General features: G+C 64.0%; 58 protein-coding genes, 1 tRNA gene and 2 pseudogenes (2 of these 61 running past the window's edge). 32 read left to right on the top strand and 29 right to left on the bottom strand.

Annotation, left to right across the window (positions count from 1 at the left end):
- Positions 1-835 carry the 3' portion of an MFS transporter gene (locus F6X37_RS06065; RefSeq protein WP_187610657.1) on the top strand. Its footprint begins 515 nt before the window's first position, so 835 of the gene's 1,350 nt are visible here — the last part of the coding sequence; the start codon falls outside the window, past its left edge; the stop codon is at positions 833-835.
- Positions 836-897: 62 nt separating this feature from the next.
- Here F6X37_RS06065 and F6X37_RS06060 read toward each other — a convergent pair whose 3' ends face one another.
- From F6X37_RS06060 to coxB, 8 genes are all read right to left on the bottom strand, one after another.
- Positions 898-1,287, bottom strand: a complete 390-nt coding sequence (locus F6X37_RS06060; protein WP_187610656.1) for a hypothetical protein — start codon at positions 1,285-1,287, stop codon at positions 898-900.
- Positions 1,288-1,554: 267 nt separating this feature from the next.
- The gene (locus tag F6X37_RS06055; RefSeq protein WP_167368682.1) at positions 1,555-1,710 is read right to left on the bottom strand and encodes a hypothetical protein; all 156 of its coding nucleotides are present in this window, start codon (positions 1,708-1,710) and stop codon (positions 1,555-1,557) included.
- Positions 1,711-1,796: 86 nt separating this feature from the next.
- Positions 1,797-2,495: a hypothetical protein gene (locus F6X37_RS06050; RefSeq protein WP_187610655.1), complete on the bottom strand. Its 699-nt coding sequence runs from the start codon at positions 2,493-2,495 to the stop codon at positions 1,797-1,799.
- Positions 2,496-2,515: 20 nt separating this feature from the next.
- A complete protein-coding gene (locus tag F6X37_RS06045; protein ID WP_187610654.1) occupies positions 2,516-3,286 on the bottom strand; it encodes a tetratricopeptide repeat protein in 771 nt (256 codons plus the stop codon).
- 176 nt (positions 3,287-3,462) lie between these two features.
- A complete protein-coding gene (locus F6X37_RS06040) occupies positions 3,463-4,788 on the bottom strand; it encodes a ferric reductase-like transmembrane domain-containing protein (protein WP_187610653.1) in 1,326 nt (441 codons plus the stop codon).
- A 51-nt stretch (positions 4,789-4,839) separates the two neighbouring features.
- Positions 4,840-5,175, bottom strand: a complete 336-nt coding sequence (locus tag F6X37_RS06035; protein ID WP_184055744.1) for a hypothetical protein — start codon at positions 5,173-5,175, stop codon at positions 4,840-4,842.
- Positions 5,172-7,709 carry a cytochrome c oxidase subunit I gene (ctaD, locus tag F6X37_RS06030; RefSeq protein WP_187610652.1) on the bottom strand — a complete coding sequence of 846 codons (2,538 nt, stop codon included), beginning with the start codon at positions 7,707-7,709 and terminating at the stop codon, positions 5,172-5,174. Before ctaD ends, F6X37_RS06035 begins: the two co-directional genes overlap by 4 nt.
- A complete protein-coding gene (coxB, locus tag F6X37_RS06025; protein WP_090807672.1) occupies positions 7,706-8,392 on the bottom strand; it encodes a cytochrome c oxidase subunit II in 687 nt (228 codons plus the stop codon). Before coxB ends, ctaD begins: the two co-directional genes overlap by 4 nt.
- Positions 8,393-8,443: 51 nt before the next feature.
- Between coxB and F6X37_RS06020 the strand changes: the two genes are divergently transcribed.
- Positions 8,444-8,956, top strand: a complete 513-nt coding sequence (locus F6X37_RS06020) for a DUF2231 domain-containing protein (RefSeq protein WP_184040085.1) — start codon at positions 8,444-8,446, stop codon at positions 8,954-8,956.
- On the opposite strand, the gene F6X37_RS06015 is transcribed toward F6X37_RS06020, so the two are convergent.
- Together F6X37_RS06015 and F6X37_RS06010 are read right to left on the bottom strand one after the other, a co-directional pair.
- Positions 8,920-9,432, bottom strand: a complete 513-nt coding sequence (locus F6X37_RS06015) for a CopD family protein (RefSeq protein ID WP_187610651.1) — start codon at positions 9,430-9,432, stop codon at positions 8,920-8,922. The two genes, F6X37_RS06020 and F6X37_RS06015, sit on opposite strands and share 37 nt — an antisense overlap.
- Entirely contained in the window at positions 9,429-10,154 is a 726-nt protein-coding gene (locus tag F6X37_RS06010) for a cytochrome c oxidase assembly protein (protein ID WP_026226403.1), read from the bottom strand. The genes F6X37_RS06015 and F6X37_RS06010 overlap by 4 nt, the downstream gene beginning before the upstream one ends.
- A 320-nt stretch (positions 10,155-10,474) precedes the next feature.
- Between F6X37_RS06010 and F6X37_RS06005 the strand changes: the two genes are divergently transcribed.
- A complete protein-coding gene (locus tag F6X37_RS06005) occupies positions 10,475-10,633 on the top strand; it encodes a hypothetical protein (protein WP_184005080.1) in 159 nt (52 codons plus the stop codon).
- 108 nt (positions 10,634-10,741) lie between these two features.
- On the opposite strand, the gene F6X37_RS06000 is transcribed toward F6X37_RS06005, so the two are convergent.
- Positions 10,742-11,050: a glutathione S-transferase N-terminal domain-containing protein gene (locus F6X37_RS06000; RefSeq protein ID WP_410451205.1), complete on the bottom strand. Its 309-nt coding sequence runs from the start codon at positions 11,048-11,050 to the stop codon at positions 10,742-10,744.
- Positions 11,051-11,123: 73 nt separating this feature from the next.
- Positions 11,124-11,321 carry a hypothetical protein gene (locus F6X37_RS05995; protein ID WP_162634082.1) on the bottom strand — a complete coding sequence of 66 codons (198 nt, stop codon included), beginning with the start codon at positions 11,319-11,321 and terminating at the stop codon, positions 11,124-11,126.
- Between the two features lie 266 nt (positions 11,322-11,587).
- On the opposite strand from F6X37_RS05995, the gene F6X37_RS05990 reads away from it, so the two are divergent.
- Positions 11,588-11,672: transfer RNA gene (locus F6X37_RS05990), tRNA-Leu, on the top strand.
- A 93-nt stretch (positions 11,673-11,765) separates the two neighbouring features.
- Here the strand turns inward: F6X37_RS05990 and F6X37_RS05985 are convergent.
- From F6X37_RS05985 to F6X37_RS05970, 4 genes and pseudogenes are all read right to left on the bottom strand, one after another.
- A complete protein-coding gene (locus F6X37_RS05985) occupies positions 11,766-12,785 on the bottom strand; it encodes a D-cysteine desulfhydrase family protein (RefSeq protein WP_187610649.1) in 1,020 nt (339 codons plus the stop codon).
- A 78-nt stretch (positions 12,786-12,863) separates the two neighbouring features.
- Positions 12,864-14,060 (bottom strand): aminotransferase class V-fold PLP-dependent enzyme, encoded by a 1,197-nt coding sequence (locus tag F6X37_RS05980; RefSeq protein ID WP_187610648.1) that lies wholly within the window; start codon positions 14,058-14,060, stop codon positions 12,864-12,866.
- A 27-nt stretch (positions 14,061-14,087) separates the two neighbouring features.
- A pseudogene (locus tag F6X37_RS05975) lies at positions 14,088-14,345 on the bottom strand (RidA family protein); the annotation flags it as partial.
- A gap of 13 nt (positions 14,346-14,358) precedes the next feature.
- Complete coding sequence (locus F6X37_RS05970; protein WP_187610647.1) at positions 14,359-15,654, bottom strand: L-fuconate dehydratase; 1,296 nt, start codon at positions 15,652-15,654, stop codon at positions 14,359-14,361.
- Positions 15,655-15,845: 191 nt separating this feature from the next.
- Here F6X37_RS05970 and F6X37_RS05965 point away from each other — a divergent pair, with 191 nt between their 5' ends.
- The 9 genes from F6X37_RS05965 (at position 15,846) to F6X37_RS05925 (ending at position 25,973) form a co-directional block, all read left to right on the top strand.
- Positions 15,846-16,607, top strand: a complete 762-nt coding sequence (locus tag F6X37_RS05965) for a GntR family transcriptional regulator (protein ID WP_187610646.1) — start codon at positions 15,846-15,848, stop codon at positions 16,605-16,607.
- Positions 16,608-16,699: 92 nt separating this feature from the next.
- A complete protein-coding gene (locus F6X37_RS05960) occupies positions 16,700-18,217 on the top strand; it encodes a sugar ABC transporter ATP-binding protein (RefSeq protein ID WP_187610645.1) in 1,518 nt (505 codons plus the stop codon).
- Positions 18,218-18,230: 13 nt separating this feature from the next.
- Positions 18,231-19,259: an ABC transporter permease gene (locus F6X37_RS05955; protein WP_187610644.1), complete on the top strand. Its 1,029-nt coding sequence runs from the start codon at positions 18,231-18,233 to the stop codon at positions 19,257-19,259.
- A 117-nt stretch (positions 19,260-19,376) separates the two neighbouring features.
- On the top strand, positions 19,377-20,318 hold the full coding sequence (locus tag F6X37_RS05950; protein ID WP_187610643.1) for an ABC transporter substrate-binding protein: 942 nt from the start codon (positions 19,377-19,379) through the stop codon (positions 20,316-20,318).
- A gap of 331 nt (positions 20,319-20,649) precedes the next feature.
- Positions 20,650-22,599: a putative bifunctional diguanylate cyclase/phosphodiesterase gene (locus F6X37_RS05945; RefSeq protein ID WP_187610642.1), complete on the top strand. Its 1,950-nt coding sequence runs from the start codon at positions 20,650-20,652 to the stop codon at positions 22,597-22,599.
- Between the two features lie 29 nt (positions 22,600-22,628).
- The gene (locus F6X37_RS05940; RefSeq protein ID WP_184061546.1) at positions 22,629-23,051 is read left to right on the top strand and encodes a hypothetical protein; all 423 of its coding nucleotides are present in this window, start codon (positions 22,629-22,631) and stop codon (positions 23,049-23,051) included.
- A gap of 115 nt (positions 23,052-23,166) precedes the next feature.
- Positions 23,167-23,391 carry a hypothetical protein gene (locus F6X37_RS05935; RefSeq protein ID WP_184072767.1) on the top strand — a complete coding sequence of 75 codons (225 nt, stop codon included), beginning with the start codon at positions 23,167-23,169 and terminating at the stop codon, positions 23,389-23,391.
- Between the two features lie 231 nt (positions 23,392-23,622).
- Complete coding sequence (locus F6X37_RS05930; RefSeq protein WP_187610641.1) at positions 23,623-25,329, top strand: fibronectin type III domain-containing protein; 1,707 nt, start codon at positions 23,623-23,625, stop codon at positions 25,327-25,329.
- Positions 25,330-25,532: 203 nt separating this feature from the next.
- Positions 25,533-25,973: a hypothetical protein gene (locus tag F6X37_RS05925; protein WP_184040128.1), complete on the top strand. Its 441-nt coding sequence runs from the start codon at positions 25,533-25,535 to the stop codon at positions 25,971-25,973.
- Between the two features lie 66 nt (positions 25,974-26,039).
- On the opposite strand, the gene F6X37_RS05920 is transcribed toward F6X37_RS05925, so the two are convergent.
- Positions 26,040-27,191, bottom strand: coding sequence for a peptidyl-alpha-hydroxyglycine alpha-amidating lyase family protein (locus F6X37_RS05920; RefSeq protein ID WP_187610640.1), 1,152 nt, complete (start codon positions 27,189-27,191; stop codon positions 26,040-26,042).
- 279 nt (positions 27,192-27,470) lie between these two features.
- Here F6X37_RS05920 and F6X37_RS05915 point away from each other — a divergent pair, with 279 nt between their 5' ends.
- Positions 27,471-27,764: a DUF1330 domain-containing protein gene (locus F6X37_RS05915; protein WP_018423759.1), complete on the top strand. Its 294-nt coding sequence runs from the start codon at positions 27,471-27,473 to the stop codon at positions 27,762-27,764.
- Positions 27,765-27,815: 51 nt separating this feature from the next.
- On the opposite strand, the gene F6X37_RS05910 is transcribed toward F6X37_RS05915, so the two are convergent.
- The 3 genes from F6X37_RS05910 to F6X37_RS05900 form a co-directional block, all read right to left on the bottom strand.
- Positions 27,816-28,667 carry a carbohydrate ABC transporter permease gene (locus F6X37_RS05910; protein WP_090807642.1) on the bottom strand — a complete coding sequence of 284 codons (852 nt, stop codon included), beginning with the start codon at positions 28,665-28,667 and terminating at the stop codon, positions 27,816-27,818.
- Complete coding sequence (locus F6X37_RS05905; RefSeq protein WP_090807639.1) at positions 28,664-29,554, bottom strand: carbohydrate ABC transporter permease; 891 nt, start codon at positions 29,552-29,554, stop codon at positions 28,664-28,666. Before F6X37_RS05905 ends, F6X37_RS05910 begins: the two co-directional genes overlap by 4 nt.
- A 174-nt stretch (positions 29,555-29,728) precedes the next feature.
- The gene (locus tag F6X37_RS05900) at positions 29,729-30,961 is read right to left on the bottom strand and encodes an ABC transporter substrate-binding protein (protein ID WP_187610639.1); all 1,233 of its coding nucleotides are present in this window, start codon (positions 30,959-30,961) and stop codon (positions 29,729-29,731) included.
- A gap of 320 nt (positions 30,962-31,281) precedes the next feature.
- Between F6X37_RS05900 and F6X37_RS05895 the strand changes: the two genes are divergently transcribed.
- The 4 genes from F6X37_RS05895 (at position 31,282) to F6X37_RS05880 (ending at position 35,513) form a co-directional block, all read left to right on the top strand.
- Entirely contained in the window at positions 31,282-32,079 is a 798-nt protein-coding gene (locus F6X37_RS05895; protein WP_187610638.1) for an SDR family oxidoreductase, read from the top strand.
- Between the two features lie 79 nt (positions 32,080-32,158).
- The gene (locus tag F6X37_RS05890; protein WP_184072779.1) at positions 32,159-33,241 is read left to right on the top strand and encodes an ABC transporter ATP-binding protein; all 1,083 of its coding nucleotides are present in this window, start codon (positions 32,159-32,161) and stop codon (positions 33,239-33,241) included.
- A gap of 94 nt (positions 33,242-33,335) precedes the next feature.
- On the top strand, positions 33,336-34,199 hold the full coding sequence (locus F6X37_RS05885) for a MurR/RpiR family transcriptional regulator (protein WP_187610637.1): 864 nt from the start codon (positions 33,336-33,338) through the stop codon (positions 34,197-34,199).
- Between the two features lie 78 nt (positions 34,200-34,277).
- The gene (locus F6X37_RS05880) at positions 34,278-35,513 is read left to right on the top strand and encodes a YbfB/YjiJ family MFS transporter (RefSeq protein ID WP_187610636.1); all 1,236 of its coding nucleotides are present in this window, start codon (positions 34,278-34,280) and stop codon (positions 35,511-35,513) included.
- A gap of 23 nt (positions 35,514-35,536) precedes the next feature.
- On the opposite strand, the gene F6X37_RS05875 is transcribed toward F6X37_RS05880, so the two are convergent.
- From F6X37_RS05875 to F6X37_RS05860, 4 genes are read right to left on the bottom strand one after another with little or no spacing between them, the layout of a single operon-like run.
- Entirely contained in the window at positions 35,537-35,911 is a 375-nt protein-coding gene (locus F6X37_RS05875) for a GtrA family protein (RefSeq protein ID WP_184061561.1), read from the bottom strand.
- Positions 35,908-36,657, bottom strand: a complete 750-nt coding sequence (locus F6X37_RS05870) for a class I SAM-dependent methyltransferase (RefSeq protein WP_187610635.1) — start codon at positions 36,655-36,657, stop codon at positions 35,908-35,910. Before F6X37_RS05870 ends, F6X37_RS05875 begins: the two co-directional genes overlap by 4 nt.
- Before the next feature lie 17 nt (positions 36,658-36,674).
- On the bottom strand, positions 36,675-37,736 hold the full coding sequence (locus F6X37_RS05865) for a glycosyltransferase family 2 protein (protein ID WP_187610634.1): 1,062 nt from the start codon (positions 37,734-37,736) through the stop codon (positions 36,675-36,677).
- Positions 37,737-37,749: 13 nt separating this feature from the next.
- On the bottom strand, positions 37,750-39,036 hold the full coding sequence (locus F6X37_RS05860) for a glycosyltransferase family 87 protein (RefSeq protein ID WP_262419814.1): 1,287 nt from the start codon (positions 39,034-39,036) through the stop codon (positions 37,750-37,752).
- A 672-nt stretch (positions 39,037-39,708) separates the two neighbouring features.
- Here F6X37_RS05860 and F6X37_RS05855 point away from each other — a divergent pair.
- The 14 genes from F6X37_RS05855 (at position 39,709) to F6X37_RS05790 (ending at position 51,290) form a co-directional block, all read left to right on the top strand.
- Positions 39,709-39,984, top strand: a complete 276-nt coding sequence (locus F6X37_RS05855; protein WP_187610633.1) for a hypothetical protein — start codon at positions 39,709-39,711, stop codon at positions 39,982-39,984.
- A gap of 37 nt (positions 39,985-40,021) precedes the next feature.
- On the top strand, positions 40,022-40,192 hold the full coding sequence (locus F6X37_RS05850; RefSeq protein WP_184046198.1) for a Flp family type IVb pilin: 171 nt from the start codon (positions 40,022-40,024) through the stop codon (positions 40,190-40,192).
- A 68-nt stretch (positions 40,193-40,260) separates the two neighbouring features.
- Positions 40,261-40,431: a Flp family type IVb pilin gene (locus F6X37_RS05845; RefSeq protein ID WP_184061566.1), complete on the top strand. Its 171-nt coding sequence runs from the start codon at positions 40,261-40,263 to the stop codon at positions 40,429-40,431.
- A gap of 30 nt (positions 40,432-40,461) precedes the next feature.
- A complete protein-coding gene (locus tag F6X37_RS05840) occupies positions 40,462-41,004 on the top strand; it encodes a prepilin peptidase (RefSeq protein ID WP_187610632.1) in 543 nt (180 codons plus the stop codon).
- A gap of 36 nt (positions 41,005-41,040) precedes the next feature.
- Positions 41,041-41,865, top strand: a complete 825-nt coding sequence (gene cpaB, locus F6X37_RS05835) for a Flp pilus assembly protein CpaB (RefSeq protein WP_187610631.1) — start codon at positions 41,041-41,043, stop codon at positions 41,863-41,865.
- Between the two features lie 112 nt (positions 41,866-41,977).
- Positions 41,978-43,891 (top strand): type II and III secretion system protein family protein, encoded by a 1,914-nt coding sequence (locus F6X37_RS05830; protein ID WP_187610630.1) that lies wholly within the window; start codon positions 41,978-41,980, stop codon positions 43,889-43,891.
- 21 nt (positions 43,892-43,912) lie between these two features.
- Complete coding sequence (locus F6X37_RS05825; protein WP_187610629.1) at positions 43,913-44,215, top strand: hypothetical protein; 303 nt, start codon at positions 43,913-43,915, stop codon at positions 44,213-44,215.
- Between the two features lie 68 nt (positions 44,216-44,283).
- Positions 44,284-45,495, top strand: a complete 1,212-nt coding sequence (locus tag F6X37_RS05820; RefSeq protein ID WP_187610628.1) for a CpaE family protein — start codon at positions 44,284-44,286, stop codon at positions 45,493-45,495.
- A gap of 39 nt (positions 45,496-45,534) precedes the next feature.
- Positions 45,535-46,896 (top strand): CpaF family protein, encoded by a 1,362-nt coding sequence (locus tag F6X37_RS05815; protein WP_187610627.1) that lies wholly within the window; start codon positions 45,535-45,537, stop codon positions 46,894-46,896.
- Positions 46,897-46,948: 52 nt separating this feature from the next.
- Entirely contained in the window at positions 46,949-47,926 is a 978-nt protein-coding gene (locus tag F6X37_RS05810; RefSeq protein ID WP_187610626.1) for a type II secretion system F family protein, read from the top strand.
- Between the two features lie 28 nt (positions 47,927-47,954).
- On the top strand, positions 47,955-48,923 hold the full coding sequence (locus tag F6X37_RS05805) for a type II secretion system F family protein (protein ID WP_187610625.1): 969 nt from the start codon (positions 47,955-47,957) through the stop codon (positions 48,921-48,923).
- A gap of 52 nt (positions 48,924-48,975) precedes the next feature.
- Positions 48,976-49,428, top strand: coding sequence for a TadE/TadG family type IV pilus assembly protein (locus F6X37_RS05800; protein WP_187610624.1), 453 nt, complete (start codon positions 48,976-48,978; stop codon positions 49,426-49,428).
- Positions 49,425-49,919, top strand: a complete 495-nt coding sequence (locus F6X37_RS05795) for a TadE/TadG family type IV pilus assembly protein (protein WP_187610623.1) — start codon at positions 49,425-49,427, stop codon at positions 49,917-49,919. The genes F6X37_RS05800 and F6X37_RS05795 overlap by 4 nt, the downstream gene beginning before the upstream one ends.
- A gap of 51 nt (positions 49,920-49,970) precedes the next feature.
- Positions 49,971-51,290 carry a VWA domain-containing protein gene (locus tag F6X37_RS05790; RefSeq protein WP_187610622.1) on the top strand — a complete coding sequence of 440 codons (1,320 nt, stop codon included), beginning with the start codon at positions 49,971-49,973 and terminating at the stop codon, positions 51,288-51,290.
- 15 nt (positions 51,291-51,305) lie between these two features.
- Here F6X37_RS05790 and F6X37_RS05785 read toward each other — a convergent pair whose 3' ends face one another.
- The 5 genes and pseudogenes from F6X37_RS05785 to F6X37_RS05765 all read right to left on the bottom strand — a co-directional run.
- Positions 51,306-51,950 (bottom strand): trimeric intracellular cation channel family protein, encoded by a 645-nt coding sequence (locus tag F6X37_RS05785; protein ID WP_090807629.1) that lies wholly within the window; start codon positions 51,948-51,950, stop codon positions 51,306-51,308.
- Complete coding sequence (locus tag F6X37_RS05780) at positions 51,947-53,215, bottom strand: M20 family metallopeptidase (protein WP_187610621.1); 1,269 nt, start codon at positions 53,213-53,215, stop codon at positions 51,947-51,949. The genes F6X37_RS05785 and F6X37_RS05780 overlap by 4 nt, the downstream gene beginning before the upstream one ends.
- A gap of 60 nt (positions 53,216-53,275) precedes the next feature.
- Positions 53,276-53,731: a MarR family winged helix-turn-helix transcriptional regulator gene (locus tag F6X37_RS05775; protein WP_187610620.1), complete on the bottom strand. Its 456-nt coding sequence runs from the start codon at positions 53,729-53,731 to the stop codon at positions 53,276-53,278.
- 108 nt (positions 53,732-53,839) lie between these two features.
- Positions 53,840-55,174 carry an MFS transporter gene (locus tag F6X37_RS05770; protein WP_187610688.1) on the bottom strand — a complete coding sequence of 445 codons (1,335 nt, stop codon included), beginning with the start codon at positions 55,172-55,174 and terminating at the stop codon, positions 53,840-53,842.
- A gap of 57 nt (positions 55,175-55,231) precedes the next feature.
- Positions 55,232-56,141, bottom strand: a pseudogene (locus F6X37_RS05765) (amidase); it runs 483 nt beyond the window's last position.

Raw genomic sequence — 56,141 nt, 5'->3', positions numbered from 1 at the left:
CTCGCTCGGCGCGTTTCTGATGCTCGGTTGCTCCGTCGTGCTCGGCAACACGGCAATGCATGCGTGGGGATGGCGTCTGCCGTTTCTGATTGCGGCGCCGCTCGGCCTGATCGGTTTCTATCTGCGCTCCAGGCTCGAAGACACGCCGGTCTTTCGCGAGCTCGAACAAACGATGCACAAGGAGCAGCATAGCTGCGTCACGCTGAAGGCATTGCTGCGCGACTATTGGAAACCGCTGATCCAACTCGGTGGACTCGTGGTTGCTTTGAATGTCGTCAACTACGTGCTGCTCGCCTATATGCCGACTTTCATGCAGAAGCAGCTCGGCATGAGCGACAACATGTCCCTGCTCGTGCCGCTGATCGGCATGCTCGCGATGATGGTGTTTCTGCCGTTCGCGGGGACGTTCTCGGATCGCGTGGGACGCAAGAACGTCTGGTGGTTTTCGCTGATTGGCCTGTTCGTCGCGGCGATTCCGATGTTCCTGCTGATGAAGCTCGGCGTGGCGGGCGCGTTCATCGGCTTTGCGGTGCTCGGGCTGTTGTACGTGCCGCAACTGGCCAGCATCTCGGCGATGTTCCCCGCGATGTTTCCGACCCAGGTCCGTTACGCGGGGATGGCGATTGCGTATAACGTGTCGACGTCGATTTTCGGCGGCACGGCGCCGATGGCGAACGAATGGCTGGTCGCGCATACGGGCAATGCGCTGGTGCCCGCTTATTACATGATGGCCGCGTGCGTGGTGGGGGCGATTGCGTTGATCTACGTGCCTGAAACGCGCGGGTGTTCGTTGCGCGGGCAAGGCATTCCGGGGAAGCAGGAAGCGATTGTTTGAAGTGACAGGGCGTGGCCAACCGCGTATCGATGCAGTTCGGCCACGCGCGTTTGATTGAGCGTTTATTTCAGTTGGCTTTGCGCGAGCCTCGACTTCAGCAGTTCGTATTTCTCCCGCGACGTATCAGCGAACGCCGCCTCACGACTCGAACGCGTATCGTCGAATGGAATCGGTTCGGCAAACTGGCTGACCGTCAGATCCCATCTGCTGCCGTCGATCAGGTTGTAGAAGTGCGTGCCCCCCGACGTACGCGTCGTCAGAATCTCGCCGCCGAAATAGTCCTGCATGATCAGAGACGTAACGCTGCAATGATTCTGCGCGGGATTCGTCGACGACCACGCGTGCGTGGGGCTCGACGTATCGCCGGCCCATACGCGTGCAAGGACGCGGTATAGATCGATGGGCGTCGCAAAGCACTTCGATACGGCAGGCGTCTGTGCTTCCTGTGTCATGGCGGCAATCCTTCGTTCGATGAGCGGAAAAGGTCGTGGAAAACAAAAAGCCCCGTCGTTGCCGGCGGGGCTTTCTGGCGCATGTCGCTGCGAATGATGTCTAGCGGCGTATGCGTATGCGAGTCCCCACAGGCAGTCCCACGCGGGCATGCGCATGATGATGCTTTGCAGTCGGGCGGTACTTGAGGGCTTGCATAGTGAGCGAGTGTGCCTTCGATTGCGCGACGCGTCAACGAATCATCGATAACTGCGTCGCGCTGACCGTGCTTACGACTTCGCGCCGCTCAGGATCGCGAGGCTCGGGCAGTAGTGCGTCGCGCTCAGATACGCGGCTTGCTGCGAGCGCACGCCTGCGCTGCTCGACGTCGGCGGATCGATGAATACCTGCGCGTTGTTCGATCCCGCAGGTGCCGTCAGCGTCATCGTTACTGGGGATAGAAATGAACGTGGCGCGCGTCGAATCAGGCGTTCGACCGCGGATGGCTTGCGCCGATGTGCTTCAACGCAATTCAACCACCGGACAGAACCGTGTCCTCGACTTCGTAGCGCTCATTGCCAACTGAAATCAGATTGATGCCGGCATGCTTGCGCGTCAGCGTGTCGCCGGGCATCGGCCGATCGCTCGCGGACGCGGCCGTGCCGACTACCCGGCCGTTGACGCCGAAGAAAATCGCCCGCGTGGCGCCGTCGGGCCAGTAGACCACGACCGTAGTCGATCGATCGCCGTGATGCACGACGCCGAACTTGCACATCGTTTTGGTCTGTCCGTTGCCGCGCTCGCACGGCAACGTGCCGCTCGCGCTGATAGGCGATTCCTTCACGGGCCCGTGGTCGTTCTGCGAGCCGGCCTGAGCGCTTTCAGTCGAAATCGAAATCAGCGTCACGCCTTCCGCTTCGCCGACCACGCGCGCGCGCCGCTGATGCCCGACGATCGCGCGCACGGCGGCGCTGTCGCGAGAGCCCGGACAGCCGACCAGCATCGCCATATGGTCGAGATAGTTCACGGTCGCGGCCGACTCGCCGAGCCGCCGGCATGCATCGCCCGAGCGCGGATAGCCATCGCCGAGCACGACGAACGACGCGGGCCATTCGAACGGTTTCTCCATGCCTGTTGCCTGCGCGGAAGTCGAAGCGCCACCGGCACCGAATGCAATCGCCGCAAGCGCGGCGCACAGCGCCGAAGCAAAAGACCGGGTCGTGCGTCGCATCGAAGTTCTCCTCGGCTTGCTCACGCTCGAGCCGCGCCGGCCGCCAACGCGGCCTGCGCCCGCTGCAGCCACTCGCGATTATGCTCGCGCGCGTGGCGCGGCCAATGTTTGGCGTCCTGCACGATTTCCGCATAGAGCGCGCCGGCGCGGCGGCGGTCCGCATCTTCCGGTTGCGCGGCGAGCCAGTCGGCGAACAGGCAGCGCGGCGCGACGTCGGTCGCGCAGGTCAGCGCCTGTTCGAATGCCGCGCGTGCGCCCGGCGCATTCCGCGCGGCCAGCGTGCGCGCGTTCAGCAGCGCCGGCTCGCCCTGGTTGCGTGCCCGCGGATTGACCGAGAACAGATCCGCCAACGTCGCATCCGCGGCCGTGTAGTCGCCGAGCGCGAACTGCGAGCGCGCGAGACCGAGCAGCAGCGCAGGATCGTTTGCAAATGGGCCGTTCGCCGCGGTCTGGAAATGTTCGAGCGCTTCGCGCGGATTGCCGGCCGCGAGCAAGGCCTCGCCGAGCCGCATCCGATGCTGCACGGTCGGCGCGCGGTCGAAATCGGCGCGCGCTTCACGCAGCGCGCGATTCGGATCGACGAATTGCGTGATCGCCTGCGTGGCCACCCGCGCGCCGCGCGAGTGGCGCAGATCCGGCAGATAGATCGCGAAGAAGTACACGATGCTGCCGAGCAGCGGAAAAGCAAACAGAATGAATAGCCAGTAGATGCCCTGGTTATTGCGCATCGCGTGGACGGCGAAAAAGATCGCGATGAAAACGTGAAGACCAATTCCAAAAAAGTAGGGCATATCGATTCAACCTTCGAGCATGAGGAAAAGCGCGCCGCGAGCCCGTCTTTGGCGTAACCGGGCCCTAATGCAGCGAACCGACCCGCAGATACGCGAATAGAAGCGACAACGCCACGACGATCACGCCGGTGGCAATGACGAGACGGTTGGCCAACAGTCGGCGCATCGCAAGTCTCCTAGACGAAACTGTAGCGTTCGGAATGGTAGCGGATGCGCGGCACTTTCATTTTGCCGAGCGCCGTTTCGATCGCATCCATCATGGAGTCCGGGCCGCAGATGAAATACTCGTGATCGGCGAACTCGGGCGGGAGATGTCGCCGGAACATCGCGGCGTCGATGCGCCCGACTTCCCCGCTCCAACCTTCGGGCGGGTCCGACAGCACATAGACGATGCGCAGATCGAGCCGCGCTTTCAGCGCATCGAGCTCCTCGCGGAAAGTCAGCGAGTCCCAGGTCTTGCCGCTGTACAGTAGCACGAGCGGACGTTGGTCGCCGCGATCGGCGAGCGTGCGGATCATGCTCATCATCGGCGTGATGCCGATACCGCCCGCGATCAGCACGTGCATGTCCGTCGGATGCCCGATCGTGAACGCGCCATACGGTCCGTCCAGATACACGCGCCGACCTGCCTCGATCGTCTTCACCTGGCTCGTGAAATCGCCGAGATTGCGGATCGTCATTTCGACGCGGCCGTTCGCGGCCTCGGCACTCGACGAGAACGAAAAGGGGTGTCCGGTGATCCTGAACGGGCTGCCCCACACGTTGAGCCAGCCGAACTGGCCGGGCTTGAAGCGAAAGCCAGCGTGGCCGTCGGGTTGCATCACGAGCGTCGTCGTGTCGCCGCGTTCGGCGCGCACTTCCGCGATCCGGTACGGACGCCTGATCATGAAGAGCGGTTTGAACAGACGCACGTATAGCAGCAGCGCTACCCAGAATACTGTCATGCAGATCCACAGCGTGCGCTTGAACGGATCGGTCAGATAGAAGCCCCAGCCGATCATATGCAGCACGCCGCCGAAGATCGCGACGAGCGCGAGCCCGATATGCGACAAATGCCACAGCTCGTAACGAATCTTCAATTGCTTGCGCCATAGCGCGGTGATCACCAGCACGATCACCGAGCCGATCGACAGGAACGCGAACCACGCGCCCCACGGTACCTCGAGCAGCGAGCCGGGCATCGCGACCTTGTCCGAGCGGATCGCGAACAGGATCAGCGGATGCGCGACGACCAGGCTGACCGCGAGCAGCGACACGCGTCGATGGAAATGATAGATAACGTCCTCGCCCCACGGCTCGGTCACGTGACGAAAGCGCGCGGTGAGGCCGAATTGCAGGCCCATCATCGCGAGTCCGGAATAGCCGAGCGCCACCGAGAATTCGGTGCCGAAGTTGCGCGCGGGCGGGAGCGTGCCGGTCAGCAGCGCAAACAGCGGCGCGAGAATGAACAGTAGATAGATGACCGACCAGACGGCCTTGTGCACGAGATCTCGAGACTGCATCGGTGCTTCTCCATGCCGGGTGCGGCGGTCCCGCTCGCGCTCAGTCCGCGTTCAGACGCAGGTGGTGAGCAGCAGCGCGGGCCCGAACGTGATCACGGTCGCGACCAGCGCCGCGATCAGGGTCCAGACGACGACGGTATGCATGAACGAGCTGATGCGTTCGGGACCAGGGTCGCGGGTCGCGGCGCGATAGCGCCATAGCCAGCCGATCGCGATCAGATGCAGCAGCAGAATGATCGCGAGACTCGCGCGCAGCGGGCCGGTGGGCCACGCGAACGCGCAGCCGATCGCGTGCAGCGCATACAGGATCACGAACGCGAGACACCAGATCGCGAAGCCGACGGCGAGCCACCACAACCGCCGCGGCGAAAGCGGACGCGCATTCATGGTCTGGCTCCCAGCACGGCGACGAGGCTCGGCAGCGCGAGCACGAGTCCAAGCGCGATGATACCCGTCGCCAGCGTGTAATCGACCCACAGGCGGGTGAGACGCAGATCGGTCAGGCGTCGCGCGGAAACGAAGCCCGCGCCGACGCGCAGCACGTTGCTGATGAGGAACAACAACCCGACGCCCGCGTGAACTGCGATGTACGTGAGCAGCGCCGCGGCCGTCGCGCCGAGCGCATGCTCGCGCGGATTCGGTGTCACGCCGTTGATCAGCATTACGCAGGCGATGAGCGCGACGATCAGCGCGATTGCGCTCAGCCCGATCGTGCCGTGCGGTTTGCGCTCGGCGGCGGCCGCGCGCAACGAGCCACGCGTGGCGGCTGCGGCGACCGCGAGCGCGACGGCCGCGACGAGCGCGAGCCCGCGGTTCGGATGCGGCGTCACGGCTGCCGGCCAGTTCGGCGCGGCAATCCACAGATAGAACGTGCCGAAGATCAGCGAGGTGAACAGCGTGCTGTTCGCGATCAGCGCGCAGATCATCGAAAGCCATGACGGCGAACCGACGACCTCGGTATGCGGCGGCACGCTGACGCCTCGGCCGACCGGCAGCGCGCCGTAATCGCGCGCGTGCCCCGCGCTCTGGCCCGCGTAGATGAAGAGGCCAAACGTCACGAATGCGAATGCGACCGACAGCAGATAGAACTTGAACAGCATCGCGAGCACCGCCGCGGCGGTCACGAGCGCGGTGACGAGCGGCAGATAGGTCGAGTTCGGCAGCACGATCAGCTGTTCGGGCTCGCCCGACGTCATATGCACGCCTAGCGTCTCCTGCCAGCCGTTGCGCGTGAAACCGAGGTAACCCTCGCCGCGCGCCAGAGAGGTCGCTAGCTGGCCCGGGGGCACCTTTTCGGTTTCGGCGTCCATGTGCGGGATCGACGCGAATGCGTACGGCGCGGGCGGGATCGGCATCGCCCATTCGAGCGTGGTCGATTGCCACGGGTTACGTCGCACGCGTTGGCCGAAACGCAATTGCACGACGATGTCGATCACGACGAGCGCGAAGCCGATCGTCATCACGAAGCTGCCCACCGACGACAGCAGATTGAGCCAGTTCCAGCCTTCGTCGCCGCTATAGGTGAAGACGCGCCGCGGCATGCCTAGCAGGCCGGTCAGATGCATCATGAAGAACGTCATGTTGAAGCCGATGAACACGAGCCAGAACGCCGGCACCGAAAGGTTATGCACGGCGGTGCGCCCGGTCAGCAGCGGCAACCAGTAATAGAACGCCGCGAGCATCGGAAACGCGAGCGCGCCGGCCACCACGTAGTGCAGGTGCGCGACGACGAAGTAGGTGTCGTGCGCCTGCCAGTCGAACGGCACGATCGCGAGCATCACGCCGGTCAGCCCGCCGCACGTGAACACGAAGAAGAAGCCGAAGATGTACAGCATCGGCACGTCCCAGCGCGGGCGGCCGTGCGACAGCGTGGCGAGCCACGCGAAGAACTGGATCGCGGTGGGCACCGCGACGATCGCCGAGCCCGCCGAGAAGAACGCGAGCGCCAGATGTGGAATGCCCACCGTAAACATGTGGTGCACCCAGATGCCGAAGCTCAGGAACGCGAGCGCGATGATCGCGACGACGATCGTGCGATAGCCGACCAGGCGGCGTCGCGCGAACACGGGGATCATCGTCGACAGCACGCCGGCCATCGGCAGGAAGATGATGTACACGTCCGGGTGGCCGAACAGCCAGAACAGATGCTGCCACAGCAGCGGATCGCCGCCGCGCGTCGGATCGAAGAACGGCAGGTTGAACGCGCGCTCCACCTCGAGCAGGATCGAGCCGAGAATCAGCGGCGGAAACGCGACGATCATCATCATCGCGGTGACGAGGATGTACCACGCGAAGATCGGCATGCGATCGATCGACATGCCCGGCGCGCGTATCTTGAGGATCGAGACGGTGAGTTCCACCGCGAGCGAAAGCGCTGAAATCTCCACGAACGTGATGCCAAGCAGCCACACGTCGGCGTTCAGTCCGGGCGTGTACACGTTCGAGCTGAGCGGCGTGTACATGAACCAGCCGCCGTCCGGCGCGGAGTGCAGGATCAGCGACACGGTCAGGATCGTGCCGCCGAACAGATAGCACCAGTAGCCGTAAGCGGTCAGCCGTGGAAACGCGAGGTCGCGCGCGCCGAGAAACTTCGGCACCAGGTAGACCGCGAAGCTTTCCACCATCGGGATCGCAAACAGGAACAGCATCATCGAGCCATGCATCGTGAAGACCTGGTTATAGGTCTCCACATCCATGAAGGCCGCATGCGGCGTCGCGAGCTGCACGCGCGTGAGCATGCCGAGAATCCCCGCGATCGCGAAGAACACGAACGACGTGATCATGATGCGCAAGCCGAGGACGGTATGGTTGACCGAGGTAAGTCTCTGCACGCCTGGCCCGGTGGCCCAGATCGCGGCAAGCTGGCGATGCAGCCGCAGCGCGTTGATGCCCTGTGATGGCGGCTCGACGGGCACACTCATTTTTTCACCTCCCCGTTGGCGGCGGCGTTTTTGACAGCAGCCGGAAAATCTTCCGGACGATCGACGATCACGGTGAAGTGCATCCCCGCGTGACCGATGCCGCAAAACTGGTTGCATTGTCCGGCGTACTGGCCGGGCTGATCGGCCTGGATACGCAGCAGGTTGTGGTGGCCAGGGACCGCGTCGATCTTGCCCGCGAAGCGCGGAATCCAGAATGCGTGCACGACGTCCATGCTGGTCACGACGATGTCGACCGGCGTGCCCGCGGGCAGATGCAGCACGTTCTCGGTTTCGACGTTGCCGAGCTCCGGATAGCGGAAGGTCCAGCGCCATTGCTGCGCGATCGCCTCGATGCGCGCGGGCGCATGCGCGCGCAGCGGCAGCAGCAACTCGCCCGCGTACAGCGCGTAGCAGATCAACGGGATCAGGATCACTGCCGGCAGCACGAGACCGCCGAGCACGATCCAGCGCGCGGGCGACACGTGCGAGCCCCAGCCGGGCCGGAAGACCGTCATCAGAAACAGTACGAGCACCATCGCAAAGAGGATCGCGGCGCCCGCCAGCATCACCCACCACAGCCCGGCGATCGATGCGGCGGCCGGACCCGACGGCTCGAGCGTCGAGAGCGGCCCGGTGCAGCCGGACAACGCGGCGAGCGATCCGGCTTGGACGGCCAGGCGCAAGCAGCTATGATGGTTTGCACCACCAGGCACCCGATGCGAGGACACACCATCATGGCAAACAAAGGCAATGCTGGAAACGAGACGCGAAGCGAAGTGATGCTCGAGCTGTTGCGGCTCGACAAGGGGTCGGTGGTGGCGCTCGTCGGTCATCCGATTCACGTGATGATGGTGCATTTCCCGATCGCGTTCGTCGTCGCGACGTTGGGCGTCGACGTAATCTACTGGTGGACGGGCGACCCGTTCTGGATTCGCGCCGGCTTGTGGGCCGCCGGCTTCGCGTTCTGGAGCGGCGTGGCTGCGAGCGTGGTCGGTACCGCCGAGCTGCTGCTGGTGCGCGGTATCCGCCTGAAGGAAGCGAGCTGGTCGCATGCGGTCGCCGCGATGACGCTCGTCGCGCTCGCGGGTGCGAACTGGGGCGTGCGCCTTTATTACCCCGATGAGATCCTGCCGCATGGGCTCGTGCTGTCGGTGCTCAGCTCGGTGATGACGGGCTTCGCCGGCTGGCATGGGGGCAAGCTCGTGTTCGATCATGGCGTCGGAATTCTCGTTTCGCCGAAGGAGTGATGCAGCCAGCGGCCAAGTCCGCCGGGCTCGAACAGATGCGGGGCCAGCAGGTTCGACTCGATGTGAGGCTTGGCCAGCACGATCCAGATGATCGCGACGATCACGATCAGATAAGCGATGGTCAGCGCGATCGCCGAGGCACGGCTGAACCTGCCGTCGGGCAGATACAGATCGTGCAGTACGAGGCCGGCCAGCACATGCAGCATCGCCATGATGCCGACGAATACCATCTTCGCGGTGAACCATTCGACGAAGGTGGCCTGCAGAAAAATCAGCACGGTGCCGCTCGCAATCGCGACGAAAGCGGCGGGCGAGGTCAACTCCACGAACACGAGACGCGTGATGCGGTGCAGCCGGTCGAGTTCGGCGCCCGCCGCGAGCCCGCGGCGCTGCCAGAACAGATACGGCAGCACGATCAAACCGCCCGACCAGACGGCGATCGCGGCCAGATGAATGAACTTCAGCAGGGTCGTCACAGCGCGGGCTCTCTGACGCGCAGGCTTGACCAGACGAGCGAAAGTCCTGCCGCGAGATAAGGGATCATCGCCAGTACCCACATCAACAGTCCGGCGAGTTGCTGGTCGGCGAGCGGGGTGAGCCCCCACGCGGCGGTGGTCGCGAAGTGCGCGACGTAGAGCGGCACCGGCGCGAACACGATCAACGCGCCGAGCAATCCCATATGGCCGATCGTCGCGACGAGCGCCATCAGCGCGGGGCCGGTCGGCAGCGACGGCGAGAAGATGCTGCGCCACATGAGCCATGCACTGCCAAGCAAAGTAATCTGCATCAGCCAGTAGCCGGGTACCGTCGCGAGTCCCCACGCATAAGGCCCCGGCGCATGCCACAGCCAGATGATCACCGCATGAGCGGCGACCACCGGCACGAGGGGCGGATGCGCGAGGCGCGGCAGCGGAAACGCGAGGGCGAGCAATGGAGCTACTGCAGCGATCAAAATGACGTGATGAGTGACGCGTGCGGAGAACAATGCCGAGGACAACGCGCAGAGCGGCGACACGAACACGAGGGCCATCAACGCGACGGCGCCCCATCCCGCCCGTGCATTCGCCGAGCGGTTGCTGGCCACGAACCATGCGAGCGCCGCGAGCGCGACGAGCAATGGCGGATCCGTATTCCAGCGCAGCCACAAGCTTTCAGGGACAGCCGCGGGACCACAGTAGGCGACAGGAAAATATGGCATGGGCGATGTCTTCAACGAGTCCAGGTGCTTCTTCAGTACACGCAAGCAAACGCGTGACAGATAACGCCTTCGAATTGTCGGGACGGCTCACGATCCAACTGATCGCTCACGTACTCTAGCGCAAATAAACTGTTTAGGGACGGCTATCTGAATCCTGTAAGTTTTTGCGTGACAGAATGTTTTCAATTTGTCACTCGAGGCTTTTGCCGGCTGGATAAAAGCCGGTGTAATGGCGGCGGTAAGATTGCAATGGTGCGGCGCAATACTTCAGGCTGACCTGCCCGGCGTACTATGATGAAATCATGTGACGGAGGCCCGCCATGTTTCATGATCCCATCCGAATTCCCGCAATGATCGAATTGACATTGCTTGCGATCGTGCTGATCGTTGTCAGCATCGTACGCGCGAGGCAGCAAAGGGAGCGGGCACGGAATCGCGCCATGGCGGAGCAGCGAAGCTCTGATAAAACGCGAATGTAATATTCGCTTTTACCGGATCTTTTAAGACTTTCGTATTCAGCTATTTTGCTGGTCTTTGTTACTTCTATCGACGGCTTTTCGGCGTGGCGGCAGCCACGCCGGTCGACTTTATAGCGGTGGACGCTCCAGTTGGGCCCACTGCTGCACGCTGGCGCGCTGCCATTGTTGCGTGGCGTACTCCTTGAGCTTGTGCGGAACGGGATCGCCATTCAGCATGAGGTCTTCGTGTATCAGGGTCGGCACGCGCCGCGTCAATGAGCGGGCCGCATAGTCGGTGGCGTAATTCGCCTTGTTCGCGAGATCGACGGTCGAAAGGTCGAACGGCAAGCGCTTCTCGCGAAGCGTCACGAAGACGGACATCGCGTAGGGGCTAGCGAATTGGGCGTCGGTGTAGAGGTGGAAGGGCGGGTGTGCCACAGGGGCTCCGTTTTCGTTAGTCATCGATGTCGAGCTTCGAATACTAGCTGCTCGTCGCGCGCCGTGCAGCCTTTCACCAGTGCGGATTGGCCATCTCGCAGGCGAGCAGGCAGCCTAACGCCGACACGGTGCCGACCGCGCCGAGACCAAACCCTACGGCAAGGTTCTCCGCCGTCGTTGCGCAACCCTGCAGCAGCGTTATCGACGTCAGCAGCGACGCGAGAAACAGACGATACCGAAGTCGCGAAGAAGATGTACGTCGTGGTGACATGATATGTTCGGCGTGAAGGGCGCTCTTTCAGCGCATCAGCTTACGAGCATAGCGGTCCGCCATTTGTCGCTTTCACCCAGGTTAGCGGCCCACAAGCGTCAGACCTTACCAGCTCTTGCGAGGCGCCGGGCCGCGCTCGAATTGTTCGCCGGGCAGCAATACGGGGTGAACGCCTCGTCGGTTTTTCGACCGGTATTGCAACTTCAGAACAATATCGCGCGAGGGGCTTCAAAAAAATAATCGAGCTGATACAATGGCGCCCCTCTGCCCAGGTGGCGAAATTGGTAGACGCACTATCTTGAGGGGGTAGCGCCGAAAGGCGTGTGGGTTCAAATCCCGCCCTGGGCACCATTTCGAATCGTCGATTCGAATCTTCAAGCGCTTCGCGCTTTCTTCAGACAACGGCGGCCATATCAGACCATCGCGTTGTCTCCGCTTCTGCGCTCAGAACTCGTTCCGATAGGCAAATAGCCCCGGAAGCCCGCCGCTCATCACGAATAGAATTTTCTGTCCGGCACTGTACTTCCCGTTGCTCACGTTTTCCACAAGACCCGCAAATGCTTTGCCGCTATACACGGGATCGAGCAACAGACCTTCCGTCGATGCCATCAGCCGAACAGCCGCGCGCATGTTATCGGTTGGAATGCCATAGCCGGGTCCGAGCTGCTCTTCGTCGATCGAGATCGCGTCATCACTCACGCTTAGGCCCGGGTCGATCAGCCGGACCGTCTGATTCGCCTTATCCAAAGTAACCGTGCGCGCGTGGCCAGCATTCCCATACACCGTGAATGCGGCAACACGCGACGGATCCAGGCCCAGCGCAACCAAACCCGCGACCAGCCCCGCATGCATGCCGCCGCTTCCATTCGGCACCACGACGCGATCGAAGGCCACGTTTTGCGCTTGCGATTGCGCGACGAGTTCAGCTGCGCAGTCCGCGTAGCCGAGACAACCGATCGGGCTCGAACCGCCCAACGGACACACATAGACGTTACGGCCCTGCGCTCGCAACTCGTTCGCGCGTTCCTCCGCGAATTGCAATGCGTTCACCGTGCCGGGAAGATCATGCACGCGCGCATCGAATAGCGCATCGAGCAACACGTTGCCGTTCTCCATGTAGTCGTGGTCGAAACGTGGCACGGTTCTCGTCAGCACCAGCTCGCATCGAAGTCCGACGCGAGCCGCCGCGGCCGCCGTGAGGCGCGCATGATTCGATTGCCGCGCGCCGACGGTAACGATGGTGTCCGCGCCGCGCGCGAGCGCTTCGCCAATCAGGAATTCGAGCTTGCGCAACTTGTTGCCGCCGCCACCTAGTCCCGTCAGATCTTCTCTTTTGACGTAGATGTCCGCCCCGCCGAGGCGAGCGCTCAGACGCGCAAGGTGCTGAATTGGCGTCGGGCCTTCGAGAAGCGCATGGCGCGGAAACTTTGATAAATCGAGGCGGTGCGATGAGGCGGAGTTCATGGTCGTGTGCGGGCGATTGAGTTGAAAGAGACGTTTCCATTCATTTGACTGACGCAAAGTTCTCATTGACTCGAGTGCTCAATGCGTCAACGTCCCTATCCCAGCCAGTAATTTATCAACTTCGGCGTCGGTGGTCAGATAGCTGACCGATGCGCGCGCGATCTGTGTCAGCGCTCTGCTAGTCATATCGAACGGCGTGTACGCGACGCCATTCGAGCCGATCGTGATGCCCTGTGCCGCCAACGCGCGTCGCACCGACATGGCATCGAGTCCGGCGACGTTGAACGACACCAGACCGGATCGCTCGACACCCTGGTCGAGCACCCACACGCCCTCCATCGCGGCCAACCGCTCGCGCAATGTCTGCGCGGCCCGATCGATCTGCGCGCGGATGTTGTCGATGCCGATTTCCAGCGCTTCGTCCAATGCATTCGCCAATCCGCAATGCAGTGCAAGCGACGCTTCCGATGATTCGAAACGCACGGCATCGTCGCGCAGTACAGGGTCGCCATTGACGTCGAGCGGCGCGGAATACGTGTCGACGAAGGCCGGCGTCAAGCGGGGCAGAAAATCCCGTCGGACGTATAGCAGCCCGGTGCCGCGCGGTCCACGCAGTGCCTTGCGGCCCGCGCCGGCCAGCACATCGCAGCCGACTTCGACGACGTCGATCGGAAGCTGTCCGACGGCCTGCGCCGCATCGATGAAATACGGAATGCCGTGACGGCGTGCGATCCGCCCAATCGCGGCGGCCGGATTGATCAGTCCGCCATTGGCCGGCAGCCACGTCAGCGCAATCAGTCGGACCCGGTCGTCGAGCATCGCTTCGAGCGCGCGAGGATCGACCCTGCCGCTCTCATCGGAAGGAATCGTCTCTATCGATGCGCCCGCGCGCTGCGCCAGAAGGCGCATCGTCGCGAGATTGCCGCCCCATTCGTGCCGCGCAACGAGGATGCGTTGCCCCTCGCGCCACGGACCCAATGCCGCGAAAGCAGCGCCCCAGCCCGGCGAGTTGCCCGTCGTCAACGCGATCTCGGCGGGCTGAGCGTTCAGCAGTCGCGCGGCGAGCGTGCGCGCCCGTTCGGTCTGTTCGCGGGCAGCCGCGCCCGCTTCCATGGGTCCCATCGAGGCTTCGCGCAACAGATGCGCGTGAATCGCTTCGAGCGTGGCGGCCGACGGCAGCGACGCGCCCGCATGATTGAAGTGCGTGGTACTGCGCACACCGGGTGTGCGGGCGCGTATTGCGTCGATGACAGCGGGCGACAGCGGAGAAGACATTGGCGGCTCCGAGTGTATGAGTTGAATTCAGACGTTCTGCAAGGCGACAACCGCTTCGACCTCGACGGCGACCCCTGCCGGCAGCGACGCAACATCCACCGCGCTGCGCGCGTGACGGCCGGCGTCACCGAAGATCTGCACCATCACGTCCTACGCGCCATTGGCAACCGTGCTTTGAGCACTGAATGCCGGCGTGCTCGCGATGAACACGTTCAGGCGCACGATGCGTGCCACGCGCTCGAGCCGGTCGCCCGTCGCCGCGACGATCTGCGCGACGACACCAACCCTTCCTCCGGCATCATTCCTGCCACGCTTCTCCTTCCGGATACCAGTACCTGTCCAGCGTCCCTTCCAGCATCTCGATGCTATACCCGGCCCTTTGCGGCGGCATATAGTGCCCGTTGCGGATCACCACGGGATCCACGAAATGCTCGTGCAAATGATCGACGTATTCGAGCACGCGATTCTCGAGCGACGCCGACACGCAGATATAGTCGAACAGCGAAATATGCTGCACGTACTCGCACAAGCCGACACCACCCGCATGCGGGCACACCGGCACACCGAACTTCGCGGCCATCAACAGTACGACGATCACTTCGTTGAGTCCGCCGAGCCGGCAACTGTCGATCTGGCAGAAGTCGATGGCTTGCGCCTGCAGCAGTTGCTTGAACATCACGCGATTGTGGCAATGCTCGCCGGTTGCGACGCCAATCGAACCGAGCCGCCGGCGAATCGCCGCATGACCGAGGATGTCGTCGGGACTCGTGGGCTCCTCGATCCACCACGGGTCGAACTCGGCGAGACGGCGCATGTTCGCGATCGCCTCATCGACGCCCCACACCTGGTTCGCGTCCATCATCAGCTTCCGGTTCTCGCCGATCTCTTCGCGCAGAATGCGCGCGCGCCGTACGTCTTCCTCCAGATCGCCGCCGACCTTCTGCTTGAAATGCGTCCATCCCTGCGCGACGCCTTCGCGCGCGAGACGGCGAATCTTGTCGTCGTCGTAACCGAGCCAGCCCGCCGATGTCGTATAGGCCGGATAGCCGTGCGCGAGCATTTCCTTTTCACGCTCGCCCTTGGTCTTCGCATGACGATGCAGCATCGCGAGTGCTTCGTGCGGCGTGATTGCATCCGTCACGTAGCGAAAGTCGAGGCAGCGCACGAGTTCTTCCGGGCTCATGTCGACCAGCAGCTTCCAGACCGGCTTGCCGACGGATTTCGCCCACAGGTCCCACGCCGCGTTGACGACCGCCGCGGTGGCAAGATGAATCGCACCTTTGTCGGGGCCGATCCAGCGCAGTTGGCTATCCGAAGTAAATGCACGCCAGAAAGCGCCCATATTTGCAGCGATATCTTCGAGCTTCTTGCCGACGATCAACGGCGTGAGTGCATTCACGGCGGTCACGCAGATTTCGTTGCCGCGGCCAATCGTGAACGTGAGGCCGTGGCCGGTGAGATTCGGCGTGTCGGTTTCGAGCGTGACATAAGTGGCGGAGTAGTCCGGCGCGGCATTCATCGCGTCGGAGCCATCCAGCGAACGTGAGGTGGGGAACCGGATGTCCCGAACGGACAGCCTTGTGATCGTTGTCATCTGCGCACCCTCCGGGGCTGTGGCTCTCGGCTTGTCGTCCGCGGACGCAGACGGATCGGTTTCGTGCGCACGTTCTCTGTGTGCGCGTTCCTGCTGCGCGTACGGGTAAGCCCGGAGTGGCCAGATACCAAGCATCCCTAGGTATTTCCAAGCATTTGTACGCGTTGACAACGCGGCATTCACTTTCTAGCATGCTAGCATGTCTTCTCGAAATCAAGGCCTTCGTGAATTCCTCGACCGAACTTGAGAATGCCGCCGGGGATCCGTATGTCGCACTGCAAAAAGTCGGCGGCGGCGAGCGCGGCAGCTTGACCGACGCGGTCGAGGCGGCGTTGCGAGAAGCGATTGTTACGTTGGCGTTGGAACCCGGCATGATGATCGACAAGATGGCCGTGTGCGAACGCATGGGGGTGTCGCGTTTTCCGGTGTCATCCGCGTTGGCGAGGCTTGCGCATGCGGGTCTCGTCGAGGTTTTGCCGCAACGCGGCACGCGCGTCAAACCGATCGCGCTCGACGACATCCGCCAGCATCTGTTCATCCGCAGCGCACTGGAAGTCGAGACGGTGCGTGGGGTCGCGCTGATGCACGACACGGCGACGCTCGACGCATTGGCAAGCAATCTCGATCAGCAGCGCAGTCTGGCTGGAAGTGGCGAACGTCTGGCGTTTCACGCGCTCGATCTGGCTTTCCATGAAATCCTGCTCGACGCGGTGAAGCTGCCGCGCGTGAAGGAGATCGTCGCGGTGTCGCGCAATGCGCTGGACCGCGCGAGACAATTGCTCGCGAGTCCAGAACGGCTCACGCATACGCTGGAAGAGCACGAGAGCATCTTCAAGGCCCTTTGCGCCGGCGACGGCGATGCGGCCGCGAGAGCGATGCACGATCATCTCGACCAGGTCGTCGCCGAATTGCAGCGGTCCGCAAAAGAGCGGCCCGACCTGTTCGCGCCTTGAATGAACGCTGGAATGAAAGCCGTTGTTCAAGCCGCAAAAAAGCTCCACCGTAACAACGTTGGTGATATAGGCAGCCGTCGACAGACCAGCACATGAACCCACTCATTTCCGTCAACAATCTTTGCAAGAGCTTTCCGGGCGTAAGAGCGCTTCATGACGTCCGGTTCGAACTCATGGCCGGCGAGGTCCATGCGCTGATGGGCGAGAACGGCGCGGGCAAGTCGACGCTGATGAAAATTCTCGCCGGCGTCTATACGCGCGGTTCCGGCGAAATTCTCTTCGACGGCAAGCCCGTCGATTTTCAAGGTCCGCGCGACGCCCAAGCTGTCGGCATCGGCATCATTCATCAGGAACTGCAACTGATGAATCATCTGAGCATCGCGCAGAACATCTTTATCGGCCGTGAGCCGCGCAAGGGTCTGGGTCTGTTCCTCGACGAAGACAAGCTGAATGCGCAGGCAAGCGAGATCCTCGCCCGCATGCACGTGAAACTCGATCCGCGCACGATGGTCGGCACGCTGACCGTCGCGAGTCAGCAGATGGTCGAGATCGCGAAAGCACTGTCTTTCGATTCGCGCGTGCTGATCATGGACGAACCCACGTCCGCGCTCAACGATGCCGAGATTGCCGAGCTGTTCCGCATCATCCGTCAATTGAGAGAGCGCGGCGTCGGGGTCGTCTATATCTCGCACAAGATGGACGAGTTGAAGCAGATCACCGATCGCGTGACCGTGATGCGCGACGGCGAGTATGTGGCCACCGTGCCGACCGAGGGCACCGCCGTCGAGACGATCATCGGCATGATGGTCGGACGCACGCTGGGCGACGTGACGCCGGTCGAGAGCGCGCCGGTGAAAGGCGAACTCGCGCTCGAAGTGAGAAATCTCGTCGCAGGTCCGCTCGTGCGCGACGTCAGTTTCGAATTGCGCAAGGGCGAAATACTCGGTTTCGCAGGCTTGATGGGCGCGGGCCGCACGGAGGTCGCGCGCGCGGTGTTCGGCGCCGATCCGGTCGAATCGGGCGAGATACTCGTGAAAGGCGTGAAGGCGTCGATCAAGAGGCCCAGTGATGCGGTCAAGCGCGGCATCGGCTACCTGTCCGAAGATCGCAAGCGCTTCGGTCTCGCTACGGGAATGGATGTCGAATCGAACATCGTGATGGCCGATCTCGGCAAGTTCCTGTCAATCAATATGTTTCTGCGCCGCGGGCAGATTCGCAAAAGAGCGCAGCACTTCATCAAGCTGCTTGCGATTCGCACGCCTTCGGCGACGCAGCAGGTGAGGCTCCTGTCGGGCGGCAATCAACAGAAGATCGTGATCGCGAAATGGCTCGAGCGCGATTGCGACGTACTGTTCTTCGATGAACCGACGCGCGGCATCGACGTCGGCGCGAAAAGCGAAATCTACAAGCTGCTGCGCTCGCTGGCGGCGCAAGGCAAGGCGATCGTGATGATCTCCTCCGAGCTGCCGGAAGTTCTGCGCATGAGCGACCGCATCGTCGTGATGTGCGAAGGCCGCATTACCGGCGAGCTGTCCGCCAGCGAAGCGACGCAGGAGCGCATCATGCATCTCGCGACGCTGCGCGAAACCCTGAAAACGGTACAAGCCTGAAGAGGTCTACGACATGACATTGCGAACGGATACCGCGGCGCTGGACAACGAAAGGCGCACTTCCGGGCTGAAAGCCCGAATTTTCGCGCCGACCGCCGTGCAAAAGATGCTCGCGTTCGCGAGCCTCATCCTGCTGCTGGTGTTCTTCAGTTTCGCGTCGCCGTCCTTCATGCAGATGGACAACATCCTCGGCATTTTTCAGGCGACAGCTGTGAACGGCGTGCTGGCGATCGCCGCCACGTTCGTGATCATTACGGGCGGCATCGATCTGTCGGTCGGTACGTTGATGACATTTACCGCCGTGATTTGCGGCGTGTTTCTCACGTACTGGCATCTGCCGATGTGGATGGGCGTGCTCGCGGCACTCGCGACGGGCGCGGTATGCGGCACGGTATCGGGCACGCTGACCGCCAAAATGAAGATCCCGCCATTCATCGCGACGCTCGGCATGATGATGCTGCTCAAAGGTCTTTCACTCGTCGTGTCGGCGGACAAGCCGATCTATTTCACCGATACCGAGAACTTCTACCGTATTTCCCAGGACTCGCTGATCGGCTATTTCCTGCCGGGCGTGCCGATTCCGAATGCGGTACTGATCCTGTTCTTTCTCGCGATCGTCAGCTCTATTACGCTCAATCGCACCGCGCTCGGCCGCTATACGTTCGCACTCGGCAGCAATGAGGAAGCGGTGCGGCTCTCGGGCGTCAATGTCGATCGCTGGAAGATCGCGATTTACGGCGTAGGCGGCGCGATCTGCGGCATCGCGGGTCTGCTGATCGCGTCGCGGCTCAATTCGGCGCAGCCGGCGCTCGGTCAAGGCTACGAGCTCGATGCGATCGCGGCGGTCGTGATCGGCGGCACGTCGTTGAGCGGCGGTTCGGGAACGATACTCGGCACCATCATCGGCGCTTTCATCATGAGCGTGCTGACCAACGGACTGCGCATCATGTCGGTCGCGCAGGAGTGGCAGATCGTCGTGACCGGTTTGATCATCATTCTGGCGGTGTATGCGGACATCCTGCGGCGCAGCCGGAGAAGTTGACGCAGGAGCAGAAGCAGCAAATAAGCAGGGAACGCAGGAGCAGGAGAGAGAGGGCACGTGAAGGCTCCCTCGAAAGCTCGATAGCGGCTTGATAGCCCAACCATTGGAGGAGGCCCCATGTTGAAGAGAAGACTGATCGGTATCGTGGTCGGTGTCGGTGCGCTCGTCGGCGGAAGTAGTCTCGCGTATGCGGACGAGCCGTATATTCCGCTTATTTCGAAAGGCTTCCAGCATCAGTTCTGGCAAGCCGTCAAATCGGGCGCCGAGCAGTCCGCGAAAGCGAACAACGTCAGGATCACGTTCGAGGGACCGGAAACGGAAGCGATGGTCGATAAGCAGATCGACATGCTGTCGGCCGCGCTCGCGAAGAAGCCGCAGGCGCTCGGCATCGCGGCGCTCGACAGTAAGGCGGCCATCCCCTTGCTCAAGCGCGCCCAGAACGAAAAGATTCCGGTGATTGCATTCGACTCGGGCGTCGACAGCGATATTCCGGTGACGACCTGCTCGACGGACAACGTCGCCGCCGCCGCGCTCGCCGCCGACAAGATGGCCGCGCTGATCGGCAATTCCGGCGAAGTCGGCGTGATCGTGCACGACCAGACGAGCCGCACCGGTGTCGATCGCCGCGACGGTTTCGTCAATCAGATCAAGTCGAAGCATCCGAACATCAAGATCGTGTCCGTGCAATACGGCGCCGGCGATCACCTGAAGTCCGCGGAAATCGCCAAGACCATGATCCAGGCGAATCCGAACCTGAAGGGTATCTTCGGTGCAAACGAAGGTTCCGCGGAAGGCGCGGCGATCGGCGTCAAGGAATCGGGCAAGAAACTCGTGCTGATCGGCTTCGACTCCGGCAAGGAGCAGAAGGAGAACATCATGTCGGGCTTGATGGCCGGCGCGATTACGCAGAATCCGGTCGGTATCGGCAAATGCACGGTCGACTCGGCGGTCAAGGCGCTGCACGGCGAGAAGCTGCCGAAGAAGATCGACACCGGTTTTTACTGGTACGACAAGACCAACATGAACGATCCGAAGATCGCAGCCGTGCTGTACGACTAAGCGAGGCCGGCGATCGCGACTCGGGAAGCCGAGGCTGCGACAATCATCAAAGAGGGAGAGCCACGATCTTCCTCTTTTTTTATTGCCGTTCCGCAACTTCGGAATCGCGCTATATCGAGCGGTCCGTTGCGCCGCAACAACATGTAATCCGAACGCTCGTACTCCATCGAGCAAGTCGGGATTCGCGCTCATGCAGTGCTTTTGATCCACGGCTGCCGGTCATTTCACACCATTGCATGCATTAATCTGATACTTTATGTTGATGTAATCGCTGCACGAGCCGTCCATTCGCATGCCGATTCGGACCCACCCACCGTCGAATGCGCAGGTCATGGCTTTTACCGAACCAAGGTCTCCATTTTCCAGGTGGGTCGTGTCCTCGGCCCAGAACCTGAGTCCGGACAACCGGCAGATTCTGCTTGCCAACCTGTTCACGCGAACCGCATCGATCGTTTTCGCGTCGATTTGCGAAATCAGCGTATGCGCAACCGCGTATTATCTTTATCCGATTCCTCTATATGCCGCGTGGGGTATTGCGGTCGTCGCATTGCTGATCGCGCGGCTCACGCTGATCTGGTTATGCCGCACGCGGGCAGCCCTTGGGCTGCCCACGCCGACTTCCGCGTTTATTTTCGCGAGTCTGTTGTGGAGCGCGTTATTCGGGTTTGGCACATTCCTGTGCAATATCAGCGGAAGTCCCACGCTTTTTCTGCTTGGAAACGTCTGTGCGGTCGGTGTGATCGGCGGATTGTCCGGACGCAATGCGGGCACGCCGCGGCTTGCGTTATTGCAGATCGTTTTTATTCTCAGCTTTCTAAGTGTCGGCGCGGCGATGTCGCCGGGCAATGGCAAGCTCGTGCTGCTGTTTCAGGCTCCGTTTTGCGCGGCCGGCTTCTTCACGGTCGCGCTGCGCAGTAATCGCGACACCGTTGCGTTGCTGCTCGCGCGGGAAAACAGTCATCGCCTCGCGCGCCAGGATAGCCTGACCGGTTTGCCGAATCGCGCGCGTATCAACGAGCTGCTGATCGAACGCACCGGCGAGAGTTCGACGCGGCAGGGCGAGGCGTTCGCGGTGCTGCTGATCGACCTCGACGGCTTCAAGGCGATCAACGACAGTCTCGGTCATGCCGCCGGCGACCAGATTCTGCAGGAAGCGGCCTCCCGTTTGCGCGATCTGCTGCCGAGCGGCGACCACGTTGGCCGCCTGGCGGGCGACGAGTTCGTCGCGATTTCGGACGACGCCGGGCAGCTTCGCGACGTGCGCGTGCTGGCCGATCGCATCGTCAGAACGCTGGCTCGGCCGTTCGTGTTGAGCGAAGCGCTCGTGCATATCGGCGCGAGCGTCGGCATCGCGCTCTATCCTGAACATGCGAAAACGGGTCCGCAATTGCTGGTCTGCGCGGACCGCGCGTTGTACGGCGTCAAGCGCAGCGGCAAAAGCGCGTTCGCGATTTTCGATGCCGAGAAGCACGTATCCGACGAAAGCCTGAGCCTGCTGCGCAGCGACCTCGAAGGCGCGCTGAAGTCGTTCAATGGTTTGCGCATGGAGTATCAGCCGATCATCGATCTGCATACCGGCGCGGTAGCGGGCCGCGAGGCGCTGATTCGCTGGGCCCATCCGACGCGCGGCGAGTTGTCGCCGTCCGCGTTCATTCCGACCGCCGAGCGCACCGGCCTGGTCCTCGCGTTGGGTGAATGGGTGCTGCTGCAATCGTGCATGGCGGCGTCGGCGTGGCGCGACAAGGTGATCGTCGCGGTCAATGTATCGCCGGTGCAATTGCGCGAGGAATCGTTCGCATCGACGGTGACGGCAATACTTCGGAAAACGAGGCTGCCGCCGACGCGGCTCAACCTCGAGGTCACGGAAACGGCACTGCTGAACGACGACGAAGTGACTCGCCGCAATATCACCAGATTGCGCGCATTGGGTATCGGGCTGGCGCTCGACGACTTCGGCACCGGCTTTTCGACGATGTCCACGCTCGTGCGCTTCTCGTTCGACAAGCTGAAGATCGACAGTTCGTTCGTCCGCGAGTCCGTGCATCGGCGCGAATCGGCGGCCGTGGTGCGCGGCATCGTCGCGCTGGCGCGCGAGATCGGCATGCCGACCACGGCCGAGGGCATCGAAACCCAGGAGCAGCTCAATTTCGTGCGCGTATGCGGTTGCACGCATGCGCAGGGTTATCTGCTCGGCAAGCCGATGTGCAACGAAGAAATCGAGCAGTGCGAAGCGGTGCTCGACGCGCGTGTCGCCGACAAGGCCGCGCCTGCGGACTTTTGATATCCGTTACCGATGCGATCGAGGTCGTGATGTCGTCTCCCTTGCAATTTCAACTGCGAATCACCGCGTCGATGGAACTCGCCAACTCGCTGCGCGCGGACCCTTCGTGCGCCGCGCATCCAGCGCTACGTGCCATTTTGCAAACGCATCACGCAACGCTCAAATGCCAGTTCGATGCATTCGCGGACTACGTGAGCGAAGCGCAGAGAATGGGCATCGAGAACTACCCGCTTTATCAATGGACACGGCAAACCATCGAGAACCCGGAGAAGAAAGCGAAGTACCTGCAGTCGTTCACGCTCCATGTGAATGGCGACGAAGTGTATGACAAGGACGTCGCCGATGCTCTCGAGGCCGGCTTGTCGAAGCTGATCGACGCGAACGGTATTGTTCGCGTGTCACGGTACGACACGAATCCCGGAAACAATCCGCAGCCGCCCGCGCGCGTGTGAGGCAGCCGCTTAAATTTCAGTCCGAAAGCTTCATGGTCAAGCGGTTTAACATTTGAGGACATGCCGCGAAGTTCGTGAGACGATGCAATTTCACTTATTTTTGTGGGAGCACGACATGGGACTTCTGGACGAAGTGGGCAAGATTGCCGGTGCGGTTGCCGCCGTTGAAGCCGCGGAGAAAGTCGATCCCGAAGCGGGTCTGCTGACCAAAGGCGTGGCCGCTATCGCCGGTTTCGAAGGCGCTGGAAAGCTGGAATCGCTGGTGGAAAAGAAAGAAGAAGAGAAGCAGGACGACGCCGACAACGCTCAGGCCGCGGACGATACAAGCTCCCAGACCTGAACGGACGTCAAGCGGATTGCCGGTTGCATGCGCGCGATCGAATCACGCGCTGCACCGGCAATCTGTTTTTATAGGCCTTTCGATATCGAACCCTCCTTCCGCTATTCGCCCGATCTTTCATCGGGCTGTCATCGCCGTCCGGCTACGATCGTCCGTCACTTTCCGTCCGCGCTCGCCCCGCGGGGCGTTGTTTTGCGCTGGCATTCTTCCACCTGAACAACCATACCGGACATGTCGAACAGAAAAATCGTCAAGACAACGCCTGCCGATGAGCACGGCGCATCGATCGTCTCGCGTCGCGGCTTTCTGAAGTTCGCCGGCGCATCGAGTCTCGCGACGGCGGCGGGCGCGCTCGCATCGACCGCGCGCGGCGCCAATAGCGGCACACCCGATGGCACGCCCGAACAGATCCATCTGACCTGGGGCAGCGACCCGACGAGCGAAATTACCGTGTCGTGGTCGTCGCTCGCGCCCGCGGTCAATCCGCAGGTGCGCATAAGCGGCGCCAATAACGGGGACCACGCGAAACATACGGTGCACGCGGTGCAAAGCACGTACACCGACGGCCTCAACGGCGAGGTCGTATTCAACTATCACGCGCGCGTGCGCGAGTTGAAGGCCGACACGAGCTATCAGTACGAAGTGACGGCCGATAACGACGGCAATGCAGCGCAACCCTTCACCGCGAGTTTTCGTACTGCGCCGCGCGGCCGCGCGCCGTTTCGCTGGACGAGCTACGGCGATCTCGCGACGCCGAATACGAACTGGGTGCTGTCGTCGCCGCAAAGCCGCTTCGCGGTGGCGGCCGTCGAGCGCTTTCAGCCGCTCTTCCATCTGCTGAACGGTGACCTCTGCTATGCGAATCTGAATCCGACGCAGCAGCCCGAGGTGTGGCGCGACTTCGGCAACAACGCGCAGACGTCGGCGTCGAACCGGCCGTGGATGCCGTGTCCCGGCAATCACGAGCTCGAATTCAACAACGGCGAGCAGGGCCTTGCGTCGTATCTGTCGCGCTACGTGCTGCCCGATAATCACACGCGTTTCCCGGGCCGCTGGTACAGCTTCCGCGTCGGCTCGGTGCTGTTCATTTCGCTCGATGCGGACGACGTCGTCTATCAGGATGCCGCCGCTTTCGTCGCCGGGCCCGCGCCGCTGACGCCGGTCGCGAGTACCGGCAATCCGCCGATTCCGGCGGGCACGTCGCTGTACGTGCGCGGCTATAGCAATGGCGAGCAGACACGCTGGCTCGAAAAAGTGCTGCAGCATGCATCGCACGATAACGACGTGGACTGGATCATCGTGCAGATGCATCAGGACGCGCTCAGCTCGTCGAAGACCGGCAATGGTTCCGACAAGGGCATTCGCGAAGCGTGGCTGCCGCTGTTCGATCGCTATGGTGTGGACCTCGTGCTGTGCGGTCACGATCACGACTACGAGCGCAGCTATCCGGTGCGCGGTTGCAATCACAACAAGGGCACCGACATCGCGACGGGGCACCCGGTCGATACGTTGCAGCCCAAGCCGATCATGTCGGCGGTATCGGCGGGTGCGTCGACGTTCGATACGAGCCACGGCACGATCCACCTGATTCTCGGCGGCGGCGGCACGAGCGCGCCGCTCGACGTGTACGGCGTCGATGCCGGCACAGGCCTGCCGCAGGCGCGCATCTTCACGAAGCCGAATCGCCCGGTGCCGTCGACGACCGCGGGCACGTTCGTGCGCGCGAGCGCCGACGCGGTCGAAGACGCGATCTGGTCCGCCCAACGCGACACCGGCACCGGTTACGGCATCGCGGTGTTCGACTACGATCCGGGGCAGCGCGGCGGCGACACCACGATCACGATGAACTACTACCACGCGCCGGGCGCGGATCAGACGCCGACACCGGAATATGATCTGTTCGAGACGATCGAATTGAAGAAGAAGCGGCGCGGGTAGAAGGATAGATTCGATTCACTGATCGGCATTCAATTTTCAGGGGCCGCTCATCACGAGCGGCCCTTGTTTTTTCACGGTCACCGCAAAGAACAATGCCCCATTCATTTTGTTACACGTCTTACCGCCACGGACTGTCGTGGTTACAAAGGCCTTTCGAAAGCCCCGCTATACTCGGCGCCGTCTCACTAAAACAAAGACCCGATATGTCGAAGAAAATCATTCAGATGGTTGCCGTGGCTGCATTGAGCGCCGCGGCGTCGTTGCCGGCACTCGCCGGTGATATGAACAACATGCTCGGTGGCGCGCTCGGTGGCGTCGCTGGCGCGGCAGTCGGCGGCGCGGTGGGCGGCAGCACCGGCGCGGTGATCGGCGGCGCGGTGGGCGGCGGGGCGGGCGGCGCGGTCACGTCGAATCGTCGCGAACGTACCGGCGCGATCATTGGCGGCGCGCTCGGTGGCGGGGCGGGCACCGCGGCCGGCAACGCGATGGGCGGCCGCACCGGCGGCCTGGTCGGCGCCGCGCTCGGCGGCGGCGCGGGTTCGGCGCTCGGCGGCAACATCTCGCGCTCGAACTCGTATGCCAACGACTACTCGCGCGGCTACCAATCGGGCAAGCACCATCACAAGCATCGTCGTTACGACTGAGACGGCTTGACATCGACAGGGCCGGTCCGCGTCTGCATCACAGACGAACGCGGCGGCCCTCGTCCATCACGCATGCAGAACCAGTTTCTGAATACGCCAGTTCAGCAACTCGGCAACGAATAATACGTTTTCCGAAGGACACGCCATCTCGTGAATCCAGCCGAACTGCTTCGGCTGTTTGCCCGCTTTGCCTAGTACGCCGAGCACTTTGCCGTCGAGCGTCATCTTGTAGATGCGGCCCGGAAACGCGTCGGCGCTATAGAGCACCTGATTCGGTCCCGGCGAGATGCAGATCGCCCAGGGCGAGCCCGGCGCGAACGTGCCCGCGGCGAGGTCCGCTTCGCTCGGCATGTTGCCGATCGCGGGGCGCGCGTCCGGCGGCACCGGTACGTCGATCGTGAACTGGCGCAGGAACGTGCCCTCGGTATCGAACACCTGGATGCGCCGGTTGCTGCGATCGGCCACATAAACGTGGTCGTGCGCATCCACCGCGATGCTATGCGGCGTATGGAACTGCCCCGGTCCCGTGCCGCGATCGCCCCATGACTTCAGCCAGTTGCCGTCGCGATCGACCTTCGCGACGCGCGAATTGATGTATCCGTCGCTGATATAGGTGTTGCCCGCCTTGTCCCACGCGACGTCGGTCACCTGGCGAAAGCGTCCGGGTTCGGACGGCAGCGGTGGATTCGGATGCTTGAGCGGCGCCGTCTCCTCGTCCGATGCTTCCTGCTTGCGGCCGAACACCATCGCGACGCGTCCTTCCGGCGTGAACTTGATCACCATGTCCGAGCCCTTGTCGGTGACCCAGATGTTGTCGTGCCGGTCCACCTTCACCGTGTGCGCGAATGACCACGCATACAGGTTGTGGCCGATCTCGCGCACGAAGCGTCCATCGGGCGCGAACTCGAGCAGTTGCGCGGCGGCCGCGCCATATGCGGGGCCGGTGGTGTTGCCGCGCGACAGCACGAAGATATGGCCATGCGAATTGAGCGCGACGCCCGAGCATTCACCGAAGTACCTGTCGTTCGGCAAACGTACGGGGTTGGCAATCGAGTCATAAGCAATCGTGGGCACGGCGGGTGTGTCCGCGGCGAACGCCAGCGGCATGGCGAGTCCGGCGGCGCTACCCGCAAGCAGGCTCATGAAAGTCCGTCGGCTCATCGCCCGGTGGTCGGGACCGCCGCAGCATGCACAAAACGACTCGTATCGCTCGCTCATTCATTGTCTCCTTTGGTCCATCGCTTGAAGTGTGCAAAGGCAAGCCTAGTGCACAAAACGTTTAATGGCTAAATCGTTTTGGCGATGCTGAAAGAGACACTTCCCGTTATGCGCGATCACGTGCTGGTGGTGGCAGATGCTGTCCAAGTCGCGGCGCGCGGCGCGCGGCGGCGCGGTACCGCTCGGCATCGCGAGCCAGCCCGCTTTGCTACTATGTAAGACCGCGACTGCTTAGGTCCGCTTTAGTCCCGCGTTGGTCCATCACACAAGGAGATTCGAATGAGCAAAGGTTATTGGGTGTCGTCGTACCGCAAGACGAACGATCCGCAGAAACTGGCCGCATACGCGCAACTGGCCCCGGCCGCGGTGGCGGCGGCGGGCGGCAAGTTCCTCGTGCGAGGCGTGGCGGACGAGGCGCGCGAGCAGGGCCTCAAGGAGCGCACGGTCGTGATCGAGTTCCCGACGTACGAGGCGGCCGTCGCCGCTTACGAAAGCGAGGAGTACAAGAAGGCGCTGGCCGCATTGGGCGATGGCGTCGAACGCGATCTGCGCATCGTGCGCGGCACCGACTGACGCACGACCCGCAAGCGAACACTGCGCGGCAAGTAAGTGCCGCGCAGTCACTCACTTCACCGCGCCGAGCGCGAGCCCCTTCACCATATAACGCTGCAACCACGCAAACACGATCGAAACCGGCAACGTCGCGCACAAGGTCGCGGCCATCACCAGATGCCATTCGACCACGTACTTGCCCGCGACCATATCGGTCACCTGCACGGTCAGCGTCTTGTTTTCCGGCGAGCGGATCAGCGTATAGACGACCGCGAACTCGTTCCACGCATTGATGAACGTGAAGATGGCGGTCACGACGATCGCCGGCACCGCGAGCGGCAGAAACACCTTGAACACCGCGCGCGTGCGGCTGCAGCCTTCGAGCCACGCGGATTCCTCGAGATCCTGCGGCACGGTCTGAAAGTACGACGACAGCATCCACACCGCGAACGCGATATTGAACGCCGCGTACGACACGATCACGCCGATCCTCGAATCGACCAGGTTGCCGTCGCCCCACGGAATCATCGCCGCGAGCCGGAATAGGCCGACCACCAGCAGGATCGGCGACAGCATCTGCGTGACGAGCAGGAACTGCCGATACAGGCCGCGTCCGCGAAATGGGAAGCGCGCGAGCGCGTAAGCGGCGGGCAGGCACACCGCGAGTGCGAGCGCGGTGGACAGGAAACTGATGATCGTGCTGTTGCGCAGCGCGACGCCGAAGTTGGCCGCGTCCCACATGTCGATGAAATTGCGCCACTGCCACTGCACCGGCAGCCAGCGCGCCGGATAGACGAAGATCTCCGAGGCCGGTTTGACCGCGGTGAAGAACATCACCGCGAACGGAAACAGTATGACGATCACGAGCGGCGTCAGGGCGATCCAGCACCACAGCGAGCGTTTCGTCTTCGCGCTCAGACTCATGATGGCACTCCTTCTTTCGCGCGTTGCAGACGCAGATAAGCGATCGAGAACACGAACAGCATCACGAGCATGATCAGCGAAACGGCGGCCGCTTCGCCGGGCCGTCCGAGCCGGAAGCCGAGTTCGTACAGGTAAGTGACGAGGATGTGCGTGCTGTTGTCGGGGCCGCCTTGCGTCATCACCCAGATGATCGGAAACGAGTTGAACACGTAGATCACGTTCAGCAGGATCGCCATGTTGATGAACGGGCGCAGCAGCGGCATCGTCAATTGACGGAACTGCTGCCAGGCGCTCGCGCCGTCGATACGCGCGGCTTCATAGATATCGCTTGGCACCGAAGACAGGCCGCCAAGAAAAATCGTCACCGTGAACGGAATCGACACCAGAATGCCGACCGCGATTTCGACGGGGAACGCGAACTCGGGCGTCGCGAGCCAGTGAATCGGCCCGCCGATCAGGCCGAGCCGCTGCAGCGTGACATTGACCATGCCGTAGTCGTCGTTGAAGGCCCAGCGCCAGACGACGGCGGTCATCGTCAAAGAGACGGACCACGGCAGCATCACGATCGTGCGCGCCACGCCGCGACCGTGAAAGTCCTGATTCAGAATCAGTGCGACAGGTACCGAGATCAGCACCGTGCCGCCCACCACGCACACGGTCCAGATGATCGTGCGGCGTACCGAATCGAGAAACACCGGGTCCTGAAACACGTTGATGAAGTTCTGCGCGCCGGTGAAGTCGCGGATCGCGCCGAAGCGCGATACCTCATGCAGCGATTGCCACACGATGTTGAAAATCGGATAGCTGATGATGAACAGCGCGAGCACGAGGCTCGGCGCAATCAGCAACCAGGGCGCCTGCGCGCGCGAAGAAACGGAACGGCTCATGCGTGCTCGATCGTAAGACGCGCCCGCTCTCTGGCGGCGGGCACGACGGAATGGGCCGGAGGGTGCATCGTGCTGCATAGGCTCGAATGTGGGAGTGGCGCGGCGCAACGCGCGGCGCGTGAGCTACGGCGCCGCGCGTCCCCTGTTCGTCTCGTTACTGTCAAAAGCCGCGTATCAGTGACCGAGCGACTTGTTCGCCTGCGCAGCGGCCGCATTCAACGCTTCCGCCGGTTGCGCCTTGTTCAGGTAGATCGCCTGCATCGCGTCGGTCACGGCCTTCGCGGTGTCTTCCCAGCCGGTCACGGTCGGCGCGAAGTGAGCCGTGGGCAGCAGCGCGACGAATGCCTTGATGTCCGGATCGTTGAACGCCGGGTCCGCCGCTTCGGCCTTCGTGGTCGGCAGGAAGCCTTCGGTCGTCGTGAACTCGACGCGCGGTTCCTTCGTGAACAGATAGTCGAGGAACTTCCACGCGGTCTTCTTCACCTTCGAGTTCTTGAACATCACGATCGAGTCGGTGACCGCGTAGGTGGCGTGCGTCGTGCCCATCGGCACCGGATCGATGCCGTACTTCAGGTTCGGCGCTTCCTTCTTGAGCTGCTTGGCGAGGAACGGCGCGGAGATCACCATCGCGACGCGGCCCTGCTTGAACAGGTTCTGCACGTCTTCGCGGCTATAGCCGGTGACGCCCGGTTGCGTGAGTCCCTGGTCGATCATCTGCTTGTACATCGTCGCGGCCTTCACGCCCGCCGGCGAATTGAACGCGGCCTTGCCGTCCTTGCCGACCACTTCTCCGCCCATCGTCCACAGCGCGTAGTAAAAGTAGACGTCGGTTTCGATTTCCTTGCCTTGCAGACCGAAGCCGGCGATGCCTTGCGCCTTCAGCTTCTTCGATGCATCGATCACTTCATTCCAGGTCTTCGGGCCGTCGGGGTAGCCGACCTTCGCGAGCAGATCCTTGTTGTAGTACAGCGCGCGCGCGGAAGCGGCGATCGGCAGGCCGTAGGTCTTGCCGTTGATCTGGCCAGGCGCCAGGAACGGACCGATGAAGCGGGCCTTGAAGTTCGCGTCCATATAGCCGTCGAGCGGCTCGGCGACGTCGTCCTTCACGAAGTCGAGCAGCCAGCGCGTGCCGACGATCGCGAGGTCCGCGTTGGCGCCGCCGGAGATGTCCGTTTGCAGCTTCTGTTGCAGCGTGTCCCAGTTCACGTCTTCGATCTTGATGGTCGTGCCGGGATTGGCCTTCTCGAAGTTGCGGGCCATTTTCTCGAAGTACGGCGCGGTCGCGTCGCTGTAGTGAGCGACCGTCACGCGGACCGTCTCGGCATGAGCCGAGGCGGCGATACCTGCAAACGCGAGCGCCACGGCGACTTTGCCTAGCGCGAGGGAAGCACGGGCATGCAACGACATTTTTCTCTCTCCTGTGGGTGGTTTGCTGCCGTCGCCGGCCGCCTTGGGTAAATTGTTTGAAAAAATCCTACATGACGCAAAATAGCTTGTCACGTAGGGTCTGCGATATTTTTTCTCGGGCTGTTTTGTGCATAAGATGCTGTAAAGCATGGGGTATTCTGCACGGCGCGACGGGAGATGGAAACCCACTCTTCGGGATGGCCGGCAGTCGTCGCGGGTGGGATATGTAGGAAATTTACAGCGTTGCGCGTAGCGCGAGCCGGGTTGCGGCCGGCGCCGGCAAGACGGCCGAAACGGCCAGGCCAACGAGCGAGGAACACATGGATCGTGTCGTATTGGTAACGGGCGCATGCGGCGGTATTGGCAGCGTGTTATGCGAGCGCTTCGTCGAGGCGGGTGACACCGTGCTCGCGCTCGACATCGACGCGACCGCGCTGCAATCGTTGAGCGCGCGACTCGGCGCGCAACAGGGCGCGCAACAGGGCGCGGACCGGGTCGTGCCGGTCGCGGTCGATCTCGGCGACGCCGCTGCGGTGCAGCACGCGGTGGCCGCGGCGGTCGCGCAGCGTGGACCGGTCGACGTACTGGTCGCGAACGCGGGCGCGGCGCTCGGCGCGTCGCTCGCGACCACCGACGCCGCAAGCTGGCAGCGCGACATCCATCTGAATCTGAACGGCACGTATCACACGGTGGAGGCGGTGCGCGCGTCGATGATCGAACGGCAGCGCGGCGCGCTCGTGCTGATCGGCTCGGTGAACGGTCTCGCCGCGCTCGGTCATCCGGCATATAGCGCCGCGAAGGCCGGCCTGATCAGCTATACGAAGGCGCTCGCGCTCGAGCTGGGCCGCTTTGGCATTCGCGCGAACATCGTGTGTCCGGGCACTGTGAAGACGCAGGCGTGGCAGGCGCGTGTCGAGAAGAATCCGCAGGTGTTCGAGGAACTGAAGAAGTGGTACCCGTTGCGCGACTTCGCGACGCCCGACGACATCGCCGATGCGGTGCTGTTCCTCGCATCGCCGCAAGCGCGCGTGATCACCGGCGTCGCGTTGCCGGTCGACGGCGGCTTGATGGCGGGCAACCGCCTGATGGCGCAGGAGCTGACGCTCGAGTCGTTCTGAGCCGCGCGCGGGCGCGTGCACTACGGCACCGGCAATACAACATCGGCAATACAACACACAGCAAGACAATGAGGACAGCATGGCAGCAGTGCAACTGAGCGGCATCTTCAAACGCTATGGCGACACCCAGGTCGTGCACGGCATCGATCTCGACATCGACGACGGCGAGTTCGTCGTGCTGGTTGGTCCGTCGGGCTGCGGCAAGAGCACGCTGATGCGGATGGTGGCCGGGCTCGAGGAAATCAGCGGCGGCGATCTGATGATCGGCGGCACGCGCGCGAATACGCTCGCGCCGCAGCAGCGCAACATCTCGATGGTGTTCCAGAGCTACGCGCTGTATCCGCATCTGTCGGTGTATGAAAACATCGCGTTCGGTCCGAGAATCCGCAAGGAATCCTCGGAGAAATTCAAGCCGCGCATCGATGCGGCCGCGAAGATGCTGAACCTCAGTGACTATCTGGACCGCTTGCCGCGCGCATTGTCGGGCGGTCAGCGGCAACGCGTGGCGATGGGCCGCGCGGTGGTGCGCGAGCCGTCGCTGTTCCTGTTCGACGAACCGCTGTCGAATCTCGACGCAAAGCTGCGCGTGCAGATGCGCACCGAAATCAAGGCCCTGCATCAGCGCTTGAAGAACACCGTGATCTACGTCACCCACGACCAGATCGAAGCGATGACGATGGCCGATCGCATCGTCGTGATGAACGCGGGACGTATCGAGCAGATCGGCCGTCCGCTCGAACTCTATGACCGGCCGGCGAATCTGTTCGTCGCGAGCTTCCTCGGCTCGCCCTCGATGAATTTCGCCGAGGGCGTGATCGTCAATCGCACGCAGGGTGCGGGCCTCGCGTTGAAGCTCGCGGACGGCAGCGAGGTCGCGCTCGAACGCACGCCTGCGTCGGCCGTGGTCGGTGCGAAGGCCACGCTCGGCGTGCGGCCCGAGCACGTCGAGATCACGACGCAGATACCGGATGCCGCGCTCGACGTCGAAGTGATCGAGCCAACTGGCGCCGAAACGCACCTGTACGGGAAAATAGGCGGCGCTTCGTGGTGCGTGACCACGCGCGAGCGCTCGAAGATCGAGCCCGGTCAGCGTGTCGCGCTGCGTCTGCCGGCCGAACACATCCATCTGTTCGATACGGAGAGTGGACGCAGGCTGGTCTGAACCGCGTGCGGCTTGAACTTTGATCAGGCCGATTCAAGCCGAACAAGCTGCGAGCGACGCGGATCCATATGAAACAGCCCCTAAGGAACACCGGGTGTCCGCACCGAACTTGATTCCCCACATCCGCAACGCACTCGCGAGTCTGCGGCCCGCCGAGCGCAAGGTCGCCGACATGGTGCTCGCCGACGTCGACTTCGCGATGCGCGCGAGCATCACCGAACTCGCGCAGCGCGCCGAAGTATCCGAGCCTTCCGTCACGCGTTTTTGCCGCGCGATCGGTGCGCACGGTCTGCGCGACTTCAAGATGCAGCTTGCGCAGAGCGTCGCGGGCGGGCTGCCGTATGCATCGACCGCGGTCGCGCGCGACGACGACGTGCAGACCTTGATGGACAAGGTCGGCGAAGCGGCGATCGACGGCATCACGCATGCGCGCGGCGCGCTCGATCCTGCCGTGGTCGAAAGCGCGATCGCGGCGCTTTCGAGCGCCCGGCGCGTGTTTTTCTTCGGCGTGGGCTCAGGCTCGGGGCTCGTCGCGCAGGACGCGGCGCTGCGTTTTTTGCGCATCGACATCGCGGCGGCCGCGTTTACCGATGGTCATTTGCAGCGTCTATACGCGGGTCTGATGGAGCCGGGCGACGTCGCGTTTGCGATCTCGCATTCGGGGCGCAGCGTCGAAGTGAATGAAAGCATCCAGATCGCGAAGGAGCGCGGCGCGACGACGATCGCGCTGACCAACGTCGGCTCGCGACTCGCATGGCTCGTCGATATTCCGCTGCTGCTGCGCGTGGCGAGCCCGATCGATCCGAACACGCCGGGCGTGTCGCGGCTCGTGCATCTGTGCATCATGGATGCGCTCGCGATCGGCGTCGCGCTGAAGGCCGGGCCCGAGACGCTGGAAAAGATGCGCCACGCGAAGGCGCGGCTCATGCCGCATGAGCCGGAAGGGGCGGGCGGGTAAGCCGCGCACATTGCGCGACTTTCGTCGTCGCTCCAGGTAGAATCGGCTCGCAGCGTTCCCGTTTACGTCCGTCCGCCCATGTCCTCCCGTTCCGCCGACACCGCATCGCACGCCCCATCAACGACCACCGCCGAACGTGTGCCGACCCTGCTGCTGGCCGCCGCGCTATCGCTCGGCAGCGCGTCAGCGCTCGGCTTCGCGCGCTTCGCGTACGCGCTGCTGTTGCCGTCGATGAAACTCGACCTCGGCTGGAGCTTCGCGCAGGCCGGCGCGATGAACACCGCCAACGCGCTCGGCTATCTGCTCGGCGCGCTCGTGTTTCCGCGCCTCGCGCGCCGCTGGTCGGCCGGCGCGCTGTTCGCGGCCGGTTGCGTGCTGACCGCGCTGCTGATGGCCGGCAGCGGCCTCACCGCCAGCACGCATGCGCTGCTGACGCTGCGCGTGATCACCGGTGCGAGCAGCGCGGCGATCTTCATCGGCGGCGGCGTGCTTGCGGTGCGGCTCGCGTCGGCGCGACCGCGCGACGCGGGACTCGTGCTCGGTCTGTATTACGGCGGCACCGGCTGGGGGATCGTCGCGTCGTCGGTGCTGGTGCCGGTGGCGATCCTTGATGCCGCCCACGGCTGGCAATTCGCGTGGTTCGCGCTCGCGGCGGCCTGCGCGCTGTTCGCCGCGGTCGCGATCGGCGCGTCGCGCAGGATCGAGCGCGCGTACCCGAGCGCGGCGGCTGCGGCGCATGCAGCCGCCGCCACTCCCGCCCCGGGCTGGCCGCACTTCGCGGCCGCGCTCGCGGGCTACGGACTGTTCGGCGTCGGCTATATCGGCTACATGACGTTCATCGTCGCGCTGCTGCGCAACGCCGGCATGAGCGCGGCGGTCGTCACCGGTTTCTATCTACTGCTCGGCGCGGCGACCGTGGTGTCGGCGCGGATCTGGTCGACGCTGCTCGATCGCATGCGCGGCGGCCAGGCGCTCGCCCTGCTCAACGCGCTGCTGGCGATCGCGACGCTGCTGCCCGCGCTCTTCACGCAGCCGTGGGTCGCGTTCGTTTCGGGCGCGCTGTTCGGCGCCACGTTCCTGTCGGCGGTCACGTCGACGACCGCGTTCGTGCGCCACAATCTGCCCGCGAGCCACTGGGCGAAGGGCATCAGCGCCTTCACGATCGTGTTCGCGTTCGGGCAGATCGTCGGGCCGGTCGTGATCGGCTGGGTGTCGGATGGCGCCGGGCTCGCGCGCGGGCTCGTGTATTCGGCGCTGCTGCTGGCGGCCGGCGCGGTACTCGCGGCGTGTCAGAAGGCGTTGCGCGCGCCGTGAGTCGCCTTGTGCGTGCTTCGTATTCAGCGATACGTCCAGCACCGATGCGCGACGAACGTGAGCGGCGGCACCACGCACACGACTAGCGCGATACCGAGCGCGGGCGGCCCGCCCGCAAGCTGCGTCAGGTGCGCTACGAGTGCGGTCGACGTCAGACCGCCCAGCGACACGACCACGAACCGCCCAGCGTTCAGCAACGCAGGCAGCGCAGAAAAACTCCAGAACGTGTTCAAAAGATAAGAGGCCGCCGTCGCCCAGGTGAACGCGATCGCGTTGGCCCACGGCGGCGACATGCCGGCGTCCGCGATCAGCGTCAGCGCAATGCATACATGCAGGCCGGTCGCAATGACGCCGCTCGCGCCAAAGCGCATCAGCCTGACCCGTTCGACCGGCATCATCGCGACGCTCCCTCGCGCTTGCGCAGGATCGCGAACAGCGATACGCCATAAGGCAGCGGCGCATGCGCGAGCCAGTGGCGCTCGGCGCTGAAGATGCGGTACAGCGCCGCGTTGAGCAGCCACGGCGGAATCGCGTCGCCGCTGGAATGCTTGCGACGCAGCAGCCGGTCGGCCCAGCGCGCGGCCACCGCGACCGGATACAGCAGCGTGTTGAAATAGCTGATGCGTTCGACTTCGTAGCCGGCCACGGCCGCGCAGCGCATCAGCGAGCCGCGGCTATAGCGGCGGTAGTGGTGCAGGAAAACATCGTGAGCACTCCAGAGACTTTGTCCGGCTGGCACCGTCACGATGATGCGGCCTCCCGGCGTCAGCAGGTCGCGCATGCGCGCGAGCGAGCCGGCGTCGTCGGCGATGTGTTCGAGGCAGTCGAAGAAACAGATCAGGTCGAAGCGTTCGCCGTTGAATGGCACTTCGTCGGGGCAGTGGCCCGCGCGGATGTCGAACTGGTTGCCGGTCTTGCGCGCGCTCAGCGCCCGAGCGGTCGGGTCCATCTCGAGGCCGCTGACGGCGCCGAAGCCGGCCAGCATGTCGAGGTTGCCGCCGGTGCCGGAGCCCACTTCGAGCACGCTTGCGCGACGCGGTAACGCGAGCCGTTCGAGCAGCGTGCGCAGCACGTCGCGCCGCGCGCGAAACCACCAGTGCCCAGCTTCGGTCTCGGCCATTTCCAGGTAGGCATCGGGAGACATGGTGGACTCCTCCGCTTTCAGTGGCCGACTACGCGAAACCGCGGCGCGGCACGCCTGCGTGTCAGTTCGACGCGCGCCACGTGCGCCGCGCGCGCATCCTGACGCACGCCCGGCAACATGCTGACCTTGCTCTTCTCCTGATAGCGACGCCGCACCAGATAAACGGGCCGTTCCTTCGACTCGTGGTAAATGCGGCCGACGTATTCGCCGATCACGCCGATGCCGATCAGCTCGATGCCGCCCATGAACAGCATCACCGAGATCGTGGACGCGTAACCGGGCACCGGATTGCCCGACCACAGCGTGCGGCCGATGACGAACCCGCCGTAGACGAACGCGAGTGTCGCGATCGACAGTCCGATATAAGTCCAGCTGCGCAACGGTACCGTGCTGAAGCTCGTGATGCCTTCGAGGGCGAAGTTCCACAGCCGCCAGCCGGAGAACTTCGAGTGACCGGCGCTGCGCGGCTCGCGTTCGTATTCGACGATCACGGTGCGGTAGCCGACCCACGCGAACAGGCCTTTCATGAAGCGACGGCGCTCCGGCAGGCTGCGCAGCGCGTTGACGACCTGCCGATCGATCAGCCTGAAGTCGCCGACATTCTCCGGCAGCTTCACTTCGGACAGCGCGTTGTGCACGCGATAGTAGAGCGCGGCCGCCGTGCGTTTGGCGAACGTATCGCACAGGCGGTTCGTGCGTTTGGCCGCAACCACTTCGGCGCCCGCGAGCCAATGCTCGACCATCACCGGGATCAGGCTCGGCGGGTCCTGCAGGTCCGCGTCGATCGGAATCACCGCATCGCCGAACGCTTCGTCGATGCCGGCGGTCAGCGCCGCTTCCTTGCCGAAGTTGCGCGTCAGGTCGATCACGCGAATGCGCCGGTCGCGGCCGCTTTGCGCGATCAGCCGATCGAGCGTCGCGTCGCTGCTGCCATCGTTGATGCAGACGATCTCGAAGCGCGTGCCGTCGATCGATTCCAGCACCGGCACGACCGCCGCGAAGAAGCGTTCCACCGCGTCCTGCTCGTTGTAGAACGGCACGACGAGTGAGATTAGTGGCGTGGTTGTATGAGTTGGCATGACGCTTCCCCGTTTATCGAATGATTTGAACCGCGTGCGAATAGGCGAGGGTGGTGCGCTCGCCGCGTTCTTCGTCCCCCACGCGCACGCGGCGCACGACCATCAGCAGCATCAGCAGCAGAACGATCGGGCCGATCTGCGGCAACTCGGCCGTGCGGTTGAAAAATTCATAGGCTGGCAGCAGCCACGCGAGCGCAATCACACTCTGCTCGCCGCGCAGCCAGCCTTCGCCGATGCCGAGCGCGGTCAGGCAGGCCGTCGCGATGCCGAGCCACGCCAGTTCGTAGTGCCACACGTAGGGGTTCGTCAGCAGCGTGGCGACGACGAGACTCGCCGCGCGCAGCCGCGTGTCGCGCGTGTTTCGCCACACCTGCCATGCGGCTGCCGCGGCGATGAACCCGACGCAGGCCTGGGCCGCAAAGGCCGCGGCGATCGGCGCACCGCCCTCGCGCAGCACCGCGAACGCTGTCGGCGACGCGAGCCAGTAACCGCGGCATTGCTCGAGCAGCGTCTCACGCGCAATGCCGGCGTTGAGGAAGAAGAGCCGCACCGATTGCACGCCGCATATCAGCACGCTGAACGCGCCGAACAGCGCCGCGCTGAACGCGGCGGCCGCCAGCGTGCGCCATGCGCGTGCGGCAATCAGCACGAGCGGAAACAGCACGGCCATCTGCGGCTTGATCGCGAGCAGACCGAGGCACAGCCCCGCGCGTACCGGATGCCGGCGCAGCCAATGCAGCGTGAGCGCGGCGATGCCGGCGGTCAGCAGCGAGTTCTGGCCGAAGATGGCTGGCACGAACACGCACGGCGAGGCCGCGACGACGAACCATGCGAAGCGCGAGCCCCTGAAGCTGTCGGCAAGGCCCGACACGCGCAGCGTGCCCGCGCTGAGCAGCACGATGCCGCCGCCGACGAACACGAAGTACATGACGAGCTGCGGTAACAGCGCGAGCGGCGCGATCAGCACGAGGAACGTGGGCGGATAAAGCCAGGGCATCACGCTGTCGTGGCTCACGTTCGTGAATAGCGCGCGCTGTAGCTTGTCGAACGACGCGTGGTCATAGATCTGCATGGCCGAACCGTGCAGCAGTCCATACGAGGCCGACCAGAAAATTGAAAAATCCTCACCGGGACGCGTGAGCCGCGGGTCGGTGAAGCCGTGGCTCGCATAGGCCCACAACGCGATGATCCCCACGTACAGCACGCACATCCCACAGCAGTAGAAGACGATGCGCTCGGGCGTAAGCCAGCCGTGAATCTCGCTGTCGCCGCTGCGCATGCGTAGTTGTGATGCGTACATGATCCCCGCCCCCCGCGTGATCCGGATCGGGTCTATCGACCCGCCGTTCGTTCTGTTTATAGATTCCGTCTTGTATGTGTCGGCGCGTGACATCGAATTAAAAACCGTGTCGTTGCGCTGAACCGGTCAGCTCATTGTTGGCGGAAATTGATGCGACTTTCAAGCTCGCGTTTTCCTGGCCGCGCGCCGCGCACTGCCGACTCCGCCAAAAAGCGGGCCAAACGGCCAGCTTTGTGTGCGCCAACGCACCAAGCCGTCTCGCCGATGAGGCGCTTTGGACCGGCGCGCCCTTCGGGAACAGCGATTTTTCGATGGAATTTCTTTTTTACCGGAGTAGGGAAAGTCCTGGGAAAAAAATGCCGAGCCTTGCCCGGCGGGGCATTACGCGATCCGCGAAGTGTTCGGCGGGTCAGGCAAAACGTTGCGCATTCGGACATTTCGGACGCGAATAGGGCGCGAGGCTGGGGGCCAGTCGGCTCGAACCCGCGTCGTTACGCTGTTTTCGCAAAGCTGGTCCCGTCCTTGCAATAGGGAGTGCGCGGAAGTCGACGACACGATGCTGCGGACCTGAACAGGCAGCACACCATGGCGAGAGAGAGCCAACGTCGACTGACTAGCGGGTGCCGGCCTCGAGCCGACGCCAAGAAAAAAATCACGAAAGACGGGGGATGTATGCACAACAAGATCACGCGACTGCGCGGCGATACCAGGCCCGTGTGCGGCGCACATCGTGCGGCCATGCTGCGCCAGCGGCACGCGGCCGCGATGCTGCGGCTCGCCCGGCAGCTGCCGCTTCACTTTCCCCGTTTCCTCCAGTTCGTGTCGCCCAGCGTTGCGACCATGCAGATCAAACACCGCGCGACGCTGATCGGGCGGCGAAACCAGCCAGCAGCTTCCCGCAGTTCCCTGCAGTACCCGCAGTCCCATCGCCCACGCCAATCCTGGTAACGGGTTCCATTAGTTAGTCTTCCAGAGGAGTCGAATCATGAAGAACATCATCGCTGCCGCAGCCCGTTTCGTTCGTGACGAAGACGGCGTGACCGCCATCGAATATGGGCTGCTCGCCGGCCTGATCTCGCTGTTGATCATCAGCGGCGCGACATTGCTCGGCACGCATCTGCAGACGATTTTCAACAACCTCGCGGCCTCGGTCTGAGTCCTCGAGTCGACGGACGAACCTCGCGATTCGTCCGTCCCCTTCCCACTGGAAAAAGGAGGTCTGTCATGAAGAACCTGATTGCTCGCGCAGCACGTTTCATTCACGACGAGGACGGTGTGACCGCCATCGAATACGGCCTGCTCGCCGGCCTGATTGCACTGCTGATCATCGGCGGCGCGACCACGCTCGGCACCAACCTCAGCACGATCTTCAACAATCTCGCGGCCTCGGTCTGACGCGGCTCAATCATCCTTGACGAGGTCATCATGACGCTGCCACCTCTGCCGCCACATCCTGTACCGCTGTGCGTGATCGTGCTGGTGATCGTGGCCGCGAGCACGGACATGAGCGCGCGGCGCATTCCGAATCGCCTGATCTCACTCGGACTCGCCGTCGCGCTTGCCGTGCAGATGTCGATTCACGGGCCGCTCGCCGGCGCGCTCGACTGGTTGATCGGCGCGGCGTGCGGCCTCGCTTTGCTGTTGCCGTTCTATCTGCTGGGCGGCATGGCCGCCGGCGACGTGAAGCTGCTGATGATGATCGGCGCGTGGGTCGGACCCGCGCTGACCTGGCGGATCGCGCTCGCCACTTTTCTGCTCGGCGGGCTCTGGTCTCTGCTGATCGTGCTGCGCCGCGGCCGCTTCGCGCGCGTGCTCGCGAATCTGCGGCAACTGATCGGCGGCCTCGTCGTCGCGCCGCTCGGACAGCCAAACCTGATCGATGCGCGGTCCGAATCAGTCGGGTCGATTCCCTACGGCGTCGCGATCGCGGCCGGAACCCTCGGAATGCTGTTCGCGGCCGCGCTATAGCCGGACGTTTCCACTGAACGATGCGGGAGTGTTGCCATGAAAAACAGTCGGGCTTTAGTGATGCTGACGATCGCCGTGCTGGCGGGCCTCGCGGCCGTGAGTTTCGCGTCGCGCTGGCTGCTGCAGACGTCGTCGGGCGCGGTGACGTCGGTTGCGGTGGCGTCGTCGGAAATCAGCCTCGGCCAGCCGCTGAACCAGAACCTGATCCACCTGGTCAGTTGGCCGACTTCGAGCGTGCCGCCCGGTGCGTTCGCCGACGGCAAGGCGCTTGAAGGGCGCGTGCTGCTGACGAGTCTCGCGCCCGGCGAGCCGGTGCTCGAATCGAAGCTCGCGCCGCAGGGCACGAAAGGTGGCTTGTCAGCGGTGATTGGTGAAGGCAATCGCGCGATCACCGTGCGCGTGAACGACGTGGTCGGCGTCGCGGGCTTCGCGCTGCCGGGCAACTACGTCGACGTGATCGTCAATACGCAGCAGACGAACAAGACCGACACGCCGCAAAGCATCTCGAAGATCGTGCTCGAAAAGATCCTCGTGCTAGCGGTCGCGCAGCAGGTCAGCCGCGATGACACCGCGCCGAAAGTGGTCAACGCGGTGACGCTCGAGGTGACGCCCGAGCAGGCCGAAAAGCTCGACCTCGCGCGCAGCGTCGGCACCCTGTCGCTGGTGCTGCGCAATCAGGTGGACAAGCAGACCCCGAGCACCGGCGGCGCGACCAAGCTGACCTTGCTCGACGTGCCGGCTTCGGCGCCGGCGGCGCCCGATGTGCATCCGGTGCGCACGCACTATGCGGCGCGTCCGGCGCCCAGGCGCGATTGCGTCGGCGTGCTGTCGGGGGTGACGGGCAGCGTCGAATGTTTCTAGCGCGGTCGCGGCGCGCGGGTTTGCGCGAGTTCACGTCAGGCGTCGCGATCTGAATCAGAAGGCAATCAAAAGACGTCTCGGTTCACACCTATCGAGCGACGGGGGCAGCAACATGAAAACACAACAACGGTTCTCATCCGGTGGCGGCAAGCATTGCCGCTCGCTCGGCGGCACGGTGCTCGCCGCCGCGCTATGCGCCGGATTGACGGCCGCGCACGACAGCGCGGCACAAACGATGGCCGCCGCGCACGTGCCGCCGGGCTGGGGTGCGCAGACAGCGCCGCTGCCGGTCGGCCGGGGCGCCGTGCCGATGCTGGTCAGCAACACGCCGATGCCGACCGGCGCGACGAGCGGCAGGATGGTCGCCCCCGCGCAGCTGACCGGGCCGAACTGCACCGGCGAGATTCGCGACGAATCGAGCGTGTCGGTGGCAGTCGGCAAGTCGATTCTGGTGCCGCTCGTCGAGGCCGCGCGCAACCGCACGCTCGGCAATCCGGTCGTCGCGCAGGCGACGCTCGTGTCGCAGCGCACGCTGTACGTGGTCGGCATGAGCGTCGGCACCACGAACATGATCGTGCAGGGCCGCAGCGGCGCATGCCAGATCATCGACGTGAGCGTCGGCGTCGATGCCGAAGGCCTGCAACGCACACTCGCGCAATTGTTGCCGAACGAGCGCGGCATTCGCGTGTCGAGCGCGGCCGCCAATCTCGTGCTCGCGGGCCGCGTGTCGAGCGGGCAGGCTGCGCAGCAGGCGATGAGCATCGCCGGCGCTTACGCGGGCGCGCAGCCCACCCAGCAAGACCAGGCGAGCACCGCGAGCTTTGGCAACGGCGGTACGATCTCGCAGCAAAGCTCGAGTGTTAGCAAGGGTTCCGAAGTCATCAACATGATGACGGTCGATTCGCCGCAGCAAGTGATGCTCGAAGTAAAGGTCGCCGAGGTGTCGAAGACGTTGCTCAATCAGTTGGGCGCGGCGGTCAACATCCAGGGCGGCTTCGGTTCGTGGACCGGTGCGCTCGTGAGCAGCCTGCTCGCCGGTGTCAGCAGTGGTATCGCGGTGAGCAAGGCGAACAACAGGCCGTTCAATATCGCCGTCGACGCGCAGAAGAGCGACAGCCTCGGCAAGATTCTCGCGGAGCCGAACCTCGTCACGCTGAGCGGCCAGGAAGCGTCGTTCCTCGCGGGCGGCCGGGTCTTCATTCCGGTGTCGCAAAGCAACGGCTCGGGCGGCTCGACGATCACGCTGCAGGAAGAAGAGTTCGGCGTCGGCCTCAAATTCACGCCGACCGTGCTCGCGGGCAGCCGCGTGAATCTGAAGGTCGCGCCGGAAGTATCGGAACTGTCGCCGAACGGCGTCACCGTGTCGGCGAGCGGCACGAGCAACACCTCGGTGCTGCCGCTGATCACGACGCGGCGCGCGTCGACGACGGTGCAGATGAACGACGGCGAGAGCTTCGCGATCGGCGGGTTGATCCAGAACAACATCACCGGCTCGCTGAAGGCGTTGCCCGGCATCGGCGAAGTGCCGGTGCTCGGTGCGCTGTTTCGCAGCACGTCGTTCCAGCAGGATCGCACGGAGCTGATCTTCATCGTCACCGTGCATCTGGTGAAGCCGCTGCCGGCGGGCGACTATCCGCTGCCGACCGATAGCTTCACCGGTGTATCCGACGGCACGGTCTACGCGACCGGCAACATGGAAGGCCGCCGGCCCGCAGCGCAGGCAGCGGGCGCCGCGAACCCGAATGCGCCACAGATGCCCGCGCAACCGCAAACGCAACCCGCGTTGCCCGCACCGGTTCCGACGCCGGCACCGACCGAAGGCTCGGCCGCGCCCGCCGCGCTGCTGCCGCCCGACACCCAGGCGGACCGGCCGGCACCGTCGGCGGCGGTGCCGCCACCGGACAAGACGACCGCAACGGCAGCGTCGGCAGCGCAAGCGCACACCAACGCCGAACCCGCACTCGCCAAAGCCGACGCCGTGAGCCCAGGCAACCCGACGATCAAGGGCGCACAGCCCAACCCGTAACGCGCCGCGAAGGAGACTCTCATGAAATCCGAACATCTTCCGATCACGCGCCGCGCGGCGTTGCTGCTGATGCTGGGCGGCTCGTTGAGCGGCTGCATGTCGAGCTCGCCGATCTGGGACGCACACGTCGGCGACGCCGTGCGCACCGTGACGCAGATGCAGATCATCGATCCGCATGCGGGCGAGCACACGCCATCCACACCGGGCGTCGACGGCAAGGCCGCGGTCGCCGCGCAGCAGCAGTACGACAAGTCGTTCCAGACGCCGGTCACGACGTTCAATCCGTTCGTGATCGGTATCGGCAGCAGCGGCGGCAGTCAGTGATGGCGAACGCGGCGCATGGGGCGGACGCGCCGTCCGCCGGTTAATTCGACAGCTCGGTTGGGAACATCATGATCAACATCCTGGCTCTCTCTGAAGACGGCGCACGGCTCGCGCAGATCGCGCATCTGAGCGGCGAAGCCGGCGACTACCGGATCACGCGCGCGATGGGCACGCCGTCGCTGCTCGGCGAACGCGGCGACACGCTCGACGCGTTCGACGTGCTGATCGTCGACGCCGCGTCGCTGAAGGACGCAGAGCTCGCGGTGGTGGAGCGCCTGCATCGCGAGCATGGGCGGCTCACCTGCATCCTGCTGATTCCCGACGCATCGCCGCAGACGCTGATCGCCGCGATGCGCGCGGGCTTTCGCGACGTGCTGAACTGGCCGCTCGATTCGCGCCAGTTCGGCGACGCGCTACAGCGCGCGCAGGCGCAGAGCCTGCAAGGCGGCACGCGCGATACGCGGATTCTGTCGTTCGTGTCGTGCAAGGGCGGCGCCGGCACCAGCTTCATCGCCGCGAACGTCGCGCATGCGATCGCGACTCTGCCGCAGAAAAAGCGCGTTTTGCTAATCGATCTGAATCAGCAGTTCGCCGATGCCGCGTTTCTGGTCTCCGACCAGACGCCGCCGTCGACGTTGCCGCAAATCTGCGCGCAGATCGAACGCATGGATGCCGCGTTCTTCGACACGAGCCTCGTGCACGTGAGCGACAGCTTCCATATTCTCGCCGGCGCGGGCGACCCGGTGAAGGCGGCCGAGATCAAGGAAGACCGTCTCGAGTGGCTGCTCGGCGTCGCCGCGCCGCATTACGACTTCGTGCTGTTCGATCTCGGCCAGACGCTGAACCAGCTGTCGATGCTCGCGCTCGATCGCAGCGACCAGATTCATCTCGTGCTGCAGGCGAGCATGCCGCACGTGCGGGCCGGCCGCCGGCTGCAGGAGATTCTCTGCTCGCTCGGCTATGCGCAGGAGCAGATGCGGCTGATCCTGAACCGCTATACACGGCACGGCGAGCGGCCGCGCGCGGCGCTCGAATCCGTGCTCGGCATGAGCGCGTATCAGGTGATCCCCGAGGATGCCGAAACGGTGACCGATGCGATGAACCAGGGACTGCCGGTGTCGAAGACCGCGCGCGGCAGCGGGGTTGCGCGCAGCCTGCAGGCGCTCGCCGAAAACATCGCGGCACGCGCGACCAAACCGGGGCGTTCGCGCGCGAAGGGCGAGTCGCTGTTCGGGCGGCTGCTGGGCCGCCAGCCGTCGCCGAAACTCGAAACGCTTTAACCGTGCTCCAACGCTACACGATCAGAACAGGGGAACGTCATGTCGCTTCGTGAGCAGATTTCCGCGCAACGCGTGCAGCCGCTGGGCGAACGCCAGGACCCGGCGGGCGCCGGCATGTTGCGCGGCGCCTACCAGAAACTGAAACGCGAGATTCATCAGGCGGTGCTCGAACGCGTCGAGCTCGAACGGCTGTCGCGCCTGCCGCCCGAGCAGGTCCGCCAGGAGATCGCGACGCTGATCGGCCGCATTCTCGAAGATCAGAAGGCGCCCGCCAACGATCTCGAACGCCGGCAACTCGTCGGCGACGTGCACGACGAAATGTTCGGCTTCGGTCCGCTCGAAGTGCTGCTGCGCGACCCGACCGTGTCCGACATTCTGGTGAATACGCATCGTCATACGTACGTCGAGCGCCGTGGCCGTCTCGAAGCGACCGACGTGACCTTCTACGACGACGCGCATCTGATGAAGATCATCGAGAAGATCGTCTCCGGCGTCGGCCGCCATATCGACGAATCGAGCCCGATGGTCGACGCGCGCTTGCCGGACGGCTCGCGCGTGAACGCGATCATCCGGCCCTGTGCGATCGACGGTCCGTTGCTGTCGATCCGCCGTTTCGCCGCCAATCCGTTGCAGGTTGCCGACCTGGTCGAATTGCAGAGCCTGACGCCGCCGATGGCCGAAGTGCTCGACGCGCTCGCGCGCGCGAAGGTGAACATCCTCGTGTCGGGCGGCACGGGCAGCGGCAAGACCACGCTGCTGAACGTGCTGTCGGGCTTCATTCCGGGCGACGAGCGCATCGTCACGATCGAGGACGCGGCCGAGTTGCAACTGCGCCAGCAACACGTGCTGCGGCTGGAGACGCGTTCGCCGAACATCGAGGGACGCGGCGAGATTACACAACGCACGCTGGTGCGCAACGCGCTGCGGATGCGGCCCGACCGCATCATTCTCGGCGAGGTGCGCGGCGCCGAAGCGCTCGACATGCTGAACGCGATGAACACCGGCCACGAAGGCTCGCTGTCGACGATCCACGCGAACACACCGCGCGATGCGCTGACGCGCCTCGAAAACATGATGACGCTCGGCGGCCTGTCGCTGCCGACGCGCACGATGCGCCAGCAGATTTCGTCGGCGATTTCGGTGGTCGTGCAAGCCACGCGTCTGACCGATGGCCGCCGCAAGATCGTCAGCATTTCGGAGCTGACCGGCATGGAGGGCGACATGATCAACATGCAGGAGATCTTCGTGTTCCGCCGCTCCGGCGTCGATACGAAGGGCAACGTGCGCGGCCATTTCTGCGCGACCGGCGTGCGGCCCCAATTCGCCGAGCGCTTGCAGGCATTCGGCGTGGCGCCCTCGGAGCAGGTCTACGATCCGGCGCGTCGCTTCGAAACGACATGACAGGTATGGGCAACGCGCACCGACCGCTCGCCCGGTGTTTCAGGAGACTTGCATGAGCCCGATTTTCTACGCGTCGATCATTCTGCTGTTCGCGGCCGTGGTGCTCGCGACGGGCGGCGTCTACGAGTATTGGAACAGCCGGCACGGCCCGGTCGCGCGCCGCGTCGATTCGCGGATTCGCGCGCTATCCGCCGGCGGCGCGTTGAGCAGGCAGCGTCTTTCGATTCTGAAGACGCGCACGATGGCCGACTCGGCGGTGCTCACGCGGCTGCTGCTGCGCATTCCGCGCGTGCACGCGCTCGATCTGTTTCTGCAGCAGTCGGGGCTATCGTGGTCGGTCGGGCGACTCGTCGGCACCTGCGCGGTGTTGCCGCCGTTCGTGCTGATGGCGGGCGCGAGCCTCGCGATGCCATGGGTCTTCACCGCGGGCGCCGCGGCGCTGTCCGCATTGCTGCCGCTCGCCTACGTGCAGCGGCGGCGCAACCGGCGCATCCGTCAACTCGAACGGCAACTGCCGGACGTTTGCGACATGCTGTCTCGCGCGTTGCGTTCGGGCCATGCGTTCACCAGCGCGATCGATATGGTCGGCACCGAGTTCGCCGAGCCGATGAGCGGTGAGTTCCGCATCGTGTTCGACGAGATCAACTACGGCGTGTCGATCAGCGAGGCGCTGACGAATCTCGCGACGCGCGTGCCGATTCGCGATCTGCGTTACTTCGTGATCGCCGTCGTGATCCAGCGCGAGACGGGCGGCAATCTCGCCGAAGTGCTCGACGGCATCACCGCGCTGATCCGCGACCGCTTCAAGCTATTCGACAAGGTTCGCGTGCTCGCCGCCGAAGGCAAGATGTCCGCGTGGGTGCTCGGCCTGCTGCCGTTCGGCGTCGGCGCCGCGATGATGGCGATCAACCCCGGGTTCCTGAACGTTCTGTGGCAGGACCCGGCGGGCGTCAAGATGATCGCGGTGGCGAGCGTCGCCATGCTGTTCGGCATTCTGTGGATGCGGCACATCGTGAAGATTCGCGTCTGAGCGGGCGAGAGATCATCGGAGAAGGACCATGCAAACACTGAACATCACGCAGATTCTGTTGCTTGCCGGCGTATTCGCAATCGTTGTCGCGGCTGTGTTCGGCGCGATGCATCTAAGCACGCCGCGCGACATGAGCCGCCGTATCGAGCAGGCGGGCGGCGCGAATGCCGTCCCGGCGCCGGAGCAACTCGACGCCGTCGCGCAGACGCCGTGGTACGAAAAGCTCGTCGAGATTTCGCAGCCGATCTCGAAGCTGTCGGTGCCGAAGGACGGCTGGGAGCAATCCGCACTGCGCCTGCAATTGATGAACGCCGGCTGGCGCTCGGTCAACGCCGCGCCGATCTATCTGGCCGCGAAGACCGCGCTCGCGCTGACGCTGCCGCTCGTGGCGATGCTCGCGCTGTACGGCTCGTCGTTCGCGAATTCGCTGCTCGAACGCGCGATCGTGCTGGTCGTGCTGGCGGCGCTCGGCTACTACCTGCCCAACGTCGTGCTGTCGCGCCGCATCGCAGCGCGCAAGCGCAGCATCGTCGAGGACTTTCCCGATGCGCTCGATCTGCTGACCGTGTGTGTCGAAGCGGGTCTGGGCCTCGATGCGTCGCTGATGAAAGTCTGCGAGGAAATCCGCCTTCGCAGCGCGGTGGTCGCGAGCGAGCTCGAACTGATGCTGCTCGAAATGCGTTCAGGTTTCTCGAAGGAAAAGGCGCTGCGCAATTTTTCGCTGCGCACCGCTGTGGAAGACATCGACTCGTTCAGCGCGATGCTGATCCAGGCCGAGCGCTTCGGCACCAGCATCGGCGCGTCGCTGCGTGTGCTGTCCGATACGCTGCGCACGCGCCGCCGGATGCGCGCGGAGGAGCGGGCCGCGAAGATCGCGCTGAAGTTGCTGTTTCCGTTGATGTTCTGCATTTTTCCGGCGCTGCTCGTCGTGCTGATGGGGCCCGCGATGATTCATATCTATCGCGATCTGCTGCCGAGCATGGCGGGTGGTGCATGACCACGCACTTCGTCGCGGGTGGACCGACATGTGGAACGAACGGAGGGAGCCGGTGAAACGCACAAAACAACGTGGCGCGGCAGCGGTCGAACTCGCGCTCGTGCTGCCGCTGCTGCTTGCGCTGATCTTCGGCATCGTGCAGTTCGGCTGGCTGATCAACAACTATCTGGTACTGACCAACGCGGCCTCGCTCGGCGCACATCAGCTCGCGGCGGAGCGCGGTTACGCATCGCCATACTCCGACGCGACTGCCGCGATTCATTCGCAGACCGGTGCGCTGAACGGCACGTTGACGATTTCGATGAGCGTCGGCGGCACGTCCTGCACGAGCGATAGCGCGTGCGCCAGCGCACTGGGGTCGAGCACGTCGGCGCCGGCTGCGGGTACGCAGGCGAAGGTGCAGCTCGGTTATACGTTCGCGCCGCTCTTCGGCGGCACGCTCGATAACCTCAAAGGCATCATGCCCCGCAGCTTGAGCGCCACCATGTCGGAGGTCGTGCAATGAGTGTAGCCATTCGTCCGAAGCGGAGAACGACACCGCCAATCGGTTACAAGCAACAGAAGGGCGTCGCCGCGGTCGAGTTTGCGCTGGTCGCGCCGCTGCTGCTGCTGGTGCTGCTCGGCATCGCGCAGTTCGGCTGGCTGCTCGGCAACTACGTGATGGTCGTCAATGCGGCCTCGTCGGGCGCGCGCTATTTCGCGTCGCAACGCGGCACCAGCACGCCGTACTCGGCCACGCAAGGTCAGGTAAGCACCTCGGCGGCGCTTCTGAATACGTCGAATCTGTCGATCGCGACGTCGGTGAACGGCGTCGCGTGCAGCAGCGATTCGAGCTGCGCCGCCGATCTGAGCAGCGCCGGCGGCACGAGCGCGGTCGGCACGGCGACCGTGACCGTCACCTACACGTTCGCGCCGCTGTTCAAGGGCAGCCTGTCGGGTCTGTACGCGATGATGCCGACCGCGCTCAATGCGAGCGCGGTGGAGCGGGTGCAATGACGACGCATGAATAACAAAAGCGGTGCGACCGTTTGGGAGTGGCGTGAAATCATGAAAACGACATACCGTAGTTCGCGTGGCTCGCGTCGGCGTCAGCGCGGCGCCGTTTCCGTTCTCGTGGCGGTATCGATGGTCGCGCTATTGGGCTTTGTCGCAATCAGCGTCGACTTCGGCTACCTGGCGTATAGCCAGCGGCGCCTGCAAAGCGCAACCGATGCCGCGGCGCTGTCGGGCGCGGTCGACCTTTGGACGCAATCGTGGACCACCGCGGCAAGCGACGCGCAGGCGTTCACGGCGGGGTACAACAACAGGCTGCCTGCCGCCGTCGTGCCCGCCAGCGCGACGATCACCGGTCTCACGTTGTCGAGCGTCACATTGCCATATAAGCAGGCGACCTCGGGCTATAACGGCATCCAGGTCACGCAAACGGCGACCGTGCCGCTCTATTTCGCGCGCGTGTTCGGCAAGAGTTCGCAGACCATTTCCGCGACCTCGCGAGCCGGGGCGGGCGGCGGCGCGGAGCCCGCGCTCTACAACGTGATGATCGTGCTCGACGCCACGAAATCGATGGCCACGACGACGGACAGCAACTGCAAGAACTCGAAGGGCGTCGCGCAGACGCGGCTGGCGTGCGCTCAGGCGGGCGCGTTGACGCTGCTGACAGGCTTGACCAATGCGGGAGACAACGTCGGCTTGATGGCGTTTCCGCCGCAAACGTCGTCCACCTATAACTTCACGTGCTCCGGCAAGGCGCCGACCATCGCGGGCAGCTATTCGGCGTCGGGCGCGACTTACCAGGTTTCGTCGCTGAACACCGGCTATCTCGGCAGCAACGGTTCGGTCAGCACGAGCTCGGGTATCGTGCAGGCGCTGGGCGGCGGCAGTTGCGGCGGCATGTCGGCGCCGGGCGGTCTCGGGACGTTCTATGCGCAGGCGCTTACGGCTGCGCAATCGGCGCTCGTCGCGAAGTCGTCGACGCAGAGTCCGGCTGGGCAGAACGTGATCATTCTGTTGAGCGACGGTGTTGCGTCGTCGTCGACGAGTCAACTCGGCAGCACGTACAGCAGCACTTATGGAAGCGAGTGCCAGGCCGCGATCAATGCGGCGTCGACGATCAAAACCAGCACCGGCACGTTGATCTATACCGTCGCGTATCTGGGCGGGGAGGCCGCGTCGGCGCCGAGCTGCGGCGACGGTAACGACAAGCTCACCGCGTGCAATACGATGCAGTCGATCGCGTCCGGTCCGTCGTATTTCTACTCGGACACCTGCTCGAATGCGGCAGGCGGCACCAATAGCCTCAATACGTTGTTCAGCCAGATTGCGTACAGCCTGACCAAGCCGCGGCTGATTCCGCAAACCGCGAGCTGAAGCGCGAAGGGCTCGTTATGAGTTGTCGCGTGTCTCGGCCGTGCGTCTGCCTTGGAAGATCGGCAGCCGCCAGCCATAGCGCAGCGACGCGAGCCGCGCCAACACGCAAGCCAATGTCGCGAACCACGGCGTCCACCAGTCCGTCCAGCCCGCGTACGAAAAACCGACTTGCACCGCCGCGCCTAACAGCGCGGCCGACGCATAGATCTCGCGTTCGAGAATCGCGGGTACGCGCGAGAGAACGACGTCGCGCATCACGCCGCCACCGACCGCGCTGACGATGCCGAGCAGAATCGCGAGTTCGGCATTGTGGCCATACGTGAGCGCTTTCTGCGCGCCCGACACCGCGAACAGACCGAGCCCGATCGCATCGAAGAACAGCACCGGCTGACGCAGCCGGCGCACCTGCGGATACGCGAGAATCGTCACGGCCGACGCGGCGAGCGCGGTCGCCAGATAGCGCCAGTTCGACAGCCCCGCAGGCGGGATCGCGCCGATGCACAGGTCGCGCACGATGCCGCCGCCGCACGCGACCATGAAGGCGATCACGACGATGCCGAGCAGGTCGAGCCGTCGTTGACGCGCGGCCACCGCGCCGCTGATCGCGAACACGAAGGTGCCGATCAGGTCGAGAATGGTGTAGACGGCGTGTGAATTCACTGAGTGGTTTCGTGTTGATCGAGCCAGGCACCGGCCGCGCACAGCATGGCTTCGAGGCCCGTGCGCAGGGTCGGGTCGAGCACAGGTGCGAATTTCGGCGAGTGATTGCTCGGAATTTCGTTGAGTTTTTTCGCGGCGAGCGCCTGGCGGAACACTTCGGGCTTGGTGCCGCCGACGAACCAGAACGAGTACGGCACGTTCCATTCGCGGCCGAACACGCTGAAGTCTTCGCTTGCGGCGGCCGGCGGCGATTCGTACGCGCGCTCGCCGAACTGCGCCTCGAACGCGTTGCGCACACGCTCGGTCGTGGCCGCGTCGTTGATCGTCAGCGGGTAGCTCGATAGTGTCGTGAATTCTGGCTCGCGCGGCGCGTTCGACGCCACGCATTCGGCGCAGCAGATGCGGCGGATCGCGCCGAGCATGTACTCGCGCACGTCATCGTCGTAAGTGCGCATGTTGAGCTTCAGCGTCGCGTCGTCGGGGATGATGTTCTCTTTCGTGCCGGCTTGCAGCGAACCGATGGTCAGCACGGCGCTGTCGCTCGGCGCGATTTCGCGCGACACGATGGTTTGCAGACGCAAGGTCGTCGACGCTGCCATGATCACGGGATCGATCGACGTCTGCGGCTGCGAGCCGTGCGCGCCGCGCCCGAACAGCTTGATCTTGATGCTGTCGCCGGCCGACAGGATCGTGCCGCTGCGATAGCCGACCGAGCCCGCCGCGCCGACCATCACGTGCTGGCCGAGAATCACGTCGGGCTTCGGAAAGCGCGTGGTCATGCCGTCGTCGAGCATGCTGCGCGCGCCGCGGCCGACTTCCTCACCGGGCTGGAACACGGCCATCAGCGTGCCGCGCCATGCGTCGCGATGCCCTGCCATCAGACGCGCGACGCCGAGCAGCCATGTGACGTGCATGTCGTGGCCGCACGAATGCGCGACGCCGACTTCGAGCCCGTCTTCGTCTTTCGCCCTCACCGTGCTCGCATAGGGCAGGCCGGTCGCTTCGGCCATCGGCAGCGCGTCCATGTCGGCGCGCAGCATCACGGTGGGACCGTCGCCGTTGCGCAGCAACGCAACGACGCCCGTCACGCCGACGTTGCGCGTCACCTCGTAACCGAGCTTTTCCACGTCGTCCGCGACGATGCCCGCGGTGCGCACCTCCTGCATCGACAGTTCGGGGTGCGCGTGCAGGTCTTTGTAGATCGCTTCGAGTTCAGGCAGCAGCGCGTCGATCGCGCTCGACATCGTTTCGATCAGCTTCGACATGGAGGGCTCCTTGTTGCCATGAACGCCAGGGAAGGAAGGCGGCGGAATGCGGACCGTCTGTCAGGATCGCGCAGGCGGCGCGCTTGCGGACTCGCTTTCGAGCAGGCTGTGCGAAAGCTTGCCAAGCAGACGTTCGAGCGTTTTGCGTTCGTTCGCGCTGAGCGCCTTCGCCAGCTCGACCTCGAGTTCGGTGCCCACCGCTTCGGACGCCTGCGCGACTTCGAGGCCGTGCGCCGTGGCACGCAACGCGATACTGCGGCGGTCCGACGCATGCATGTTGCGCGTGATCAGGCCGCGCGTTTCAAGCTCGGCGAGGACTTTGGAAAGCAGCGTTTTTTCGATCAGCGCGCGCTGTGAAACGGATTTGGGCGTGATGTCGGGCTCCGCGCAGACGAGGCGCAGCACGCGCAACGCACGCACGTCGAGATCCCAGCGCTCGCGGTAGACCAGGTTCGCGCGGTTGATCAGCAACGCGCTGGTCAGATCGAGCCTGAAAGTCAGGAAGTCCGAATACAAGAATTTGCTCCGCTGTCCGTGTCATACGCAGTGCAGGCATTATAGGCAAGTAGTTGAAATTTTCAAATACTTGCGTGGACGCCGCCTTGGTGCGAGACAGGGGAAGTGTTAGCGAGCGTCGCGCCCGGAGCCGGATTGGGCCACGCGGGCGGCGACACCCATCGGTTCGATCGAAGCACTTGAATCGGTCTGCTCGCCGCTGAGCGAATCGAGGCTGATGCCGTTGGTCTCGGGCAGAATCCACGCGGTGACGATCACGCACAGATAACCGACGCCCGCGACCAGCGGAATCGCGGAGTCGAGCGCCATATGACCGGTGCTGAGCCAGCCCACGCCAAGCGGGAACAGCGAGCCGATGACGCGCCCCATGTTGTAGGCCACGCCGTAGCCGGTCGCGCGAATTTCGTTCGGGTAGCTCTCCGAGATCGTCGCGGCGATGCCCGAGAACGTTCCCTGCATCAGCACGCCGAGCAGAAAGCCGAGCACGAGCATCGCGCCGTTCGACGCGGGAATCGCCATATAGGCGAGCGCCATGGAAAACGCGCCCGCCGCGAACACGATATACGTGAGGCGTCGGCCGATGCGGTCCGACGAATACGCACCGAGCACGTAGCCCACGAACGAGCCGAGGATCATGATCGCGAGATAGGCGCTCGTGCCGAAGATCGACAGGCCGTGTTCGAGCTTCAGATAGGTCGGCATCCACGTCGCGATCGCATAGTAGCTGCCGAGCATGCCGCCCGACAGCAGACTGCACAGGATCGTCTTGCCGGCGAGCGGCCGCGCGCAGACACGGCGTAGTCCTTCCAAGGCGGCGGGCGAGTGCTGTTTTCCGAGCGCGCGCGAGAACGCTTCGGGCTCTTTCAGATCGCGCCGAAGATACACAACCAGCAGCGCCGGCACGATGCCGATAAAAAAGCAGCCGCGCCACGCCCACTCCGCCGGCAGCCACGAAAACAGCACGCTATAGACGATCGCCGCGGCGGCCCAGCCAAACGAATAACTGCTCGCCGCGAAGCCGGAGAATTTGCCGCGATGCGCGGGATTCCTGATGATCTCGGTCACGAGCACCATGCATAGCGACGATTCGCCACCGAAGCCGAGCCCCTGCAGCATGCGAAACAGCGCGAGCTGTAGTGGCGAGTTGGCGAAGCCGCACGCGAAGCACGCGAGCGCGAATAGCACGATGGTCCAGCGCAGAATGCGCACGCGCCCGAAGCGGTCGGCGAGCAGGCCCGCGCCGATCGCACCGACGAGCGACGCGATCAGCGTGTAGGTGACGATGCTGCCCGCGATGGCCTTGTTCATGTGCCAGGTCGCGGCGAGCACGGGAATCAGGAACGAGTAGATCATGAAGTCGTACACATCGACGGCATGACCCATGAACGCGCCCGCAAAGGCTTTCTTCTCGTTCTTCGACAGCGATTCGAACCAGACCATGATGGAGGACTCCGGGCGAGGATGAGGTGGCGGCTGGCGCCTCCAGAATGCGAGTGGGTGTTATAGCGGTGGCGCGACGAACGACAGTCCCGCCTGCTCGAGCAGCGCGGCCACCCGCAGCGAACGCAGGTCGTGATAGAGCGGCGCGACGATCTGCACGCCGATCGGCAGGCCGTCCGCGGTCGTGCCGGCGCGGGCCACGGTCGATGGCAGGCCGCACAGACCCGAGTGGCCGGCCCAGAACAGCTGGGTCGTCATCGGCTGCGGGCGGCCGTTGACGTCGAGCGTGCGCTGCCACGGCGCCCCGGTTTCGTCGAGCGTGAAGGCGGCGGTCGCGGCGGCGGGGCACAGCAGCACGTCGATCGTGCCGAACAGCTCGCGCCATGCTTCGCAAAACGCGTCGCGCTGCTTTTGCAGCAGCAGCCAGTCGCGGTGACGCAACGCGGTGCCCGCGTATTGCAAGGCGGCGTACGACGACGCGTCGGCGGGCACGGCGGCGCTTGCTGTGAGCGCGGCGGCGAAGGCGTCGTCGTCGAGATAGTGCGAGGTCGACGCGCGCAGCAGCAGCACGTAGGCGCGCATCAGTTGCGCGGCGTCGAGCGCGGGGCGCGCGTCCCAGACCACCGTCGCACCGGCGTCTTCGAGCTGCCGGCCAAGACGCGTGAGGCACGCCTCTACCGGGCCGTCGACGTCGGCGAGCGGATGATTGGTCAGTACGCCAAAGCGGAATTCACGCAGGTCCGTGCGCTCGCAGGGTGGCAGTGCGAGCCGCAGCGCGCTCGCGGCTTCGCCGGCCGGACCGGCGATCGCGCCGAGCACGAGTTCGAGGTCGCGCGCCGAGCGCGCGAGCGGACCCGCGACGTTGATGTCGGGCTGCGCCATGCCGCCGCCGATGCCATGGCCTTTCAGCGACACGATGCCGTGCGTGGTCTTGTGCGAGAAGACGCCGCAGAAATGCGCGGGGTTGCGG

The sequence above is a fragment of the Paraburkholderia sp. 31.1 genome (assembly GCF_014397645.1).
In the GTDB taxonomy this organism is placed as follows: domain Bacteria; phylum Pseudomonadota; class Gammaproteobacteria; order Burkholderiales; family Burkholderiaceae; genus Paraburkholderia; species Paraburkholderia tuberum.
This window is presented reverse-complemented; position numbering and strand designations above follow the sequence as displayed.

Coding starts and splice junctions, on each gene's coding strand:
- F6X37_RS05855 (WP_187610633.1), top strand. CDS start 39,709: ATGCACAACAAGATCACGCGACTGCGCGGCGATACCAGGCCCGTGTGC.
- F6X37_RS05935 (WP_184072767.1), top strand. CDS start 23,167: ATGGGACTTCTGGACGAAGTGGGCAAGATTGCCGGTGCGGTTGCCGCC.
- F6X37_RS06050 (WP_187610655.1), bottom strand. CDS start 2,495: ATGCGACGCACGACCCGGTCTTTTGCTTCGGCGCTGTGCGCCGCGCTT.
- F6X37_RS06045 (WP_187610654.1), bottom strand. CDS start 3,286: ATGCCCTACTTTTTTGGAATTGGTCTTCACGTTTTCATCGCGATCTTT.
- F6X37_RS05900 (WP_187610639.1), bottom strand. CDS start 30,961: ATGTCGTTGCATGCCCGTGCTTCCCTCGCGCTAGGCAAAGTCGCCGTG.
- F6X37_RS06010 (WP_026226403.1), bottom strand. CDS start 10,154: ATGCCATATTTTCCTGTCGCCTACTGTGGTCCCGCGGCTGTCCCTGAA.
- F6X37_RS05830 (WP_187610630.1), top strand. CDS start 41,978: ATGAAAACACAACAACGGTTCTCATCCGGTGGCGGCAAGCATTGCCGC.
- F6X37_RS05870 (WP_187610635.1), bottom strand. CDS start 36,657: ATGTCTCCCGATGCCTACCTGGAAATGGCCGAGACCGAAGCTGGGCAC.
- F6X37_RS05875 (WP_184061561.1), bottom strand. CDS start 35,911: ATGATGCCGGTCGAACGGGTCAGGCTGATGCGCTTTGGCGCGAGCGGC.
- F6X37_RS05850 (WP_184046198.1), top strand. CDS start 40,022: ATGAAGAACATCATCGCTGCCGCAGCCCGTTTCGTTCGTGACGAAGAC.
- F6X37_RS06035 (WP_184055744.1), bottom strand. CDS start 5,175: ATGAATGCGCGTCCGCTTTCGCCGCGGCGGTTGTGGTGGCTCGCCGTC.
- F6X37_RS05905 (WP_090807639.1), bottom strand. CDS start 29,554: ATGAGCCGTTCCGTTTCTTCGCGCGCGCAGGCGCCCTGGTTGCTGATT.
- F6X37_RS05920 (WP_187610640.1), bottom strand. CDS start 27,191: ATGAGCGAGCGATACGAGTCGTTTTGTGCATGCTGCGGCGGTCCCGAC.
- F6X37_RS05860 (WP_262419814.1), bottom strand. CDS start 39,036: ATGTACGCATCACAACTACGCATGCGCAGCGGCGACAGCGAGATTCAC.
- F6X37_RS05945 (WP_187610642.1), top strand. CDS start 20,650: ATGGCTTTTACCGAACCAAGGTCTCCATTTTCCAGGTGGGTCGTGTCC.
- F6X37_RS06040 (WP_187610653.1), bottom strand. CDS start 4,788: ATGCAGTCTCGAGATCTCGTGCACAAGGCCGTCTGGTCGGTCATCTAT.
- F6X37_RS05790 (WP_187610622.1), top strand. CDS start 49,971: ATGAAAACGACATACCGTAGTTCGCGTGGCTCGCGTCGGCGTCAGCGC.
- cpaB (WP_187610631.1), top strand. CDS start 41,041: ATGAAAAACAGTCGGGCTTTAGTGATGCTGACGATCGCCGTGCTGGCG.
- F6X37_RS06005 (WP_184005080.1), top strand. CDS start 10,475: ATGTTTCATGATCCCATCCGAATTCCCGCAATGATCGAATTGACATTG.
- F6X37_RS05880 (WP_187610636.1), top strand. CDS start 34,278: ATGTCCTCCCGTTCCGCCGACACCGCATCGCACGCCCCATCAACGACC.
- F6X37_RS05780 (WP_187610621.1), bottom strand. CDS start 53,215: ATGTCGAAGCTGATCGAAACGATGTCGAGCGCGATCGACGCGCTGCTG.
- F6X37_RS05820 (WP_187610628.1), top strand. CDS start 44,284: ATGATCAACATCCTGGCTCTCTCTGAAGACGGCGCACGGCTCGCGCAG.
- F6X37_RS05895 (WP_187610638.1), top strand. CDS start 31,282: ATGGATCGTGTCGTATTGGTAACGGGCGCATGCGGCGGTATTGGCAGC.
- F6X37_RS05955 (WP_187610644.1), top strand. CDS start 18,231: ATGACATTGCGAACGGATACCGCGGCGCTGGACAACGAAAGGCGCACT.
- F6X37_RS05925 (WP_184040128.1), top strand. CDS start 25,533: ATGTCGAAGAAAATCATTCAGATGGTTGCCGTGGCTGCATTGAGCGCC.
- F6X37_RS05980 (WP_187610648.1), bottom strand. CDS start 14,060: ATGTCTTCTCCGCTGTCGCCCGCTGTCATCGACGCAATACGCGCCCGC.
- F6X37_RS05810 (WP_187610626.1), top strand. CDS start 46,949: ATGAGCCCGATTTTCTACGCGTCGATCATTCTGCTGTTCGCGGCCGTG.
- F6X37_RS05985 (WP_187610649.1), bottom strand. CDS start 12,785: ATGAACTCCGCCTCATCGCACCGCCTCGATTTATCAAAGTTTCCGCGC.
- F6X37_RS05845 (WP_184061566.1), top strand. CDS start 40,261: ATGAAGAACCTGATTGCTCGCGCAGCACGTTTCATTCACGACGAGGAC.
- F6X37_RS05795 (WP_187610623.1), top strand. CDS start 49,425: ATGAGTGTAGCCATTCGTCCGAAGCGGAGAACGACACCGCCAATCGGT.
- F6X37_RS05805 (WP_187610625.1), top strand. CDS start 47,955: ATGCAAACACTGAACATCACGCAGATTCTGTTGCTTGCCGGCGTATTC.
- F6X37_RS05970 (WP_187610647.1), bottom strand. CDS start 15,654: ATGACAACGATCACAAGGCTGTCCGTTCGGGACATCCGGTTCCCCACC.
- F6X37_RS05965 (WP_187610646.1), top strand. CDS start 15,846: ATGCTAGCATGTCTTCTCGAAATCAAGGCCTTCGTGAATTCCTCGACC.
- F6X37_RS05815 (WP_187610627.1), top strand. CDS start 45,535: ATGTCGCTTCGTGAGCAGATTTCCGCGCAACGCGTGCAGCCGCTGGGC.
- F6X37_RS06060 (WP_187610656.1), bottom strand. CDS start 1,287: ATGACACAGGAAGCACAGACGCCTGCCGTATCGAAGTGCTTTGCGACG.
- F6X37_RS05840 (WP_187610632.1), top strand. CDS start 40,462: ATGACGCTGCCACCTCTGCCGCCACATCCTGTACCGCTGTGCGTGATC.
- ctaD (WP_187610652.1), bottom strand. CDS start 7,709: ATGAGTGTGCCCGTCGAGCCGCCATCACAGGGCATCAACGCGCTGCGG.
- F6X37_RS05865 (WP_187610634.1), bottom strand. CDS start 37,736: ATGCCAACTCATACAACCACGCCACTAATCTCACTCGTCGTGCCGTTC.
- F6X37_RS05915 (WP_018423759.1), top strand. CDS start 27,471: ATGAGCAAAGGTTATTGGGTGTCGTCGTACCGCAAGACGAACGATCCG.
- F6X37_RS06020 (WP_184040085.1), top strand. CDS start 8,444: ATGGCAAACAAAGGCAATGCTGGAAACGAGACGCGAAGCGAAGTGATG.
- F6X37_RS05950 (WP_187610643.1), top strand. CDS start 19,377: ATGTTGAAGAGAAGACTGATCGGTATCGTGGTCGGTGTCGGTGCGCTC.
- F6X37_RS05930 (WP_187610641.1), top strand. CDS start 23,623: ATGTCGAACAGAAAAATCGTCAAGACAACGCCTGCCGATGAGCACGGC.
- F6X37_RS05910 (WP_090807642.1), bottom strand. CDS start 28,667: ATGAGTCTGAGCGCGAAGACGAAACGCTCGCTGTGGTGCTGGATCGCC.
- F6X37_RS06055 (WP_167368682.1), bottom strand. CDS start 1,710: ATGACGCTGACGGCACCTGCGGGATCGAACAACGCGCAGGTATTCATC.
- F6X37_RS05890 (WP_184072779.1), top strand. CDS start 32,159: ATGGCAGCAGTGCAACTGAGCGGCATCTTCAAACGCTATGGCGACACC.
- F6X37_RS05825 (WP_187610629.1), top strand. CDS start 43,913: ATGAAATCCGAACATCTTCCGATCACGCGCCGCGCGGCGTTGCTGCTG.
- F6X37_RS05940 (WP_184061546.1), top strand. CDS start 22,629: ATGTCGTCTCCCTTGCAATTTCAACTGCGAATCACCGCGTCGATGGAA.
- F6X37_RS05995 (WP_162634082.1), bottom strand. CDS start 11,321: ATGTCACCACGACGTACATCTTCTTCGCGACTTCGGTATCGTCTGTTT.
- F6X37_RS05960 (WP_187610645.1), top strand. CDS start 16,700: ATGAACCCACTCATTTCCGTCAACAATCTTTGCAAGAGCTTTCCGGGC.